The following is a 55890-nucleotide window of genomic DNA, read 5'->3' on the forward strand; positions in this document are numbered from 1 at the left end:
TCGTGGCGGTTGGCTCCCGTGATCGTGACGGCCAGAGGAATGCCGCGTGCATCTACGACGATGTGTCGCTTCGATCCGAGCTTGCCGCGGTCGGTCGGGTTGGGGCCGGTTTCCTGGCCCCCCGGGGGCTGGAGACGCTGGCTCCATCGAGGCTGGCGCGTTCCCAATCGATCTGGTCGTGCTCACGCAGCCGACGCAGCATCGCCAGATGCAGCCGGCGCCATACACCGGCCGCTTGCCAGTCTCGCAGACGTCGCCAACACGTCATGCCACTGCCGAAGCCCAGTTCTTGCGGGAGGTCTTCCCACGGGATACCGGTTTGCAGCACATATAGGATGCCGTTGAGCGCAGCTCGGTCATCGACCGTGCGCCGCCGTCCGCCCTTGGGCGATGGGGTGAATTCCGGAATCAGCGGTTCCAGCTCCACCCACAACTCGTTGCTGATTTTGCGTCTTGCCATATCGCAGACGATACGACTTCTGCTACGTCATGTCTAGGTTATGTTAGCGGCTCTTAATCCATGAAAACACACACCTTATCCCGGTCTGCGTAGCCGGTCAGCAAGGCCCCATGGACGTGCCGGACGAGGCATCTGACAGGATCGGCTGATCCGGAACGCATGTTTTAAAAATCGAAGCTTTTACCTTTTACTAATGAGGTTCCCTCTATGAACCAATCTGCTGGTTCTCGCACCTGCGTGGCGGCAATGTCCGCCGCGCTCGCGCTCGGCCTGGGCGCCTGCGCAACCGAATCCTCGCGCAGCCTGCCGGTGGCGCCGACCCCCAGTGCCCAGGTGCCGTTCGCCGGCAAGCCGGTGACGATCTCGGTCGGCAAGTTCGACAACCGCTCGAGCTACATGCGCGGCATCTTCTCCGACGGCATCGACCGCCTCGGCGGCCAGGCCAAGACGATCCTGATCACGCACCTGCAGCAGAGCCGCCGCTTCAGCGTGCTCGACCGCGACAACCTCGATGAGATCCGCCAGGAATCGGCCTTTCTGAAACAGCAGCAGGCGGTGAAGGGCGCGCGCTACGTGGTGACCGGCGACGTCACCGAGTTCGGCCGCAAGGAGGTCGGCGATCACGAACTGTTCGGCATCCTCGGTAGCAGCAAGCAGCAGGTGGCCTATGCCAAGGTCAACCTCAATATCGTCGATGCCGCCACCTCCGAGGTCGTGCTGTCCAGCCAGGGTGCCGGCGAGTTCAGCCTGTCAAGCCGCCAGGTGATCGGTTTCGGCGGCACCGCCAGCTACGATTCGACGCTCAACGGCAAGGTGCTCGACCTGGCGATCCAGGAGGCCGTCGAGCGCCTCGTCGCGCAGGTCGACGCCGGGGCTCTCGGCGCCGCCAAGTGAGCCGTACATCAATCGTCATCCCTCGTTTCACTCTCGACCACACGACCACGATGAAGACCGCCACGTTCATCCGCGGCGCCGGGCTGTCGCTCGCTGCCGCCAGCGCGCTGCTGACCGGCTGCGCGGCCCCGAGCACCCCGCAGCTCTATCAATGGGACGGCTACCAGCGCAGCGTCTACGACTACTTCACGGCGGAGAAGTCGCCGCAGGAGCAGATCGACGTGCTCGAGAAGGCGCTGCAGAAGATCCGCGCGCAGGGCCATCGGCCGCCGCCGGGTTTCGAGGCGCAACTGGGCATGCTCTATGCCACGGTCGGCAACGACGAGCAGGCGATGCAGGCCTTCCAGGCCGAGAAGGACTCATTCCCGGAATCCGCGCCATACATGGATTTCCTGATGAAGAAGAAGGCCGACGCCAAGGACGCCAAGCCGGGGCTCAAACCGGCCGACCAGCCCGTGACGGCTCCCGCCGCCGCCCAGCCTGCCGCCGCTTCGGCAGCCCGCCCCGACACCACTGCGCCGACCGCGAATCACTGACCGGAGGTCCTCATGTTGCAACGCATTTCGATCAAACTACTGTCGGCCGTCGCGCTGCTTGCCATGCTGGCTGCTTGCGCGGGCCCCGTTCAGCGCCTCGACTACACGGCTTTCAAGCGCAGCCAGCCGAAGTCGATCCTGGTGCTGCCGCCCGTCAACAACACTAATGACGTGAAGGCCAGCTTCGGCGTGCTGTCGCAGGTTACCCAGCCGTTGGCGGAATCGGGCTACTACGTGGTGCCGGTCGGCCCCATGGAGGAGACCTTCAAGTACAACGGCCTGACAAGCCCCAACGACATCGCCGAGGTGTCGCCCGCCAAGCTGCGTGAAATCTTTGGCGCCGACTCGGCGCTCTACATGACAGTCACCCGTTACGGCACGACCTACCAGGTGATCGACAGCGTGACCGCCGTCTCGGTGAGCGCCAAGCTGGTCGACCTGCGTACCGGCGACGTGCTCTGGACCGGTTCGCAGAGCGCCACCGACAAGGAACTAGGCGGCATGCAAGGCGGCGTGCAGGGCGGCGGCATGGTCGGCCTGTTCGTCAACCTGGCCCAGGCGGCCGTCAAGCAGATCGCGAAGACGGTGACCGACGAGAGCGTCGATGTGGCCGGACTGACCAATGCCAAGCTGCTGTCGGCCGGGTCGCCCAACGGCCTGCTGTATGGGCCGCGTTCGCCCAAGTACGGCACCGACTAAGTGAGGTTTGCAAAAAGAGCCCGGCGGCTGTTGGCTGTTTCAGCATCCTGTTAAGCTCGGCCGTCGTGACAGACGGGCCAAGGAGATGGGTAAGCCAATCCTTGATGACCAACGGCGGGCACGGATCGCACCACTGCTACCTCCGCCAAAGCCGCACCGCTTCGGGTATCCCGGCCGCAAGCCAGTAGCGGACCGTGCGGCTTTGGCAGGCATCCTATGGGCCTTGATGACGGGCATTCGCTGGCGCGACTTACCGTCCGCAATGGGATGCGACTCGGGCCTGAGTGGTTGGCGCCGGCGGCGCGATTGGCAGCAAGCCGGCGTGCGGGATCGACTGCATGCAGTGCTGCCGGCGAAGCTGCGAGCCGCCGAGAAGCTCGACTTCTCCCGCGCGGTCGTCGACGCATCGTCGATTCGTGCGGTTGGGGCGGTTGGGGCGGGCGAAAAACCGGCCCGCACCCTACCGATCGAGCGCGACCCGGTTCGAAGCGCCACATCGCCACCGTCTCCAACCGAATGCCGATCGCGGTAATCCTGAGCGGCGCCAATCGTAACGACGTCACCCAACTGGTTGCGCTGATCGAGGCGGTCGGCCTCTGAGCCATCCAGGCCAGAGAGCGACCGGCGGGCGGCAGTCGCTGACGTTGACGATCTCGACCATGTCGTAAATGGGCTCGCGCCGACCAGCGGCAACGGCACTAGGCCGAGCCCGAAGCCGTCCCGCCACGCCTTGCAACCGCACGTCGTGACCATAGGCGTCGAGCGCGCGCTTCAGGCTCGCGCGAAAGCCTCAGCCGTTCGGATTCGGGATCCGGCCGCGCATCTGCAGATCGGCGAGTCGGTAGGCGCGCCGCGGGCAACTGCCGCGCGCGGCCACCACCACGAGCCGCTCGCCCGTCACGCGCGGCGAACACCAGCACCGCGTCGAGTTTCGTCGCGCGCGAGCCGGTCGAGCAGCGTGCCGGCCCGGCCGGTCTCGATGCCGGGCGCGAGCGCCGGCCAGCGCGCGCAGCATCGCCACCAGTCCCGGCAGCGTCCGTTCCCCGATGCCATGTGTGATGCCGAGCCGGAACGCCCCGGCGGGCGGCAGCGTCGCGCATGCCCCCCCCGGGCGGCTTCCTCCAGGTGCTACGCGCGGCGCGCGATGGCCGGCTGCGTGACGCCGAGTTCGTGCGCGGCCTGGCTCAGCGGCTGGCAGCGAATCATCACCGCGAAGGCATCGATATCAGCGATTTTCATGCTAGTTTTGCAGCTAACAGATTTGATGTTACGAACCTGCATCGTATTCGAAGGGGCTCCCGATGAATTCGCATGGCTTGCACCAGACGCACCAGACGCGCGCGGCCGAGGCGCAGCGCGCCGCGCCGCCGCTGGCCGGGTTCGTTGCCGCGTTTTCGCGTCTGATCGACACGCAGCCCGACGAGGCACGCGTGCTGCGCGACGGCGGCGCGCTGCTGGCCGATCTGGTCGCGCGTGACGACTGGCTGCCCGAATCGTTCGCACGGCCCGATCCCGAGCGCTACCAGCAGTTCCTGCTGCATCGCGATCCCGACGCGCGATTCTCGATCGTCAGCTTCGTCTGGGGGCCGGGGCAGGTCACGCCGATCCACGATCACACCGTCTGGGGGCTGATCGGCATGCTGCGCGGCGCCGAATATTCGCAGCCCTACGCGTTCGACGGCGCCGGCTTGCCGGTGCCGGCCGGCGCGCCGCTGCGGCTTGCTCCGGGCCAGGTCGAGGCGGTGTCGCCGACGCTCGGCGACGTTCACCGCGTCGGCAACGTCTACCACGACCGCGTGTCGATCAGCATCCACGTCTATGGCGCCGACATCGGCGCGATCGAGCGCTCGGTCTATCGCGAGGACGGCACGCGCAAGCCGTTCGTCTCCGGCTATACGCTGCCGGCCGGCGTCGCGTGAGCGCGCTGCCGGTCGCGCCCGGCGGCCCGCCCGGGCCGTCCGCCGCATGTTCAGCACGGGTGCCGCGCTGCCTGAAGCGCGCGATCGTAGGGCTTGCCGCGGCACGCCGCCCGGCCTGGCCTTCCCTTTTCTTTCCCTGCCGATGAACGCCGTGTCCGATTCCGCCACCTTCTCCGCTCGTTCCGCCGCCGCCGTGTCCGATGCGGCGTTTCCCCGCCTGTCCGTCGCCGAGGTGCGCGCGGCGCTGCTCGCGCGCGAGGAGATCGCGCTCGTCGACGTGCGCGAGGAGGCGCCCTATGCGGCCGGCCATCCGCTGTGGGCCGCGAACCTGCCGCTGTCGACGCTCGAGCTGGAGGCCTGGACGCGCATCCCGCGCCGCGATACCGCGATCGCGCTGTACGGCGAATACGGCGACGAGGATCTCGCGCCGCGCGCGGCGTCCGTGCTCGCCGGTCTCGGCTACACGCGCGTGCACCTGCTCGACGGCGGTCTCGCGGCATGGAGCCGCGCGGGCGGCGAGCTGTTCATCGACGTCAACGTGCCGAGCAAGGCGTTCGGCGAATACGTGGAAGCGAAGCGCCACACGCCGTCGCTGTCGGCGCAGGAGGTGCAGGCGCTGATCGAATCGAGGGCCGACGTGGTGATCGTCGATGCGCGCCGCTTCGATGAATACCAGACCATGAGCATTCCAACCGCGACCAGCGTGCCCGGCGCCGAACTCGTGCTGCGCGTGCGCGAGCTCGCGCCCGATCCGGCCACGCGCGTGATCGTCAACTGCGCGGGGCGCACGCGCAGCATCATCGGCACGCAGTCGCTCGTGAACGCGGGGCTGCCGAATCCGGTGGCCGCGCTGCGCAACGGCACGATCGGCTGGACGCTGGCCGGGCAGGCGCTCGAGCATGGCGCCACGCGGCGCTTTCCCGAGGCGGTGGCCGATGCGCATCGCGCCGCCGCGCGAGACGGCGCGCGCGCGGTGGCCGCCAGGGCGGGCGTCAAGCGCGTTGCGCCGGCCGAGGTGGACGCGCTCGGCGAGGGCGGGCGCCGCACCGTCTACCGGTTCGACGTGCGCACGCCCGGCGAATATGCGGCCGGCCATCTGCCCGGCTTCACCAGCGCGCCGGGTGGCCAGCTCGTGCAGGAAACCGATCATCACGCGCCGGTGCGCGGCGCGCGCATCGTATTGGCCGACGACGACGGCGTGCGTGCCGACATGAGCGCCTCGTGGCTCGCCCAGATGGGCTGGGACGTCTACGTAGTCGAGCCGGCGCAGGCCGCCTCGGGCGGCGAGGCCGGCATGCCGCCGGCGCGCGCGCCCGAGGCGGCACCGGTGGCGCGCGTCACGCCGGCCACGCTCGCGGCGTGGCTCGATGCCGCGGACGGCGACGTGCCGGCCGTGATCGACGTGAGCGCTGGCGCGAACTACGTGAAGCGGCACATACCCGGTGCGTGGTATGTGATCCGCGCGCGGCTGCGCGAGGCGCTGGCCGCGATTCCGGCCGCGCGGCGCTACGTGCTGACCTGCGGCACCTCGCAGCTGGCCGCGTTCGCGGCGGCCGACCTGCGCGCGCTGCTGCCGGCCGAGGTGGGCGTATTCGTGCTGGACGGCGGCACGCAGGCCTGGATCGACGCGGGCCTGCCGCTCGAGCAGGGCGAGACGCGCCTCGCTTCGCAACGTGACGACCGCTACCGGCGTCCCTACGAAGGCACGCAGAACGCGGCGGCGGCGATGCAGGCGTATCTCGATTGGGAGTTCGGCCTGGTCGCGCAACTCGGCCGCGACGGCACGCATCATTTTCACGTGATCTGAGCGAGTTCGGCGGGCCGGCGCGAACGGCGCGCAGCTCGCCGCCTGCGTTTGCTCACGATAACTGCCCGCTCGCCAAGCAGTCCGAACCATGCACCGAGCCGATGTGCGTGCCTGCGGCCGTCGTTCGCTCGCCGATATTGCGATGCTCGAATACAACAAGGAAGCCGCAGGTTTTTGACGCGAGACATCGGGACGCATTTCACCGGAATCCGCCCGTCGACCTGTCTGGCGCGTTGCAGCAATTTCGGCCTCAACACGCCTGCTGCGGGGTGGGGGAAGTGAAGCGACGCACCGCAAACACGCGCTTGCAGCTCGGCCTTGCCACCGGCGAAAGTGCGTTGTGCGGCGCACCGCCGACGCTCGCCGTCCGATGCGCGGCCGCGCTGGGCTGCGCCGCATCACGCGTTACGCGTCGATAGGTAAACGTCAGGCGATCGTCCAGAATGGCGCCGGCATGGAACTCGTCCATGCCGCAAGCCAGAGACCAAGCAATCTTAGGACGGGGAAACAATGAAGACATACGTGGCGGTTGTCGTGACGGCAGCCGGACTGGTGGCGGCCACGGCCGCGCAGGCGCAGAGCAGCGTCACGCTGTACGGCATCATCGACACGGGGCTCGCCTATCAGAACAGCAGCGGCACGCTTGGCCAGACCTCGGGGGGCCACGCGTCGCTGAAGATGTCGACGGGCGTCACGGAGGGCAGCCGCGTCGGCCTGCGCGGCGTGGAGGACCTGGGCGGTGGCACCAAGGCCGTGTTCACGCTCGAGGCCGGCATCAATACCGCGAACGGCAGTCCGCAGTTCCCGGGCGGCATCTTCACGCGGCAGGCCTTCGTCGGGCTGTCCGACGCGAAGTACGGCACGCTGACGGCAGGCCGCCAGTACACCGCTTACTACACGCTGCTCGCGCCGTGGAGTCCGACCACCTGGCTGACCGGCTATTTCGGCGCGCATCCTGGCGACATCGATGCGCTCGACACCAGCTATCGCGCCAACAACTCGATCGTCTACCTCTCGCCCCGATACCACGGGTTCACGGTCGGCGGCTCGTACTCGTTCGGCGGGGTGCCGGGCAGCGTGAACGCCGGCGCCACCTGGAGCGCTGGGCTGCAGTACATGAACGGCCCGCTCGGCATCGCCGCCGGCTTTCTGCGCATCAACAATTCGACGCCGGGCGGAGGCGAGTGGGGGGCGGCATCGACGACCGCCAACGGCGGCGCGCAGACATCGGTGTCGGCGATCAACAACGGCTACGCGTCGGCCCAGGCGCAGCAGCGCGTGGCGGTGACGGCCGGCTATCGGCTCACCTCGCGCTGGGACGTGACGGCGTCGTACTCGAACGTCCAGTACATCCCTGGCTCCGGCTCGGCGTTTCGCGACACGGCGATCTTCAACACGGCCGGCGCGGTGCTGCACTTCAGGCCGGTGGCCGCGTGGGATCTTGCGATGGGCTACAGCTACACGCGCGCGGCGCTCGCCAACGCCGTCGGCAAGGCGGCGCGCTACCATCAGTTCACGCTGGCGCAGGTCTATAGCCTATCGAAGCGCACCGGCCTCTACGCGATCGAGGCCTACCAGCACGCGGGCGGCGAGACCTTGCTGAACGGCAAGGTGATCGCGGCCACGGCGTCGATCGGCGACGGCTTCAATCTCACGCCCTCCACCACCAGCAGTCAGCTCGCGATCGGCGTCGGCATGGTGCATCGCTTCTGAGCGAGCCGTTTCGCGCGGTAGCGCGGCCGCCCGTGTTGCGCCGGAGTGCGCATGCCTAGCGGGCGGCGTCTGCACGATCGCAGGGCGGCCGGGAACGATGGCAAGCGGGGATCGCAGGGGAAGGCGGGCGGGCGATGGAAGGCGGGGCGCCTGACGGCGCGCAGGCGCGGCGCGGGCGGCCGCGTGGCCCAGCCGCGTGAAGCCGGCGGCGAGGCGGGGTGGTTCGTGAGGGGCAGGGGCACCCTCGGCATCGCGAATGGCGGCTGCGTAGCGGCAGCGCGGCAAGCGCAAGCAACAGGCAGCCGGCGCGCTCAGCCGTGGCTGTCGACCCAGGCGCGCGCCCATTCGAGCCCTGCCAGGCGCGCTTCCTCATCGGTGTCGAACACGCCGAGCACGCTCGATGCCTCGACGAGCCGATTGTTGCGCGTGATCGTTCCGCTCGCCGCATAACGATCGGGCCGCATGATCTCGTCTTGCTGCAGGATCGCATGCCCCCAGATTTGATAGCCCTTGTAGCTTTCGGCTTCCATCAGCGCACCACCTCGACGCCGTGCGCGCCGTGCGTGCCGACGCGCAGCACGTTGCCGTCGGGCGTAAACAAGCGCGGGATCTCCGGCGTGCCCGGTGCCGCGCGGTGCAGGTCGCGGTCGAGCGCGTGCGGCCTGCTCTGGCCGGCCTTCGGCGCGGCCTCGAGGGCGGGCGGGCGCACCCCTGCGTCAACGAGGCGGGGGGCCACGTGCTTGTGCTTCGCGGCCTTCGCCGCTGCCGGATCATGATGCACGCCGCCGCGCGCTTCGGGCGGATTCCAGATCTCGACGTAATGGTCGCCCGCGAATGCCGGCGACGTACACGCCAGCAGCAGCAACCCGCATCCAACCAGTTTCACTATGTATTCTCCGTATCGCGCCGGAACGGGGCGCGACTGCCGCGCCGTCCGGTCCCTCGTCGGCCGATGTCGCGCATTTTTCCGCCGCGCCTGATGATCGGGCCAACACGTGATTGTCGCATGGACCACCTGCCCGACAGCGATTTTCATCGGCCGGGATAGGTATGAGTGCTGTACGAATATACAGTATTTTCGGCCCGGCAGGAAGGCGTAGGCACCGGGCGGCGCCAGGCGCGGCGCGGGTTCAGCCGGCCCGGCTGCGCGCCGGCGCGTGCGGCATGCGTGTTGCGGCGCGAGGTGGGGCGCGGCGGCAAGCCCGCGAATGGAGGGCGCGTGTCGGCCGGCAGCGGGCCGGCGCAGGCCGTGCCGCGGCGGCTGGCCGGAGCGGCCGCCGCCTGCGCCGTTCAGCGCCCGTAGCTGCCGGTGCGCAATACCGGCATGTCGAGCGCAGGCGCGTCCACCAGCGGCTCGACCACCACCGGCACGCGCCGCGCGATCGCGCACATCAGCTCGTAACCGATCGTACCGGAGGCCTCGGCCACGTCGTCCACGCGCACCTGTTCGCCCCACAGCTCGACCGACGAGCCCACCCGCGCGTTCGGGCATGGCGTCAGGTCCACCGTCAGCATGTCCATCGACACGCGGCCGACCACGCGCGTCACGATACCGTCCACGGCGATTGGCGTGCCGGTCTGCGCGTGGCGCGGGTAGCCGTCGGCGTAGCCGCACGCCACCACGCCGATGCGCATCGTGCGCTTGGCGGCGAAGCGCCGGCCATAACCCACCGTCTCGTTCTCCTCGATCGTCTGCACGCCGATCAGCCGGCTCGTCAGCGTCATGGCCGGCACCAGGCCGGTGTCGGCGATATGTCGCGTGGCACCGGTGGGCGAGGCACCGTACAGGATCGTGCCGGGGCGCACCCAGTCGCGGTGCGCGTCCGGATGCCAGAGCACCGCGGCCGAGTTCGACAGCGAGCGCTCGCCGGGCAGGCCCTCGGTGGCGGCGTCGAACTGCTGGGTCTGCCATGCCACCTCGCCTTCGTCGGCGTTGGCGAAATGCGTCATCAGCGCAATCCGGCCCACTGCCGGCGTGGCCGAGGCGCGCTCCCAGGCGGCGCGAAACGCGCTCGGCCGGAAGCCGAGGCGGTTCATCCCGGAATTCATCTTGAGCTGGATGTCGATCGGCCGGCTGGGGCGCGCGCTCGCGAGCATGTCGAGCTGCTCCTCGCCGTGGACCGCCACGGTGAGCCGGTAGCGGTCCGCGACCGCGACGTCGGACGCGTCGAACAGCCCCTCGAGCAGCAGCACCGGCCGGGTCCAGCCGAGCTCACGCACCCGCACGGCTTCGTCGAGGTCGAGCAGCGCGATGCCGTCCGCGTCGGCGAGCGCCGGATAGATCCGCTCGATGCCGTGGCCGTAGGCGTTGGCCTTCACGACGGCCCAGATGCGCGTGCCGGCGGCCTTGCGCCGGATGATGGCGAGATTGTGGCGAACGGCGGCGGGGCGGATCTGGGCGACGATGGGACGGGGCATGGCTGTCTCGGACGATGTCGTGGGCGGCACAGGCCGGGCGGCCTCGCGGCCGGCCGGCTGTCGATCGCGTATTATTGAGAAAAGTTGGGTTCGGCGGCCATCATATTGGCTTTAAAGCAGTTTTATTTAATGTATTTGTCCATTTTTTGGTAAGAATCGCCTGTTTGTTTCGGCCCGACACGTCTTGCGAAGCGCGCCCAACGCCGCCGAACCGGCATCGAATACCGGCCTAGCGGCAGCATTCGCCGCGCGCTCCGGGCATGGAAACTGCGGATTGGCACGGGATGGGCGCGGGGCGCGCCTGGCGCACGCGGCGGGTCGTGCCGAAGGTGTCGGAGGCCGGCCGGGCAGCGGGCGGCGGCGGCATGCGCGGCGCGGGTGACCGGCGCCGGCCGGGCCACGGCGCGCGGCATGGCAGCCGCGGGAAGGACGGAGGGCCGCCACGGTGCTGGCCGCCGTGAGGCCGTGCCGGTGCCGCACGCCATTCACGAATTCAACGTAGGATGCGTGAGTCATGTCAATCGCGATGTCCGCCGAAGGAGCGAGTCCATGTCCTCATCCGATCGCCCCGTCCGGGCTCCCGGCCCGGATCATCCGATTTCGATCGCGCCGACGCTCGCTCAGGTGCGCGTCACGGCCGGCGCCGCGCCGCTCGCCGACACGCATCGCGCGCTGACACTGCGCGAGGCCAGTTACGGGCCGGTCCAGTACGTGCCGCGCGCCGACGTCGACCTCACGCGCGTCGAGCGCAGCGCGCATACCAGCTACTGCCCCTACAAGGGCGAGGCTGTCTACTACTCGATTCCCGAACTGGGCAAACGCGGCGAGAATGCGATCTGGTCGTATGAGACGCCCTACGACGCGGTGGCGCCGATCGCCGGCCATTTCGCGTTCTATCCGGATCGGGTCGACGCCATCGAGATTGCACCTTAATTTTCGCCGCCGCCGAGGCACGCCGCTGTCACCGCTGCCGCGCCGCGCGTGGAGCGACTTGCGTGCCCGGCGCCGCGGGCCGCGCCGGCCCCGCCGTCCGCGCGCCGGCCGCGTGCAACGCGGGACGCCTCGTGATTCAAGGCCGGCCCGCCGCCGCAGGCGGCCATCACCCCCGAGACCTCACAAGATGACCAAGAACGAACTCTCGGCGCGCACCCTCGCGTCAACCCTGGAACGGGAGATCGCCGACGTTCGGGCTCACAGCCTCGAACTGGCGAGCCCGCTCAGCGCCGAGGATCAGGCGCTACAGTCGATGCCGGACGCGAGTCCGACCAAATGGCACCTCGGCCACACCACCTGGTTCTTCGAGACGGTGATCCTCGCGCGCCATGTGCCCGGCTACGTGCCGTTCGACGAACGCTTCGCCTACCTGTTCAATTCGTACTACGAGGCGCTCGGCCCGCGCCACGCGCGGCCGCAGCGCGGGATGCTGTCGCGGCCGTCGCTCGACGAGGTCCATGCCTACCGGCGCCACGTCGACGCGCGGCTGCTGGAACTGGTGGCGGGCGCCGACCTGCCGCTGCTCGTCGAGATCGCGCCCGAGATCACGCTCGGCCTGAACCATGAGCAGCAGCATCAGGAACTGCTGCTGACCGACATCCTGCACGCGTTCTCGCTCAATCCGCTGCTGCCTGCCTACCGCGCCGACGGCGCCGCGCCGAGCCTGCCCGCCGGCCCGCCGGCGGGCGCACCGCGCTGGCTCGCGCATGCGGGCGGCATCGTCGAGATCGGCCACGACGGCAACGGTTTCGCGTTCGACAACGAAGGCCCGCGCCACCAGGCGCTGGTGCGGCCGTTCGAGATCGCGGACCGGCTGGTGAGCAACCGCGACTACGCGGCCTTCATCGCCGACGGCGGCTACAAGAGCGCGGCGCTGTGGCTGTCCGACGGCTGGGCGGCGGTACAGCGCGAAGGCTGGCGTGCGCCGGCCTACTGGCATGCGCGCGAGGCCGGCGCCGAGCCGCCGGACGCGGCCGGCTGGCAGGCGTTCGGCCTAGGCGGCCTGCAGGCGCTCGATCCCGACGCGCCGGTGCAGCATCTGAGTTTCTTCGAGGCCGCGGCCTATGCGGAATGGGCCGGCGCGCGGCTGCCGACCGAGTTCGAATGGGAGGCGGCCTGCGCGCTGCCCGGCATCGCGCAGATGCTCGGCCACGTCTGGCAATGGACGCGTTCGTCCTACGATCCGTATCCGGGCTTCCGGCCGCTGCCCGGCATTGCCTCGGAATACAACGGCAAGTTCATGGTGGGACAGCAGGTGTTGCGCGGCAGCAGCCTCGCCACGCCGCGCGGCCACGCGCGGCCGACCTACCGCAACTTCTTCCCGCCGGCCGCGCGCTGGCAATTCACAGGAGTGCGCCTTGTACGAGACCTCTGACCTGTTCCGACCCGACGCGGGCACCGCTGCCCGTGCCCGCAAGCCGAGCCCGTTCGGCCGCGACCTGATCGAAGGGCTGAGCACGACGCCTCGCAGCATTTCGCCGAAGTATTTCTACGACGCGGCCGGCTCGGCGCTGTTCGACCGGATCTGCGAACTGCCCGAGTACTATCCGACCCGCACCGAGCACGCGATTCTCGAACGCCACGCGGCCGACATCGCCGCCGCGTTCGGCGCCGGCGCGAACCTGATCGAGTTCGGCGCCGGTTCGCTGTCGAAGATCCGTTTCGTGCTCGATGCCTGCATCGCGAGCGTGCCGCCCGCGAGCTACGTGCCGGTGGACATCTCGGCCGCCCATCTGCGCCAGTCGGCCGAGACGCTGCGCCGGCAGTACCCGGGCCTCGACGTGCAGCCGGTGGCGGCCGACTACCTGCAGGCCGAATCGATGCGCGAACTCGCGCGCGTGCCGGCGCGGCGCGTCGGCATCTTCTTCGGCTCGACGATCGGCAATTTCTCGAACGAGGAGGCCGAGACGTTCCTGAGCCGTTCGGCCGCGCTGCTGGCGGGCGGCGGGATGCTGATCGGCGTCGATCTGGTGAAGGACGAGGCGATCCTCAACGCGGCCTACAACGATTCGGCCGGCGTCACGGCCGCGTTCAACCTGAACCTGCTCGCGCGCGCCAACGCCGAACTCGGCGCCGATTTCGAACTCGAGCACTGGGCGCACCGTGCGTTCTACGACAGCCGCCTGCAGCGCATCGAGATGCATCTGGTGAGCCGCCGCGAGCAGACCGTCCACGTGGGTGGCCGCGGGTTCCGGTTCGCCGAGGGCGAGACGCTCCATACCGAGAACTCGCGCAAGTTCACCATCGACGGATTCCGCGAGCTCGCCACCCGCGCCGGCTTCGTGCCGGCGGCGGTATGGACCGACGAGGCGCGGCTGTTCAGCCTGCACTGGCTGGCGAGCCCCGCGCGTTGAGCGTGCCGCTGGCGTGGCGATGGCGCCCGTGACCGGCAGCTGAGAGGCGCGCGGGCCGGCTCGCGAGCACGCTGCGCGAGGTGCCGCCGGCTTCGAGCGGCGGCGTGGCGGCGCGGCGTGCCCGACCTGCCGTGCCGCCGGCTGTCGCCATCAGGGCCGAGGGGGCGGCGCGAGCCGCCGCGCCACGCGGCGCAGCAGGTCGTGCAGCACGGTGCCGCTGCGGGTGGCGCTGAAATCGATCGCGTCGATCGCGTTGCGCACGATCAGCGCGAGCTCCGTTTCTCCCTGGATGACCAGGCGCCGGTTGAAGAACAGCGTATCGGCGTCGACCTCGCGCGCGGCGAGCCGGATGAAGTCGCCGCTGCCGGCGGCGATGCGGATCGCGGGCGCCGTGCCGGCAGCCGGGTTGGCGGCCCGACCGGTGGCCGAAGCCGTCCCCGGAATGTCCGACGCGACCCGAAAGCCGTCGTCGCCGAGCGTGAGGCCGATCGCGATGCCGAGATCGGTCACCTCGATCACGTAGCGGCGGCCCGCGATGCGCGTGCGCGCCTCGTCGTCGAGTTGCGGCAGCAGGTGCCGGTCGAGCAGCAGGCACAGCACCGTGGCGGGCGGCCTGACGGGCAGCAGGGCCAGGCCGCGGCGCAGCGGCGGCAGCAGGAAGGCTCCGGCGAACCGCGTCATCGTGCCTCCACGCCGGCGGTGGCCGCCACGCCCGGCTGGCCGAACCAGAAGCCGTCGCAGGGCGCGGCGTCCTGCCAGCCGCACAGCGCGCGATAGGCGTCGTCGGGCCCGATCGCGCCGTGCAGCCGATCGGCGAAGGTCTCGATGATCGCGGCCGTGTGCTCGGCCTGCGGGCTGATGCGCAGGATCGACACGCCGGCCTCGGCCATGCTCTCGATCGCGCGCGCGAGGTTGACCACCTGCGAGGTCTGGGTCTGCACGCCGTTCAGGCGGATGAACGGCTGCCCGTCGAGCGTCGCCGCTTCGAGGCCGCTCGCGTAGTCCGCGCAGCGGTGCCCGCATTGATCCTTCTGCAACTGATGGTGCCGCGCCGTGAAGCAGCGCGCCGAGAACGACAGCGGGGCATGGCCGAACGCGAGGCATTCGATCTCGCTCGCCGAGCGGCGCTGGCGGCGGATCGCGTCGAGCGTGTCGCGCGTGCATTCGATCGGCGCGACCCAGCGGCATGTGCCGAGCCCGGCCAGCCAGTCGAGCGTCGGTGCGCTGTAGCAGTTCACGTGCGGTCCGGCCACGAACGGCTTGCGGCGCGCCAGCAGCCCGATTGCCGACAGGTCGTTGGCCTCGATCGGGAACGCGTCCGCTTCCACCAGCGTGCGCAGGCGGCGCAGGTCGGCTTCGGTCTCGGGCATGGCCAGCGTGGAGAGCACGGCCTCCTTGCCGTGCGCGCGCAGCATGCGTGCCACCTCGAGCCAGTCGGCCGTGCGCATCCGGTGCCGCTTCGAGCAGACCACTTCACCGAGATAGACGATGTCGACGCGCGTGCGCGCCACCTCGTCGTAGAACTTCATGATGTCGTCGCGGCTCCAGTAGTACTGGATCGGACCAAGGGAGAGTTTCATCGCGGGGATCATTTCCATGGGCGCGAATAGGCGCCGAGCGTGTCGGCCTGCCCTTCGGACAGCGCGCCGAGCGAGCAGGACCAGGCGGGATCGAAGCTCATCGCGTCGCCCTCCTGCGCGAGCCGGTCGAGCGCCGCGCGCCAGACGCGCGTGACGGCGGCGGTGTAGGCCGGGCCGCGCTGCCGGCCCTCGATCTTGACGGCGCGCACGCCGATGCGCGCGAGTTCGGGCAGCAGCGACAGCGCGTTCAGGCTGGTGGGCGCCTCGAGCGCGTGATAGCGCTGGCCGCCGACCTCGAAGCGCCCCTTGCAAATGGTGGGATAGCTCGACGGCTCGCCCGCGCGATAGCTGTCGACGAGCACCGAGGCGAGGCGCGCGTCGAGCCAGGTCTGGCCCGCTTCCTCGCGCTCGATCCAATGGACGTGGCGGGCCGGCGAGCAGACGCCGTCGAGGTTCGGCGCGGCGCCGCTCGCATGGGCCGACAGCGCGCAGCGGCCCTCGACCATCACGCACAGGCTGCCGAAGCCGAATACCTCGATTTCCACCGAGGTGTTGGCCACGGTGTTGGCGATTTGTTCGAGCGAGAGCACGCGCGGCAGCACGGCGCGCTGGATGCCGAATTCGTCGCGCAGGAAATTGATGCCGGCATGGCTCGTGACGGAGCCCTGCACCGACAGATGCAGCCGCAACGACGGATGGACGCGCGCCGCGTAGGCCATCAGCGCGGGGTCGGCGACGATGATCGCGTCGATGCCGATGCCGGCTGCCAGATCGATCGCGCGGGTCCAGGGCGAGAGGTCGGCGCCGCTCGCGTAGGTGTTGATCGCGAGCAGCACCCGGCTGCCGGCCGCATGGGCATGCCGCACGCCGTCGGCCAGCGTGTTGCGGTCGAAGTTCAGCCCCGGGAACGCGCGCGCGTTGGTGTCGCCCTTCAGCCCGACATAGACGCAATCGGCGCCGCCGTCCACTGCCGCGCGCAGCGCGGGCAGATTGCCGGCGGGGCAGACGAGTTCGGGGATCTTCAGTTCGGGCATGGCATTCCTGGTCGATCGTGACGGTGGCCGGCGCGCCCGAGGCTGCCGGATCGGTGCTGCGCCGGGCACGCGAAGGCGCGCCCGGCTTCATTGGCGGCGCCTTGGCTTCGTCGGCGCCGTGCCGGGGGACTCGTGCAGGGCGGTGAACCTCGCCGGCGGGCCGCGAACGCGGCCCTGAAGTCGAAGCCCATCCATGACGCGTTTGCGGATGCGGGTTGGACGGTCATGGCAGCGCCACGGGCAGCCCGAGACGAACCACGCAGTCGAGCCGATCCGGGCAGTCGCACGTCGAGAACGGTACGACGCCGCCGAGCTTCGGAGCATGCGCCAGCTCAATGACTATCGTCAGCGCGGCTGGACGAGGAACAAGCGTTCGGCGAATTCCCCTGCATGCCGATGTTGAACGCGGAAACGGGGCGGTGATGGCCCATCACGCGTGCCCCGATCTCGCGGCGGGTGCGCTCGCGATGGTCCGGCTCGGCGCCGGACGGACTTGCCGGACACACATGGCGAAGCGGCTGGGAGACGCTCCGCGCGCCGACGGGCAGGCGTCGGCGATTCGGCGATTTCGGCACCGGCCCTCGCGCGTGAAGCGGTAGGCGGCGCCCGCGGCCGGCGTCGTCTCGAGCTTGTCGAGGTGGCTCGTCCGCGTGCGGAAGCCGGCGGTGCGGCCGCCGATATGGGCGATCAGCCGCAGGGCGAGCCGATGGCCGGCCGCCGTGCCGATCGCGTCGGTGTTACTGCGGCTCGTCTCGTTCACGTCGAGCGCGCCGACGTGGCGGCGCAGCGTGTCCGGATCGCGACCGCCGCCGATCGGCTGCTGCGGCCGTCCTCACCGGCGCAACGGCCAGGTGGCGGACTGGTTCCGCGCCGTGCCCGATATCGGCGCGTGGCCCCATGCAGCGCTGCGCCGCCGGTGGCGCCAATCGATGTCGTCGACTGCATGAAGTTGGTTGCGTATGCAACGGTAAGAGGTCGATCGGCCGGCGAACCGGGACGGCTAAGGGGGGCCGCCGAGCGCGGCCCTCAGCAGGTCCGCCGAGGTCGGCGGCGCGCTGCCGACCGTGTACCCCGGGCCGCCGCGGCCAGCCGCCGGAGCCGGAGGGGGGGGGCGTCCGGCCCAGCTCGCGCGCCGGCCTCGCCAGGCGCGCGTCCGCCTTCGGCCGCGGGTTGAATGCCCGGCAGCCTGCCGATACCATTCGGTGTCCGACAATCGAACCACCTGTCTCATGTACCAGAAAGGAACCGCGCTCGAACTGCAGTTTGCCCCGCGCCGGCTCGTGAACGATGGCGCAGAAGCCTGGCGCATCGAACTGACGGCCGACGACGTCGAGCGCCTCTATCGTGGGCTCGATGCCTGTCTGGCCGCCGGCCGCACACCGGGCGCCGGCCCGTTGGTGGTGAGCCTCGACGCGGCGCCGTCAGCAGACGGCGCCGCCGCGCCCGCCATCGCGCCGCAGGCGCCAGACGTGCCGCCGCCCGGCGAATTCCGGCAGTTCGTCTGCCTGATCTGCGGCTGGATCTACGACGAGGCAAGCGGCGACGTCGAGCACGGCGTCGCGCCCGGCACGCGCTGGGAGCAGGTGCCCGACGACTGGCGCTGCCCGCTCTGCGATGTCGGCAAGGCGGACTTCGTGCTGGCGGAGTTCTGAAGCGGCACGTCGCGGTGGCAGGCCGCCGCCCGGTCGCCTTTTTGCCGTCTTCGACGGCGCGCTGCGGTATCGCATGGGTTCGCACCGGTATCGCCCCGCTGCGGCGCCGTCGATACCGTTCGGGCGGCCCGCCGGCCGCTGGCGCCGCGCCTTTATTTGGCGTCATCGCTCAAGCCGCCTTCAAGCCGATCGGGAACGTCCTTTAAGATGGCGGCAGCGGCAGCCCCGTTCCTTACGTCCTGACGAGAGTGTTCCGATGATCCAGTCTTCCCGTTCCATGCCGGACTCCGGCCGCCCGAAAGCGCAGGCGATCGCGCTCGGCGTGCTCTACACGGTACTCGTCGCGCTCGCGCTGTGGATCATTCGCGCGTTCCTGCCGGCCATCGCCTGGGCCGGCGTGATCGCGATCGCGCTATGGCCCGCGCTGCGCCGGATCGACGCGATTCGCTGGCTGAGCGGGCGCCGCACCTTGGTTGCGATCCTGCTGACCTCGGCGGTCGGCCTGCTGCTGGTGGCGCCGGTGGCGATCGCGGTGGCGCAGGCCGCCGGGCAGATCCACGACGTGTTCGCCTGGGTTCACGACGCGCGGGCCAACGGCATTCCGCTGCCCGATGCGGTTTATCACCTGCCGTTCGGTTCGAGGCAGGTGGCCGCCTGGTGGCAGGCCAATCTGGCTCAGCCGCTGCATGCGCCGGCCGGCGTCAAGGGCATGAACGGCGAGGCGTTCGTCTCGTACGGCAAGGCGTTCGGCTCGCACGTGTTGCATGCGGCCGTGTTGTTCGGCTTCATGCTGGTCACGCTGTTCGTGATCTTCCGGGCCGGCCCGCGCATGTCCGAGTCGCTGATGCGCGGCGTGCAGCGCGCGTTCGGCGCGAACGGCGCGTCGCTGACGCAGCGCATGGTGTCGGCAGTCTACGGCACCGTGACGGGCCTGGTGGTGGTCGGGCTCGGCGAGGGCGCGCTGCTCGGCGTCGCCTACGCGGTGGCGGGCGTGTCGCATGCGGCGCTGCTCGGGCTCGTGACCGCGGTGGCGGCGATGCTGCCGTTCTGCGCGCCGGTGGTGTTCTGCGGTGCCGCGCTGTGGCTGTTCCTCGTCAAGGGAGCCGCGGCCTGGGCGATCGGCCTGGCCGTGTTCGGCGCGGTGGTGGTGTTCGTGGCCGAGCATTTCGTGCGGCCGGTGCTGATTGGCGGCTCCGCGCGGCTGCCGTTCCTGCTGGTGCTGTTCGGCATCCTCGGCGGCGCCGAGACGTTCGGCCTGCTCGGCCTCTTCATCGGGCCGGCGCTGATGACGGTGCTCACCGTGCTGTGGAGCGAGTGGGTCGAATAGGCGGCGCGCCGATGGTTGCGCGCGCATGCGTCGTACCGCGCCGACCGGTGCGGGCGCAGATAACTTTACAGAATTCCACATGGATCGGGGCGAGGTGGATTAGGATGCGCAAATGACGACCGATCGTGTTGCACGGAGACTGACCGGCATGTTTGCCTCGCCCCAGCGTTCTTCCATCGCCGCGCTGCCCTTCGCCGCGAGCCTGCTGCTGTCGGGCTGCTCGTGGTTCGGCTGGGCGCATCAGCCGTCGTTCTCGTATGCGCGGCTGCCGGTGCCGAGGGCGGCCTCCCAGCCGGGCGCCACGCAGCAGAAGGTGGTGCGTGCCGGCGGCAACCCGTCCAGTGTCTGGATGGTGCGCAACGGGAGCGGCGTTTGCTACAACTACCTGCTCACGCACGGCAGCGAGCATCGTCTCTACTACGTCGTGTTCGATGCCCACGGCGTGGTCACGCATCACGGCTTCTCGTCCTGCATGGAAGCCGATCGCCACGGCGATCTGCGCTGACGCGGCTGGCGGCGCGCTGCCAGCCGCGGCGCTTTCCTTTCGAACACCTTGCCAGCACGCCGGTTGCGGCGAACTCGCGGCCGCGCATTCATGACCGCGCGGCTCGCGCCGCATGCGCGAACCACCGGCGCGGCGGCCCGCACTAGGCCAGCGTGTCGACCACCCCGCCGTCCACGCGCAGCGCGGCGCCGGTGGTTGCCGAGGCCTGCGCCGAGCACACGTACACCACCAGATTCGCCACTTCCTCGGTGGTCGCCGGACGCTGCAGGATCGAGCTGGGGCGCTGGGTGCGCACGAATTCCACCGCCACCTCGTCCACCGTCTTGCCCTGCCGGTCGGCGCTGTCCTTCAGCATCGCCTTCACGCCGTCCGACATGGTCGGCCCCGGCAGCACCGAGTTGACCGTCACGCCGGTGCCGGCCGCGAGTTTCGCGAGGCCGCGTGCGATCGACAGCTGGGCCGTCTTCGAGAAGCCGTACTGGATCATGTCGGCCGGGATGTTCAGCGCCGATTCCGACGAGATGAATACCACCCGGCCCCAGTCGCGCTCCATCATTCGCGGCAGGTAGTGGCGCGAGAGCCGCACGCCCGACATCACGTTGGTCTGGAAGTAACGCTCCCATTCCTCGTCGTCGATGTCGAAGAACGGCTTCGGTCCGTAGATGCCGGCGTTGTTGACGAGGATGTCCACGGTCGGTGCCGCCTCGGTCAGCTCCCCGACGCCGGCTGCGCCGGACAGGTCGGCCGCGATGCCGGAGGCGTTCACGCCAGGTACCGACGAGCGCAGCGTGGCCAGCGCCGCGTTGACCGAGGTGTCGCTACGGCCGTTGAGGATCAGCGTCGCGCCCGCGCGCGCTAGGCCCGCCGCGATGGCATAGCCGATGCCGCCGGTGGATGCGGTCACGAGGGCGATCCTGCCAGTGAGGTTGATCTGCATGAGTGTCGGGTTCCGGAAAGGGAGCGAGAACACGAGACGTGACGCGACCGGCGCGGCACGCTCGACAATGGGACGGATCAGCTTAGACGAATCACCGGACCAGCACCGCGTGGCGCGAGCGATGGACCGGCGGGGCCGGACGGCGGGCTCCGCCGTCCCGCGCCCGGCGCTTCGCGCGGCACGGCTACCGAGCTTGCGCGCGCGAGCGCGAGACCGGGGGAGGCGATGACAGCTTGCAGCGGCGCCGCCTCGATGGACCTAGCAAAGCCGGTGCCTCCGAATTCGGCCGACGGTGCGGTGGCGGCTTCAGGATGCGCGCCGCGCGCGATGTGCATCCCCGATCGCGCGCTCGAGCCGGATCACGGCATCGTCCATCGACTCGACGGCGACGCTGCCGTAGCCGAGCACGAGGCCGTTGTAGGCCGACGGATCGGTGCCCGGCGCGCAGAACGGCGAGAGCGGCCGGATCACCAGGCCGTGCGCGCGGCCGGCGCGGTAGACATCGAGGTCGGACACGCCGGCGTCGAGCCGTGCCGACAGGTGCATGCCGCCGTCGCCGGCCGACACCGTCAGCATGCCGCCGAGACGCCGCGAAAGCGTGTCGTGCAGCGCGTCGCGGCGCTCCGCGTAGAGCCGGCGCATGCGGCGCAGGTGACGCGTGAACTGGCCGGCCTCGATGAATTCGGCGAGCGCGAGCTGGTCGGCCAGGCGTCCGCGCGGCGCGAGCGCCGCCGAGACGCGTTCGAGCTCGGTTGCGATGGCGGCCGGCACCACCACGAAGCCGATCCGCAGCGCCGGGAACATCACCTTCGAAAACGTGCCGAGATAGATCACCGGCGCATCGCGCACGCTGCTTTGCAGCGCCGCGAGCGGCGTGCCGTGATGGCGGAATTCGCTGTCGTAGTCGTCCTCGACGATCCAGGCGCCGGCGTCGCGCGCGGCCCGCACCAGCGCGACGCGCCGCTCGGGCGACATCACGGCGCCGAGCGGATATTGGTGCGAGGGCGTGACGTAGACGAGCCGCGGCGGCGCGCTGCGCCAGAGGTCGGGTGCCGGTGCGAGGCCGTGCGCGTCCACCGGCACCGGGACGAGGCGCAAGCCGGCCGCGCGTAGCGCGACGCGTGCGCCGCCGTAGCCGGGATTCTCGATCCAGGCGACGTCGCCGGCGTCGGCAAGCGCGCGGGCGCAGAGATCGAGGCCATGCTGCGTGCCGTCGGTGATCAGCACCTGATCCGCGTCGCAGGCCACGCCGCGCGAAACGCGCAGGTAGTCGACGATCGCATGGCGCAGCGGCAGGTTGCCGGCCGACGGCTGATAGTCGAGCTGCGCCGGGCCGACGCGGCGCCATGCGCGTTCGACCGCGCGCCGCCACGCCGCGAGCGGGAACGCATCGAGCGCCGGCACGCCGGGCACGAACGCCCCGGTTTCGCCGGCGCGATCCGAGAAGTGGCCGAGGCTGGTGGCGCGCCGTGACAGCGGCGGCGGCGCGAGCGGGGCGTCGGCGTCGGGCTCGGCCGGCAGCACCATACGGGCCACGCGCGTGCCTTGCCGGTCCGCCACCACGAAACCCTCGGCGGCGAGCCGCTCGTAGGCGTAGAGCACCGAATTGCGTGCGATCCGCAGCGTCTCGGCGAGCGCGCGCGACGAGGGCAGCGCCGTGTCCGCGTCGAGCGCGCGCCGCAGGATCGCTTCGCGCAGACTGGCGTACAGGCGGTGCTGCTGGCTGAGCCGGCCCGGGCCGGCACCCTCGCCGCCGGCCTCGCGCGAGAACGCCGCGAGCAGGACACGGTAATCCATCGTGGCTCCAAATCTGATCGAACGGATCAAGCCGTGCATGGTGCCATGGATTTCGCCGGGCTTGTGCGTCCGTCCCCGCGGCCGGGCAGTGGCAACGCGCCCCCGCCGCGCGGCGGACGAGGCCGGCGCGGGCACGGCATGGGAAAGGGCCGTGGGCAAGGGCGCCCACGCGATGGAAGGGGGCGCGGCGCGGTCACGCCGGCCGTGAGCCGAAGCGGACGGCGTGCGCAAGTGCGCCGATCCGCCTGCCGCCGGCTGCGCCGTGCTGCCGTTCGCCCTCAATCGGCCGTGTCGCCGCCCTTCGGCACCTTCGACCACGCGGCGTGCCCCGGCAGCGGCGACCACGCCGGGCGCTTCGCCGTTGCCGTGTCGATCACGACGAGGTAGCGTCCCGCATCGGGCGTCGGCTCGCGCGGCGCGTCGCGCAGGATGCGCGGTAGCTCGCCTTGCGCGGCACGTGTCTCGTAGTCGGCATCGAGGATGCCGCGGTGATCGAGGAACGCGTTCAACGAGCCCGGGATCCGCACGCAGCCCTTCGAGTGGCGGATGCCGAGCAGCGGCTCGAGCTTGTCGGGGTCGGTCGAGTGCATCTGGAACCGCATCGGCGACGTGCCGCCCTTGCCCCAGCCGCGCTGACCGTCCACCCAGCCGAAGTCGAAGATGCGCCGGCCGCGCGCGCCGTAGCCGCGAATCCGGTTGTCGTTCTCGGTGCCCTCGGCGCGGAAATCCATGTTGACGGGCGAATGCTCGAACACGCCGGTCGGCGTGAGGAAGTGATCGTACCGGCCGGGCCAGCCGGTACTCACCGGTGAGGCCCCGATCCACTGCCAGGCGTTGTGCGCGGTGGTGCGGAAATAGACGAACAGCGCCTGCACGTTGGGCGCGCGGTCGACGAGCACGACGTATTCGCCGGCCAGGTCGCCGCGGCCCTTGGCGGCCAGTGCCTGCTGCAGGCGCTCCGCGTATTCGTGCTGCGCGGCCTCGGGCACCGCGAGGCGGCGCGTCACCTCGCGTGCATAGGCGTCGCGCATCGCGAGCGCGCGGCGCGTGATGATGGCGGCCTGGTCGGCATCGGCCGGCGGCGCATGGAACACCGGCGGCGGCAGTTCTGCCGGGACTTCCGGCGCTTCGGCCGAGGACGCGGCCGAGGCGCCCGAGGCGGGCGCGGCTGCCGAAGCAGCGGACGCGGGCGCGGCGGACGCGGTGTGCGTGGCCGCAGCGGAGGCGGCACCGGAGGCGGCGGCCGCCGACGAGGATGCCGCCGCCGAGGACGCCGCCGCCGTGGCGCTGGCCGGTGCCTCGGCGGCGGGCTGTCCGGGCGCCAGCGCCGATGCGCTCGCGCTGGGCATGCCGAACACGACGGCCGCAGCTACGGCGAGCGCGCCGATGGGCCGCCGCAAGGAGGGAACGACGAAGTCTCGCATCGAGTGGCCTCGTGATAAACGTCGATTTCCATGAGGCAAGGCTGGCCCGATTTCGTTCGCCGCCAGCGCTGGCGCGGTTGTGACGACTTGTAAGCGGGGTCGGAGCCAGTTGAACCGGCAGCGCCGGCATCTCGGCCGGTTGCCGGTGGTGCCAGGGGAGGCCGGTGGCCGCGTGCCGGCGAGTCAGCCGAGATCGGCGTCGTCGATTTCCTTGCGTTCGCGACGTTCCTCGTTGCCGCGCCGGGCGCGCAGTCGCTGGCGCGCGAGCACCGAGATCACTTCTCCGGTGCTCGCGTTGGCGGGGATTTCATTGCGAATGACTTTCGGCACGGCCGGCAGCCCGGCGCGCTGCCGTTTCAGTGCGCGCGCGATCGCACGCCGGCAGGCCGGGCCGTGGCATTCCCATTCGTCGCGCAGGCGTTCGCAGTAGCGGCATGGTTCCATTCCCAAAGTCTACCCGGAATCGGTTTTCGCTTCGTATCGCGATAGGCGCGCGCGAGCCGGCCGTTGGCGATCCGAAACATCGCGGCGAGCTGAGCGGCGTGCCGTAAACGCGCGATGCGGCGCAGACGGGATGGATTGGGGCCAGGTTTCGCGGCGCGCATTTGCAACGCAGCAAATGATTGCAACAATTTCGATAATTGTGCCGATCTCTGTTGGTAACGCACCGTATTGCGACGCGCAAACCCCGACTGCCGACGGCGTGCCCCCGCGTTTTGGAGCATGTCTTCTTGAAAAAAATAATCGGCGACATCAGGGAGAACACCTACAATTGCCAACATTGACGGTATAGTAGCGCGCTTGCCGGCGCCAGTCCCCACGCCGGCGAAACCGTCGGTGTATTGGACCGACCTCCGCGATTTCACCCCGGACGATGCAAGACATTCTGTTGCTCATCGCCGCGTCGATCGGCTTTGCGATCGCCGCGCTCACCGCCGGCCTCTGGTTTGCCGGCCGGCAGGCTCGACGCAATCCCTACTCGCGCCACGCGCTCGTGCGCCAGACGGTGCCGCTCGACGGCCGCGATTCGCGCGGCGACGCCGCCTCTGACGCGCTGCGTGCCGCGCACTCCGGCGCAGCGGTATCGGCCGCCGCCGCCGAGGGCGCCGTTTCGCACGCGGCCGGGGCGAACGACGAGCTCGCCGCGCCGGCGATGCGCGTGGTCGTCGCCGGTGCGGCCAGCGCCGCCTTGCGCGACGCACAGGCGGCCGCCCGCGCCGCGATCCGTGACGCACGCGACGCCGATGCCGACGCGGTCGACCTCGAACAGCGCGCCGCGCAGGCGGTGCGCAATGCGCAGCCGAACGTGCCGGGCTCCGAGGCGCTTGCGCTGCGCCTGCAGGATCGCGCGCGGCGCGCGCGCCGCTACGCGACGCTGGCCTCGCAGTGGGCCGCCGATGCGCGCAATTATGCTGAGCTGGCGGCCGGCGAGGCGGCCGGCTCCCATGCCGCGCTCGCGATCGAGCGCGCGGTGCAGGCGGCCGGCGCGCGCCGCGAGGCGCAGCGGCTCGCCGCGCAGCGTCTGGGCCGGATACGCGGCCTGCAGACGGCCGAGCGCTGAGCCGCGGCGGTGCCGCGCTGCGCGGCGCTCAGTGTCCGCCGCCCGTCGCGCGCTTCGCCTTCGCGCGCCGCGACAGCATGTTCATCCCCTCCACGAACGCCGAGAACGCCATCGCCGCGTAGATATAGCCCTTCGGCACATGGCTGCCGAAGCCTTCGGCGATCAGCGTCATGCCGATCACCACCAGGAAGCTCAGCGCGAGCATCACGATCGTCGGGTTGCGGTCGATGAAGCGCGACAGCGGGCCGGCCGCGAACATCATCACGGCGACGGCCGCGATTACCGCCACGAACATGATCGCGACGTGCTCGGTCATGCCGATCGCGGTCACGATGCTGTCGACCGAGAACACCAGGTCGAGCACGAGAATCTGCCCGATGGCCGCGAACGGCGTGAGCAGCGCGGTGCCCGCGCCGCTCGAGCCGGGCTCGCCGCCGCTCGGCGAGACGTGGTGGTGGATCTCGCGGGTCGCCTTCCAGACCAGGAACAGGCCGCCCGCGAGCAGGATGATGTCGCGCCACGAGAACGCGTGATCGAACAGCGTGAAGGCCGGCTGCGTCAGGCGCGCGATCCAGGCCACGGTGCCGAGCAGGGCCAGCCGCATCACCAGCGCGAGCCCGATGCCGATGCGCTGGGTGCGCATGCGTTGCGCCTCGGGCAGCTTGTTGCTGAGGATCGAGATGAAGATCAGGTTGTCGATGCCGAGCACGATTTCCATCGTGACCAGCGTGACGAGGGCGGCCCAGACGGCCGGGTCGGCGGCGAGTGTCAGCAGGTGGTCCATGGCGGGCGGGTTCCGGAATCCGGTGGAAGATGATCGGGCTTGTTATGATCGGCGATCTTGGACTTCGGAAAAACCAGTTTCAAGCTGAATGAACAATCGGTTTTTACGAAGTTTTCGTATCGCCTTTGCAGGCCGTCTCGCGTTGATGCCGGGTCCATCATGCTGAATTTCCGCCATTTGTACTACTACTGGGTCGTCGTGCAGGAGGGCGGCTTCGCGCGCGCGGCCGGGCGGCTCGGGATGGCCGTGCAGACCATCAGCGCGCAGGTGCGCGAACTCGAGCGCGCGCTCGGCCACGCGCTGCTGAAGCCGGCCGGGCGCGGCGTGACGATGACCGAAGCGGGACAGGCCGCGTTCGCGCGCGCCGACGAGATGTTCCGGATCGGCGCGCGGATCGCCGACGACGTGCGCGCGGCGGCCGGCGGCGAGCTGGCCCGCTTCGCGATCGGCCTGACCGACGGCGTGTCGAAACTGGCCGCGCACGCGGTGCTCGCGCCGGCGCTCGACACGCCGTCGCTGCGGCTGCTCTGCCACGAGGGCGAACTCGAGGCGCTGCTCGCGGAACTGGCGCTGCACCGGCTCGACCTCGTGCTGGCCAGCCAGCCGGCGCCGCCGCATCCGACGCTGCGGCTCACGAGCGAGCGGCTCGCGGCCTCGGCGGTGGACTGGTACGGGCCGGCCGCGATCGTCACCGCGGCGGCGCGCGAGCGCTTTCCCGGCAACCTCGCGACGCTGCCGGTGCTGCTGCCCACCGCGCAGTCGCCGCTGCGCGCGCAGCTCGAGCGCAGCTTCGAGGCGCTCGGCGTGCGGCCGAGGATCGTCGGCGAATTCGAGGACAGTGCGCTGATGGCCGTGTTCGGGGCGCGCGGGCTCGGCGTGTTTCCGCTGGCCGAGGCCGGGGCCGGCGACGCGGCGCTGCTGCGCGGCCTGCGCCGGCTCGGGCGGGCGCAGGGCGTGGTCGACGAGATCTACGCGATCCGCTCGCGGCGCGGCGAGCATCATCCGCTTGCCGGCAAGCTGCGCCGCCCGCCGGCCTGAACGCCTGCCCGCCCGTCCTGCCGCACGACCCGCAGCCTGGCGGTCCGCCAGCCCGCGGCGCCGGCTCCCGGCGCGGGGCGAGCCTCCGATCACGACCGTTCGAACCGGCGCGTTCCTGCTTGCCCGCCTGCGGGATGGTCCCCATAATGGAGCGGCCATCAGGGGGAGCCGGCGTGCCGGCTGAGAGGTTCCGCTCACGGAACGACCCCGGAACCTGATCCGGATCATGCCGGCGTAGGAATGAGGTCATCCACGTGTCGATTGCCGTTATCACGGCCGCGCCCGCGCCGGCCGCCTCATCGCTCCCGCCGCGTTCGCGCGTTCGCAGCCGGTGCCGATGACGCCGCCCGTCATTGCCCTGGTGCTGTTCGCCGCGGTCCTGCACGCGACCTGGAACGCCGTGCTGCGCAGCGGCGCCGATCGCCTCTGGACCATCACCGTCATGAGCTTCGCGACCACCGCGGCGGCGCTCGCCTGTGCGCCGTGGCTGCCCTTGCCGGCGCGCGCGAGCTGGCCCTGCCTCGCGCTCTCGGCGCTGCTGCAGGTGGGTTACAGCGTGTTTCTGGCCCACGCGTACAAGGGCGCGGAACTCGGCCAGGTGTATCCGATGGTGCGGGGCGCGATACCGGTGCTGGTGGCGCTCGGCGGCTATCTGTGGGCCGGCCAGCGCCTCGACGCGGGGGCGCTGGCCGGCGTGCTGCTGATCTCCGGCGGCATCGCGAGCCTGGTGCTGGGGCGCCGCCGGATTGCGCGGCGGCCGCTGGTGGCCGCGCTCGCCACCAGCCTGTTCGTTGCCGGCTACGTCACCACCGACGGCGTGGGAGCGAGGCTGGCCGGCGACTCGCGCGCCTACGCGGTCTGGATCTTCGTGGTCTACGGCGTGCTGATGCCGGCCGCCTTCGTGCTGCACGGGCGCCGGCTCGGCAGCGGCCATGCGTGGCGCGAGACCGCCAAGGCGGCGGCGGGCGGCGTGATCTCGATGATCGGCTACACGGCCACGGTCGCGGCGCTCTCGCTCGGGCCGATCGGGCCGGTCTCGGCGCTGCGCGAGACCAGCATCGTGTTTTCGCTGATCCTCGGCTGGGCCTGCCTGGGCGAGCGCCCGACCGGGCAGCGGATCGCGGCTGCCGCGGCGGTCGTGGCCGGTGCCGCGTGCCTCGCGTATCGCGCCTGAGGCAGGCCGGGCGCGGCGCTCACGAAGCGACCGCAGCGCGCCGGTCGGCCGCGCGCGACGCCAGGAAGCGTGCGCGCGCCAGCAGTTCGCCTTCGCGGAAATACCCGCCGCGCAGCGTGCGCGTGAAGCCGGACCCACCGAAGTCGCCGCGGCCATGGAAGATCCGGCGATTGTCCCAGACCACCATGTCGCCCTGCGACCACGCATGCAGGTACGACCGTTCGGTCGCCGCCAGCCGCGACTTGAGCGACTGGTAGGCACGGAAGAGGGGCAGCATCTCGTCGAAGCCGATGCCGTCGAAGAACATCTTCGTCGGATTGTTGATCAGGCGTTCGATCGAGCCGTCCGGCGCGAGCCGCACGATCGGCGTGCGATGCTCGTAGCGCTTGCGTGCCTGTGGATAGTCGGCGCGATAGAGCACCGGCGTGCGGGCGAGCAGCGCGAACGCATCGGGCTGGGCCTCGCGCAGCTCGCAGGCGATCGTGAAGCCGTCCACGAAACGCGTGCTGCCGATGCCGTCTCGCGCGCATTGCGAACTCACGTCGAGGCCATACAGGAACTGGTAGTCGGGCGGCGGCGAGCAGTACGGGATGTCGGTGTGCAGCGGCAGCGCCTTGGTGCTGAACGACACGCTGTCGGTCTCCTCGTCGGCCTTCACTTCCAGATCGAAGAACTCCCCGAAGTAGGAGCGATCGAGAAACCCCGCCAGCTGCCGGCATACCGCCCCGAACTCGACGGTGCGCGTCGGCTCCGCCTTCAGCACCACCAGCCCGTATTCGAACAGATGCTGCAGCGCCCGATGCAGCAGCGCGCCGTCGTCGAGCGCCGCGGCGAGCTCGAAGCGCAGCGCCGGCGGGGCGCCGTCCGGCCAGCGGCGCCAGGCGGGGCGGGCGTCGGCCGGTGCGGCGCGTCGTGGCTGGTCGTAGTCCTCGTCGCGCAGGCGGTCGAAGCCGTAATGGCTCGGATGGCCATCCGGCCAGACGATGCGCAGGCCCGTGGCGTCGGCGCTGAGGGCGGCCGGCCGCAGGTCGGCCGGCACCACGCCCGGATCGAAGTGCCGCTGGCGGCAATGGCGGTTGAAGCAGCTGGCGCATTGGCACGCCTGGCGCAGCCATACCCAGTGGTAGCGGCTCGTGCTGCCGTCGGGCCAGGCGACTTCCAGATGCTCGCGATGCGAGGTCAGCATGTGAGGGATCTCCAGTAGGACTGCCAAGCGAGCGCGCTCATGCCTTGTCCGCCATGAACAGGCCCTGCGTCAGCCAGCCGGCCTTCATGAAGCGGATCTTGCGCTGCCAGCGCTCGACGATGTGCCCGGCGTCGGCTTCGTCGATTGCCGGATCGCCCGAGGCCTGCCGCGCGCGATAGCGGCGCAGGTCGTCCGTGAGCTGCGCTTGCGCGAGCGCGCTCAGGTCGTGCTGCTCGACACGGGCGAAGCCGGCCTCGGCGATGAGGCGCGCGTAGTCGTCGATCGATTTCAGGTCGTAACCCGACACGGCCATGTAGTCGTCGAACTCCGCCGAGCTGCGGTGCCGGCAGAAGTCCGTGACCAACAGCCGGCCGCCCGGCTTGAGCAGCGCATGGCAGCGCGCGAACAGCGCGGGCTTGGCATGCTCGTACATCAGCACGTCGCGCGAGTAGATCAGGTCGAAGCTGCCTGGGTCGAGCTGTGCGTCGTGCACGTCGCCATTGACGAAGCGCACGCGCCGGCGCGGGTCGCGCGTGGTCTGGCGGATCACCGACAGTTCCGTCATGCGTGGCGCGGTGTCGAGGCCGACCACTTCCACGTCGTAGCGATCCGACAGGTAGAACGCCGCGCCGCCGAGTCCCGAGCCGATGTCGAGCAGCCGCATGCCCGGTGCGAGCGCCATGCGGTCCCCCAGCGTGGCCTGGAAGCCGGCCAGGCCGCCGGGACTCTGAAAGCCTTCGCCGTAGATAATTTCGGAACGGAGAATATTGCGAGGCTCCGTATACCGTTGCACCTCGTAGTCTCTGGAAAATCCGGTCGTGGCTGCATGCATTATTCACCTCTCGTATTGGCATACCTCGGTTGCGCGCCAGGAATTCGATGCAGGAATGAATTGATTCATGCCGGGTGCCGTCCGAAAAGCCCCGATCATTTCACCTGGATGTCTCCATCAATTCGTTCAGCGCACCGAAAAATCCTTGCTGGTAAGGTTTTTGGCCGAATCGAGTGGCACTGCAACATTTTCGACAGGCCATTCCGATTAAAAGCTGGAATATTTGTCAGGTAAGTTTCGATTCCGGCTTTTCGCGGGTGACGGATATGGAATCACCAGTGCGATGGCGTGTCAATTGAATGATGCGTGGTGCGATCGGAAATTAATTGGCCGCGAAAACTGATTTAATATCTTTTTGATACGACGCGACTGTAATCGATGTGTTATTTTTGAAAGCCAGTGAATCGGGCGGGCGGTTTTTCGGCGGCGGGCGGTTTTTCGGCGGCGGGCGGCGCGCTCGCCGGGCACCACCGAAGCGCAGCGGACGCCGCCGGCAATCCGAAGGAGAGCGAACCTTGATGGGCGAGCAATCGGGCGATGGCCCGCAGGCAGCGGCCGCCTGGCCGCGTGTCGCGGTGATCGCCGTGGTGTTTCGCGGCGACGAGCTGATTCTCGTGCAGCGCGGGAAGGAGCCGCAGAAGGGCAGCTGGGGCTTTCCCGGCGGCTCGGTCGAGCCGGGGGAGAGCCTGCACGACGCGGCGCGGCGCGAACTGATGGAGGAGACGGGCGTGCAGGCCGAGGTCGGCGAACTGGTCGACGTGGTCGAGGTGCGCGAGTTCGATGCGAGCGGCCGGCATCACCACTACGTGCTGATCGCGTTGCTGTGCCGCCACCTGAGCGGCGAACCACGGCCCGGCGACGACGCGGTCGATTGCCGGTGGGTGCGGATGCCGGACGGCATTCAGGCGTTTCCCGGCGTTCTGGCGGAGCACGTCGGCCGGGTCGGCCTGCGTGCCCACGAGATCAATCATTCCGATCGAGAGAGACGACAGCGATGAAACGAATGTTCCTGGGTGGTCCGTTCAAGTCCCTGGTGGATCCCGCCACCGGCACGATGTCCGCCGAGCACATCAGCCAGTTCGGCCGCGTGATCGAGCATTTCGAGGGGCGCGGCTGGGATGTGCATTGCGCGCATCGGCGCGAGCAATGGGGCCGCGAATTCATGACGCCGGAGCAATGCACGCGCATCGATTACGAGCAGATCAGCCAGTGCGACTACTTCGTGGCGTTTCCCGGCGCGCCGGCCTCGCCGGGCACGCACATCGAGCTGGGCTGGGCCTCGGCGCTCGGCAAGCCGATCGTGCTGCTGCTCGAGGCCGGCCGCGAATACGCCTACCTGGTGCGCGGCCTGCATCAGGTCACGCGCCTCGAGCGCGTGGAGTATCGGGCCGGCGATCTCGATCCGGGCGCGATCGAGGCGGCCATCGCGCGCCTCGAGGGCGGGCGCTGATCATGCGCGCCCGCTTCGCGAATCTCGACGAGCTCTACCTCGCCACGCTGCGCGACGTCTGCACCGCCTACGAATACCGCAACGCGCCGCGCGGGCAGGCCGAGCGCGAAATCATCGGCTACAGCGCGCGGATCGAGGATCCGCGCGCGCGCTTCTGCCGCCATGCCTCGCGCAAGCAGAACGTGGTGTTCAACTATGCCGAGGCGCTCTGGTATCTGTCGGGGCGCAACGACCTCGCGTTCATCGAGTACTACGCGCCGTCGATGGCGCGCTACAGCCCCGATGGCAAGACGCTGCCGGGCACCGGCTACGGCGCGCGGCTGCTGCATTTCGGCGACGACGGCATCGACCAGATCGAACGTGCGATCGACATCCTCAAGCGTGACGATGCCGAGAGCAAACGCGTCGTGCTGCAGATCTTCGACGCTCGCGAGGACCTTTACAAGCGCAACATCGACGTGTCGTGCACGCTCGGCCTGCAACTGCTGCTGCGCGACGGGCGCCTCAACATGGTGGCCTTCATGCGCGCCAACGATGCCTACGTCGGCCTGCTCAACGACGTGTTCTCGTTTACGTTCCTGCAGGAATACCTCGCCTCGGCGATCGGCTGCGAGCTCGGCACCTATACGCACCACGTCGGCTCGGTCCACATCTACGACCAGAATCTGCTGCAGGCCGAGGCGCTGCTCGGGCCGCCCGGCACGGCCGTCACGGCAGTGGCGCCGCCGCGCATGCCCCCCGGCTGCGGGAGCGCCACGATCCGCCGCGTGCTGGAGGAGGAGGCGCGCATCCGCGCGGGGCGGGTCTCGTTCGCGGCGCTGCAGGACATCGACCTCGACCCGTACTGGCGCGACATTCTCGGACTCTTCTGGGTGTACCGGCAGATCCGCTCCGGCGCGCCCGTTCCCGATCGTTCACTGAGCTTCCTCCATCCGTTCCATCGCGACTATCTGGTCAACCGCTGGGGCGAGACGCTGGCATTGCTGCACTGACAGGGCATACACGATGAAAACCGATTGGACCGAGGATCAGGTCTCGCGCCTGTTCGACGCCTACGACGATCGCGTGGAAGCGCACTTCGGCTACCGGCCGCTGATCGCCACGCTCACCGGCATGCAGGGCACCGCGATTCGCGTGCTCGACTACGGTTGCGGCGGCGGCAAGGTTTCGCGCCGGCTCAAGGCCGCGGGCGTGGCGCACGTGACGGGCGTGGACATCGCGCCCACCATGATCGAGAAGGCCCGCGCCGCGGGCGGTGCCGACGGCGACGGGCTCGACTACGCGCTGATCCGCAGCGGCAGCACGCCGTTCCCCGATGCCAGCTTCGACGCGGCGGTGTCCTGCTTCCTGTTCATCAACGTGCCCGAGCGCGAGGAACTGGGGCGCATCGCCGCCGAGGTATTCCGCGTGCTGAAGCCGGGCGGCCGGTTCTACATCCTCGATACGAACCCCCGCACCACCGGCGTCAGCTACCCGACGTTCCGCAACGGCCACCCGGGCGTCGTCTACCACGACGGCGACGAGCGCCCGGTGTTCCTCGACATTCCGGGGCACGGCGTGTTCGAAATCATCGATACCCACTGGGACACCGCCACCTACCGCGAGATGCTGAGCTCGGCGGGCTTCGCGATCGAATCGGTGAAGGCGCTCGGCGTGGCGGACACGGTGCCGGCGCTCGACGGTGAGCCGGCCGTGGACGACCTGGGCGGCTATGCGCCGTTCGTGTTGTTCCAGGCCACCAAGCCGCATGGCTGAGGCGCGGATGCGAATCCTGGACCGGCTGCCGCAGCGCGCCGGCCGGCCGCGCGGGCGGCACGCCGCCGGCGCGGCCGCTTCGGCCCGCCTGGTTGCGCGCGCAACCGGAACGCGGCGCGCGCGGCCGCACCGGGGGCGGGCCCCATGATCGCCAACGTGCTCAGCATCGCCGGCACCGATCCGACCGGCGGCGCCGGCATCCAGGCCGACCTGAAGACGTTCTCGGCGCTCGGCGCCTACGGCATGTCGGCCATCACGGCGGTGGTCGCGCAGAACACGCGCGGCGTGCGCGGCTTTCATACGCTCGAGCCGGCCTTCATCGTCGAGCAGATCGACGCCGTGTTCGACGACGTGACCGTGCATGCCGTGAAGCTCGGCATGCTCGCCACCGCCGCGATTGCGGAGGCGGTGGCCGAGGCGCTGGTGCGCCATCGGGCAACGACCGTGGTACTCGATCCCGTGATGGTGGCCAAGAGCGGCGACCGGCTGCTCGCGCCCGACGCGGTGGCGGCGATCCGCGAGCGGCTGGTGCCGCTCGCCACGCTGATCACGCCGAACCTGCCCGAGGCGGGCGTCCTGCTCGACCGGCCGGCGCCTGCCTCGCTGGCGGAAATGCACGATGCCCTGCAGGCGCTGCATGGGCTCGGCCCGCGCTGGGTGCTACTCAAGGGCGGCCATCTGCGGGGCGCGGACAGCACCGACCTGCTGTTCGGCGCGAGCGGCACCACCGAGCTGGCCGCGCCGCGCATCGCGACGCGCAACGATCACGGCACCGGCTGCACGCTGTCGGCGGCGGTGGCCGCGCTGCTGCCGCATCACCCGATGGAGGAGAGCGTGCGGCGCGCGAAGGCCTATCTGAATCGCGCGCTCGCCGAGTCGTGGCGGCTCGAAGTCGGCCACGGCCGCGGGCCGACCCACCATTTTCACGCGCTCTGGCGCTAGCGCGCCGGACGACCCCGCCGGGGGGACCGGCGCATCAAAGTCCAAGGAAAAAACATGCGTCGAATGGTTTGCCGCCTCATGCTGGCCCTCGGGTGCTGGCTCGCGATCCTGCCTTACGCCTTCGCCGGCGCGCCCCAGCAACTGACGGTCGCGCTCTATCCCTGGGTGCCCCGCGTCGGGCAGTTCCGGCAGGCGATCGAAACGGAATGGAAGAAGGTGCACCCCGAGGTCGCGCTGCAGTTCGTGGCCGACAGCGAATGGGACGGCGGCTACTCGGGCGATCCGCCCGCGCGCGCGGATGTCTACATCTACGACGCGATCTTCTTCGACTACTTTCGCGGCAGGAACTGGCTCGAACCGCTTGCGGCCAGCGAGGTGCAGAACATCGGCGACTACCTGCCCTACGCGATCGACGGCCTGAGGGTGGGGGACCGCTACTACAGCCTGCCGCAGCTGGGCTGCGCGAACCTGCTGTTCTATCACAAGGACGATGCGGCACTGGCGGCCGCCACCACGCTCACGCAGGTCCACGCGGCGCTGCAGCAATGCACCTACACGAGCGAGATACCGCCGGACCGGCGCGGCCTGATGCTCGACATGTCGGGCGGCACCACCAGCAGCGCGCTCTACCTCGACGCGGCCCACAGCCAGAACGGCGCGTATCCGCTGCCGCTGCCGTGGAGCGCCGCGCAACTCGATCCGCACGCGGTGGCGAGCCTGCGCACGCTGCTGGCGATGGCCAGCTTCCCGAACGCCACGGCGAGCCTGCCGGGCCAGTACGACCGCTCCGTCTGGTTCAGCAACGGCGAGGGGCGCGCGGTGATCGGCTATTCCGAATCGATGTCGGCGATGAGCGAGGCGACGCGCCAGGATATCGCCTTCAAGATCATGCCGCTGTCCGACCATGCCGAGCAGCCGCTCTTCTATGCCGACGTGATCGGCGTGAACACCACCACCCAGCTGCGCGGCACGCGCGCGCTGGCGGTGCAACTCGCCAACCTGATCGCCGCCTCGGCGACCATGCTCGAGAGCATCGGCCCCGATGCGAGCGGGGTGCCGCAATACCTGTTCGCCACGCGGCGCAGCGTGCTCGACACGCTGGCGGCCCGCTATCCGCTGTACGCGAAGATGAACGCGTTGCTCGACGCCGGCCAGCCGGCCATGTTCAAGCTCGACGCGCAGGCCCGCGACTGGCTCGCGACCATGAGCCCGCCGATCCAGCAAAGCGCACAGGCCAATTACGCATGCGGCTGCGATGTCGACACCACCCGGCCGATCGCCGACTACCGCGCCGCGCAGGCGGCCTGCCCGGCCGTGTGCGCGGCCCAGGGCGGCTGGAACGGGCAGTGGACCAATCGTGCGCCGGCCGCGCCCGCCGGCACGTCGGCGTGCGGCTGCAATCGCTGCCCGAGCGCGGCGCCCACGGCCTCGATGGTGCCGGCCGCGCGGGCGCCGAGGTTCGGGAAGTTCGCGCCCTGACGGCACGGCTGGGCGAGACCCGGATCGAAACGCAGCGGGCCATGCCCCTGGGTTCAGTCCTGCCTGGCCACGGCCCTGCCGACGCGATGGAACGCGCGCCCGAAGTAGATCAGCGCGTCGCCTTCGCCGCGCACGCGGATGGCCGTCGCCTCGACGAACAGCACCGTGTGCGAGCCCACCTCCTTCATCTCGACGATGGTGCCCTGCACGCTCGCCAGCGCGTCGCGCAGCACCGGCAGGCCGCCGGGGCCCTCGTCCCAGCCGGTCTGGCCGAAGCGCGCGTCCATCGGCAGGTTGGTCAGGCCCGCGAAGTGGCGCGCGAGCGGCTCGTGCTCGGCCGGCAGCACGTTCACGCAGAGCGAGCGGTGGGCCGTGAACGCCGCGTGCGTGCTGCTGCTGCGGTTCAGGCAGACGAGCAGCGTCGGCGGCGAGTCGGTGACCGAGCAGACGGCGCTCGCGGTCACGCCGCAGCGGCCGCGCGGGCCGGCCGTCGTGATCACGTTGACGGCGGCGCCCAGATGCGCCATCGCGTGGCGGAACAGCGTGCGGGCATCGTCGGCGTCACTCGCGCGCGAAGGGTCGGTCATGAGAACTCCTGAAACGGAAAGCAGAACGAAACGACGGATGGCCTGGAATACCGCGCCGCGGAATTCGCCGGCCGGACCGGCAGTGTCGCGCGTCGGCTCGGAAAAATCGCGGAAACCCCCTTGCTTGCCGGGGTTTTGATCGACGCTGCAGCGGCGCTGCTGCCCTGCCGCGCGCCGTCTACCTTTCCGCTTCGAGCGAGCGCATGGTGCGCAGCGCCGGAAACAGGCGCATCCACAGCAGCGCGATCGCGATCGTGCAGGCGCCGCCGATCAGCACGGCCGGCCGTGCGCCCCACCAGCCCGCGGTGATGCCCGATTCGAATTCGCCGAGCTGGTTCGAGGTGCCGATGAACAGCGCGTTGACCGCGCTGACGCGGCCGAGCATCTCGTCGGGCGTGCGCAACTGCACGAGCGAGGAGCGCACCACCACGCTGATCACGTCGGCCGCGCCGAGCGCGGCGAGCGAGACGATCGACAGCGGCAGCCAGGTCGACAGGCCGAACACCAGCGTGGCGAGGCCGAACACCAGCACGCCGCCGAACATCGCGAGCCCCGGGCGCTTGCGCATCGGGTGCCGCGCGAACCAGAGCGTGCCGGCCAGCGCGCCGATGGCGGGTGCCGAGCGCAGCAGCCCGAGCCCCCACGGGCCGGCATGCAGGATGTCGCGCGCGTAGATCGGCATCAGCGATACGGCGCCGCCGAACAGCACGGCGAACAGGTCGAGCGACAGCGCGCCGAGGATCGCCGGCTCGCGGCGGATGAAGGCGATGCCCGAGAACACCGATTCGAGCGTGACGGGCGCACGCGGCACCGGCTTGCTGGTCAGCTTCAGCGAGCCCATCAGGTACGCGGCGCAGCCGAAGCAGAGGATGCCGAGCAGATAGACCAGGTTCGGCCCGACGCCATACAGCAGGCCGCCGGCGGCCGGACCGATGATCAGCGCGGTCTGCGTGGCGGAAGTGGACAGCGCGGTGGCGCGCGGCAGCTGCGCGCGCGGCACGACGGCCGGCAGCAGCGAGGCGACGGTCGGGTTCTCGAACGCGCGCGCCGCGCCGAGGCAGGCGGCGAGCGCATAGATCAGCGGCGCGTTGAGCCAGCCGCCGAGCGTGCCGGCGAGGAACACCGCCGAGGCGAGCGCGAGCAGCGTCTGGCAGGTGGCGACGATGCGGCGCCGGTCGTAGCGGTCGGCGACGTGGCCGACCACCAGCGTCAGCACGAACATCGGCAGGAACTGCGCGAGCCCGACCAGGCCGAGCGCGTAGGCGCTTTCCGTCAGTGCATAGATATGCCAGCCGATCGCGACCGACAGCATCTGAAACGAGATCGAGGACAGCACGCGCGCGCTCCAGAAGCGCTGGAACGTGGCTTGCCGAAGCGCGTGGGCGGCGGGGCCGGGCAGGTCGGTGGATTCGGGCATGGACGAAGGCGAGTGACGCGAAACCGGACGTGGAACGAACTGCGGCGGCACGCCGCAGTTTGCAAGACGGCAAGTGTAGATGAGTTCGCGCGCGCTTGCGGAATGGGGAGGGAGATGCCGATTCGTCGCGTTCGGGCACGCGGCGCGGCGCCGGCGCGGCCGCGAAAGCGGCGCATGAACCAGGGGGGCGAGGACAGAGGCGAACGGCACGGGTCGGCCGGCGCCGCGCGTTTCGTGGCGCGCGGCGCCGGCCGGTCCTGCCTGATGCGTTGGTAGGCTCGATTGGATTCGAACCAACGACCCCCACCATGTCAAGGTGGTGCTCTAACCAACTGAGCTACGAGCCTGGAGTGCCGCGCGCGGGGCGCGGCGGTGCTGCCTGAAAAGACAATGGACGGACAGCGGATCGCGCGCTTTGGGTGGCGCGCGGCGCCTGCCGTCCATGTCCGGATGCGTTGGTAGGCTCGATTGGATTCGAACCAACGACCCCCACCATGTCAAGGTGGTGCTCTAACCAACTGAGCTACGAGCCTGCGTGAGGCGCGAATTATAGAGAGGCTCATGCGATGTTGCAAGCGCGCGATGGCGATTTCGCGCGCGGCATACGCCGCCGGTTGGGTGGGCGCCGCTCAATGCTGCGCATCGGGCCGTGCGCCGAGCGCGTCGGCCAGGCGCGTCTCGAGGAACGCGAGCAGCGTGCGGATCGCGGTCGAGCCCTGCCGGTGCTGCGGGTAGACGGCGCTGAGCCGTAGCGGCGGGCTTGCATGCGCGCCGAGGATCGCCACCAGCTCGCCGCGCGCGAGCGCCGGGCCGACGATGAACTGCGGCAGCAGCGCGATGCCGAGCCCGGCGATCGCCGCGTCGCGCACCACGTCGCCGTTGTTGGCCAGGAGCGGCCCCTGCACGTCATAGGCGCGCCGCCCGTCGGCGGTGTCGAACTCCCAGCCGTCGCGCAGCTCCTGTCCGTACAGCAGGCATGCGTGGCCGTGCAGGTCGGCCGGGGTGGCCGGCTCGCCGTGCAGGCGGCGGTAGGCGGGGCTGCAGCAGGCGATCATGCGCAGCGTGCCGAGCGTGCGCGCCACCAGCGTGGAATCGGCCAGCGCGCCGATTCGCAGCGCGAGATCGAAGCCCTCGCCAATCAAATCCACGCGCCGGTCGCTCAGCTCGACGTCGAGCCGCACGGCCGGATGCGCGGCCAGGAATTCGGCGATCAGCGGCGAGAGGTGACTGATGCCGAACGACATCGGCGCGCTGATCTTCAGCGAGCCGTGCAACTCGGTATGGCGCGCCGACATCGCCTCCTCGGCCTGCGCGACCTCGGCGAGGATCCGCTGCGCGTGCGTGTAGAACGTCTGCCCCGATTCGGTCACGGCCAGCTTGCGCGTGTTGCGGTTGAGCAGGCGTACGCGCAGCGCCGCCTCGAGCGCGGCCATGCGCCGGCTGACGAACTGCTTGGACAGCAGCAGCTTGTCGGCCGCGCCGGTGAAGCTGCCGGCTTCCACCGTCGCGATGAAGATGCGGAGATCGTCGAGTTGCATGATTGTCCACCAAAATAGGACAATGATTATCTCATGCGCGATTTATTCATCAAGTTGGTTGACTTAAGATGCATCCCATCGAGCAACGCCCTGTCATCGTGATGCGGCGGGCTCAACCGGAGATTCGTCATGATCGAAGTCAGAAACGCCAGCGATCGCGGCCGCGCCGAGCACGGCTGGCTCAGCTCCCGCCACACCTTCTCGTTCGCCAACTACTACGACCCGCAGCAGGTCGGCTTCTCGGACCTGCTGGTGATCAACGACGATCGCGTCGCGCCGGGCCGCGGCTTCGGCACCCATCCGCACCGCGACATGGAAATCCTCTCCTACGTGCTGGAAGGCGCGCTCGAACACAAGGATTCGATGGGTACCGGCTCGGTGATCGTGCCGGGCGACGTGCAACTGATGAGCGCCGGCACGGGCGTCGCGCACAGCGAGTTCAACCACTCGCGCGATGCCGACGTCCACTTCCTGCAGATCTGGATCGGACCGGCGCAGAAGGGCGCGCAGCCGCGCTATCAGCAGGCCAGCGTCGACGCGGCGCGCAAGCGCGGCCGGCTGCAACTGGTGGTGTCGCCCGATGCCGCCGACGGTTCGCTCGCGATCCGCCAGGACACGCGGATCTATGCCGGGCTGTTCGACGGCGCCGAAACGGCCAGCCTCGCGCTGCCGGACGGCCGCTTCGGCTACGTTCACGTGGCCCGCGGCAGCGTGTCGGTGAACGGCGTCGCGCTCGCTGAGGGCGACGGCGCGCGGATTCGCGGCGAGCGGGAGCTGACGTTCTCGGCCGGTCGCGATGCCGAGGTGCTGGTGTTCGACCTGCGCCCGCTCGAGGTGACGGCCGACTGGGCCTGAGGCCCGGCCCGAGCCGGCTACGCCAGCGCCACGGCAGGAGGGGGCGGCGCGGCCGGCTCGCGGCGGCGGCCGTCTTGCTGCGTGATCGATGGGCTGCGTCGAGCGGCTGATGAGGGCGTGACGCGTGGCCCGCCTCGCGTTCCTCGTCTCGAAACAGGCGCCCTCATCGACGCGATGCGTGATGCGCGATCGTCGTAGGCAGGGTCGAGATCCGGAGGATCGGGGCCCTGCGTTGCCGCCGGACGATCGCCGGTGCGCTCGCGTGCCCGCTCAACCGCCCTTGCCCGCGGGCTGCACCGCGCCGGTCAGCGGCGTGCGCCGCACGCCGGACACGTAGAGCAGGATCAGCGACACCCATACGATGCCGTAGAGCAGCATGAAGCAGGTGGTGCGCACGGGGATGAATTCGAGCAGCGCGCCCCACATCACCGGCAGCAGGAAGCCGCCGAGGCCGCCCGCCAGCCCGACGATGCCGGTCACCACGCCCATGTGGTCGGGGAAATCGTCGGCGACGTACTTGAAGGTGGAGGCCATGCCGAACGCGAACACCACGCCGAGCACGAAGGTCAGCACGAGGAAGCCGGCGAGCGGCATGGCGATGTGCAGCCGCGCCGTGCCGTCGATGGTGCGGATCACGAACTCGGTGGTCGGATACGACAGCAGGAACAGGCAGATCCAGGCGACCCACAGGCCGTGCCAGGTCACCGCGTGGGCGCCGAAGCGGTCCGACAGCGCGCCGCCGAGCGCGCGCAGCACCGAGCCCGGCAGCGAGAAGCCGGCGGCGAAGGCCGAGGCGGCCACCAGCGAGACGCTGTATTCGCGCGTGACGTACTGCGGGATCCAGAGCGAGAGCGCCGTGAAGCCGCCGAACGTGACCGAGTAATACTGGCAAAGCCGCCAGACGCGCGGGTCGCGCAGCGTGCGGAACGAGGCGAGTATCGAGCCGCGCCTGGCGCCCGCGCCGGGGTCGCGCGCCGAGGCGAACCAGAAGATCGCCGCCGTGACGAGCAGCACCACCGCATACGCGCGCGGCACGAAGCGCCAGCCGTAGGCCACTTCGAGCGACGGCGTGACGAACAGGTTGACGGCCGCCCCCACCGTGCCCGCGCCGAAGAAGCCCATCGCGAAGCCGCGCCGCTTGGGCGGGAAGAAGCGCGCCACGTAGGGCGTGCCGACCGCGAACGAGGCGCCCACGCAGCCGAGGAACAGGCCGATCACGAGGAACTGCCAGAACTGCGTCGCATAGCTGATGCCGTACACCGGCACCGCGCAGCCGACCAGCAGCGTGGTCATCACCACGCGCCCGCCGAAGCGGTCGGTCCAGATGCCGAGCGGCAGGCGCATCACGGCGCCCGTCAGCACCGGCGTGGCGGTCAGCAGGCCGAATTCGAAGCTGTTGAGCGCGAGATCGGTGCGCAGTTGCACCCCCAGCACGCCGAACATCATCCAGACGACGAAACAGACCATGAATGCGAACGTGCTCGCGAAGAGCACCGACCATGCGCGCAGTGGGATCTTCTGCGCATCCGGCGACGAGCCGGGGTTGAGTTGACGAGTCATACACGACACTCCGTGTGATTGAGGCGAGAGTCGCCGGGGCAGCACCGCGTCCGCGGCGCGGCGGCCGGCTCGATTTCGGGCAGGGCAGAGTCGGGCGGGGCGGCGGGCACGCCCGGGCCGCGAGACCAGGTGCGGTGGTATGCCCCGCGCACCGCACGCGCACCGGCCGCTAACGGGGCCGGGCGCGCAGGCGCGTGTTCAGCGCTTGCGCACCAGCTGATACGGACGCAGCAGGTAGCCGAGCGAGGCGATGCCGCTCCAGATGTGGACCATCCGCGTGAACGGCGAGACCAGGAAGATCGTGAAGCCGAGCAGGATGTGGAGCCGGTAGGTGAGCGGCACGCCCGCGAGCAGGCTCGCGGCGTCGGGGCGGAAGGTGACGATGCCCTTCACGTAGTCGGTCAGCTGGATGAACATCGCGCCGTCCAGGTGGCGCGTCGAGAGCACGACCGTGCCGAGCCCGAGCGCAAGCTGCACCCACAGCATCAGCACGATCAGGATGTCGCGATGGCGGCTGTGGCGGCGCAGCCGCGCGTCGCCGAGCCGGCGCGCGATCAGGATCGTGATGCCGATGAACGCGGCGAGGCCGGCCGCGCCGCCGCCCACCATCGCGATCAACTGGTGCTGCGAGGCCGACAGGAACGGCGAGACGAGCCAGTGCGGCATCAGGAAGCCGGCGAAGTGCCCGACCACCACCACCAGCACGCCCCAGTGGAACAGGTTGCTGCCCAGGCGCAGCGCGCCGCGCCGCAGCAGTTGCGACGAGTCGCTCTTCCACGTGTACTGGTCGCGATCGAAGCGGATCAGGCTGCCGACGAGCAGCACCGCGAGGCAGAGATACGGATAGATGCCGAACAGGAAGTAGGTCGAATAGGCGCTCATGATTGTCCCCTCGCGGAGGATCGGATCGGGTCGTGGCCGGCGGTCGGGCGCCGGGCGTGGAAGTGGATCGGCTGCGCGTCGGGTGCGGCGGCACCCGGCTCGCGGGCGGTTGCGCGGTCGGGCGCCGGCTCGCACGCCGCGGCCCCCGCGCCGCCGAAGCGCACCGGCGCATCGGCGTGGGACGCATCGAGTTCGCGCAGGTCGGCCGGCGTCGGCACCGCTGCCGCGTCGTCCACGGGCATGGCGGGCGCGGGCGGGATCTGCCCGGCGGCGACGCCGGCCAGCGGCAGCAGCGCGCCGAGCACGAAGCCGTAATGGCTGCCGCGCCGCGTCAGCTGTTGCGCGAGCGCCAGCAGGATCGCCGCGGTCTCGGCGAGCAGCGCGGCCGCTTCCGGCGCCGGCCGCCGCGACAGGTATTCGAGGAACACCGGCAGGTAGTCGGGCAGCTCGCCGGGGTTCAGCGACAGCCCATGATGCTCGTAGGTCTGCAGCAGGTCCACCATCGCCTGACCGCGGTCGCGCGATTCGCCATGGACGTGCTCGAACAGATGCAGCGAGGTCGCGCGGCCGTGATCGAACAGGCCGACATGATTCTCCTGCAGCGTCAGCAAATCGTGGCCGCGCAGATAGGCGTAAAAGCGTGCGAGGCCGGCGAGGCTCGCGGCGCTGGCCGGCAGCGCGCCCAACTGCTCGCGCAGGCAGGCGTCGATCGAATCGAGCGCGTCGAGCAGCGTCGCGTCGGGGTAGTCGAGCAGCATCGACAGCGCCGCGTAGGCGACCGGCTGCACCGTGTCGGACGGCGTCGGGCTCATGGCGTCACCTCGCGGATCGGGATGGTCTTGCGCGGCCGCGCCGAGCCGAACAGGCCGGTGTCGGAGCGCCCGTCCGAGCAGCCGTTGCCGAACGAGAAGCCGCAGGCGGCGCGCAGGTCGAAGGTGTCCTCCGCGTATTCGCGGTGGCTGCTCGGGATCACGAAGCGGTCCTCGTGGTTGGCGATCGCGAGGTAGCGGTACATCTCCTCGACCTGCGCGACCGTCAGGCCGGCCTGGTCGAGCACGGCGCGCGCCTCGGCGTCGCTGGCGCCGTCCACGTGGCGCGAGCGCATGAAGCCGCGCATCGCCAGCAGCCGTTCGAGCGCGAGCTTCACCGGCGCCTCGTCGCCTGCCGTCAGCAGGTTCGCGAGGTAGCGCAGCGGGATGCGCAGCGCGCCCACGTCGGGCAGCAGGCCGTGCATGCCGAGCGCGCCGGCGTTGGCCGCCGCGTTGATCGGCGAGAGCGGCGGCACGTACCAGACCATCGGCAGCGTGCGGTATTCCGGGTGCAGCGGAAACGCGATCTTCCAGTCGATCGCCATCTTGTAGACGGGCGAGCGGCGCGCCGCCTCGAGCCAGGCGGCCGGCACGCCGTCGCGCTCGGCCTGCGCGATCACGAGCGGATCGTGCGGATCGAGGAACATCGAGCACTGCGCCTCGTAGAGATCGGTCTCGCGCTCGACGGCGGCGGCCTCGCCGATCCGGTCGGCGTCGTAGAGCAGCACGCCGAGATAGCGGATGCGGCCCACGCAGGTTTCCGAGCAGACGGTCGGCTCGCCGGCCTCGATGCGCGGATAGCAGAAGATGCACTTCTCGGCCTTGCCGCTCTTCCAGTTGTAGTAGATCTTCTTGTACGGGCAGCCCGACACGCACATGCGCCAGCCGCGGCACTTGTCCTGGTCGATCAGCACCACGCCGTCCTCCTCGCGCTTGTAGATCGAGCCCGACGGGCACGACGCGACGCAGGCCGGGTTCAGGCAGTGCTCGCAGAGCCGCGGCAGGTACATCATGAAGGTGTTTTCGAACTGGCCGTAGATCTCCTTCTGCACGGCCTCGAAGTTCGCATCGCGGGCGCGCTTGTCGAACTCGCCGCCGAGGATCTCCTCCCAGTTCGGCCCGCCCACGATCTTGTCGAGCCGCCGGCCGCTGACCAGCGAGCGCGGCCTTGCCACCGGCGGCGCGCCGGTGGGGCCGGCGTCGTGCAGATGCGCGTAGTCGAAGGTGAACGGCTCGTAGTAGTCGTCGATCTGGGGCAGGTCGGGGTTCGCGAAGAGTTTCGCGAGCACGCGCAGCCGGTTGCCGCCGCGCGGCGTGAGGCGGCCGTCGGCGTGGCGTTGCCAGCCGCCGTGCCAGCGCCGCTGGTTTTCCCATTCGTTCGGATAGCCGACGCCGGGCTTGGACTCGACGTTGTTGAACCAGGCGTATTCCACGCCTTCGCGGCTCGTCCAGACGTTCTTGCAGGTGACCGAGCAGGTGTGGCAGCCGATGCATTTGTCGAGGTTCAGCACCATCGCGATCTGGGCACGGATTTTCATCGTGTTTCTCCGGCAGGCTGGCTGGCCGTGGCGGTCTCGCCATCGAGCCAGTCGATACGGTTCATCTTGCGCACGATCAGGAACTCGTCGCGGTTCGAGCCGACTGTCCCGTAGTAGTTGAAGCCATACGAGAGCTGGGCGTAGCCGCCGATCATGTGGGTCGGCTTCAGCGCGACGCGCGTGACCGAGTTGTGGATGCCGCCGCGCGTGCCGGTGATCTCCGAGCCCGGCACGTTCACGATCTTCTCCTGCGCGTGGTACATCATCGCCATGCCGGCCGGCACGCGCTGGCTCACCACGGCCCGCGCGCACAGCGCGCCGTTGGTGTTGAAGCATTCGATCCAGTCGTTGTCGGCCACGCCGAGCGCGCGCGCGTCGTCTTCCGAGATCCAGACGATCGGGCCGCCGCGCGAGAGCGTCAGCATCAGCAGGTTGTCGGTATAGGTGCTGTGGATGCCCCATTTCTGGTGCGGGGTGAGGAAGTTCAGCGCGCGCTCGGGCTGGCCGTTCGGGCGCGTGCCGAGCAGGCTCTGGTAGCTGCGCGTATCGATGGGCGGCTTGTAGACGCAGAGCGATTCACCGAACGCGCGCATCCATGCGTGGTCCTGGTAGAGCTGCTGGCGGCCCGACAGCGTGCGCCACGGAATCAGCTCGTGGACGTTGGTGTAGCCGGCGTTGTACGAGACGTGTTCCGATTCGATGCCGCTCCAGGTCGGCGACGAGATGATCTTGCGCGGCTGCGCCTGGATATCGCGGAAGCGGATCTTCTCGTCGGCGCGCGCGGCGGCCAGGTGCGTGTGGTCGATGCCGGTGACGGCCGACAGCGCGCGCCACGCCTTCATCGCGACCTCGCCGTTGGTTTCCGGCGCGAGCGAGAGGATCACCTCGGCCGCATCAATCGCGCTGTCGATGCGCGGGCGGCCGCGCGTGGCGTCGGCCGGCGCGCCGGCGGTGCCGGCAGGCGCCGGCTCGGCCTGCGCGGTGCGCCGGTTCAGTTCGCCGAGCAGCGCGATCTCGTCGCGCGTGTCCCAGCCGATGCCCTTGCCGCCGTTGCCGAGCCGCTCCAGCAGCGGGCCGAGCGAGGTGAAGCGCCGGAACGTGGCCGGGTAGTCGCGCTCGACCACCGTCACCGCAGGCATCGTGCGGCCCGGCACCGGCTCGCACTCGCCGCGCTTCCAGTCGCGCACCTCGAGCGCTTGCGCGAGCTCGCCCGGCGAATCGTGCGCGATCGGCGCGAGCACCACGTCGCGCTCCACGCCCAGATGGCCCTCGCAGAGTTCGGAGAAGCGCCGCGCGATGCCCTTGAAGATCTCCCAGTCGCTTCTCGCCTGCCAGGCCGGATCGACGGCCGCCGACAGCGGATGGATGAACGGGTGCATGTCGGACGTGTTCATGTCGTCCTTCTCGTACCAGGTCGCGGTGGGCAGCACGACGTCCGAGTAGAGGCAGGTGGTGGACATCCGGAAGTCGAGCGTGACGAGCAGGTCGAGCTTGCCGCGCGGCGCCTCGTCGTGCCACGTCACCTCGCGCGGGCGCGTGCCGTTCGTCGCGCCGAGGTCCTCGCCCTGCACGCCGTGCGTGGTGCCGAGCAGGTGCTTGAGGAAATACTCGTGCCCCTTGCCGGACGAGCCGAGCAGGTTCGAGCGCCAGACGAACAGATTGCGCGGGAAGCTGGCGGGCGCGTCGGGGTCCTCGCAGGCGAGGCGCTGGGTGCCCGCTGCGAGCTGGCGCGCGAGTTCGGCGCCGGCCTGGGGGGTATCGCCGAGCGTGGCGCCCACGCGCAGCGGATTGGCCGCGAGCTGGGGCGCCGACGGCAGCCAGCCCATTCGCTCGGCCCGCACGTTGTAGTCGATCGACGTGGCGTCGAAGCCGTCGCGCTCGGCCAGCGGCGAGAGCAGCGCGCGCGGATCCATGGTGTCGTAGCGCCATTGATCGGTGTGCGCGTAGAAGAACGAGGTGGCGTTCATCTGGCGCGGCGGGCGCGACCAGTCCAGCGCGAACGCGAGCGCGGTCCAGCCGGTCTGCGGGCGCAGCTTTTCCTGGCCGACGTAGTGCGACCAGCCCCCGCCCGACTTGCCGATGCAGCCGCACATCACCAGCATGTTGATGATCGCGCGGTACGACATGTCCATGTGGAACCAGTGGTTGAGGCCCGCGCCGACGATCACCATCGACTTGCCCTCGGTCTGGTGCGCGTTCTCGGCGAACTGCCGCGCCACCGCGATCGCATCCTCGCGCCGCACGCCCGTGATCGCCTCCTGCCAGGCCGGCGTATAGGGCAGGTCGTCGTCGTAGCTGGTTGCCACGTCACGCCCGCCGAGGCCCTGGTCGAGCCCGTAGTTGGCGACGAACAGGTCGTAGACGGTGGTCACGAGCATCTCGCCGTCGGGCGTCGCCACGCGCCGCGCGCCGATTCGGCGCGACAGCGTGGCGCCGTGCGAGGTGGGCGCGAAATGCGCATGCGGCTGGTTCGCGAAGTAGGGGAACAGCACGTCCACCACCTCGTCATGGTCGAGCGTGCAGGACAGCCGCGGCGCGAGCGCGCCGCCGCCGGCGATTTCTTCGCGCAGGTTCCACCTGCCGCGGTCGGCCTCGCCGTCCCTGGCCCAGCGAAAGCCGATCGAGCCGTTCGGCACGACGAAATCGCCGCTCGCCTCGTCGATCATCACGCACTTCCATTCGGCGCGCGCGGCCTCGCCCAGCGCGCCGTCGAAGTCGCTCGCGCGCACCAGCCGCTGCGGCACGTAGCCGCCGTCGCGATGCGGCACGAGCCGCACCAGGCACGGCATGTCGGTGAAGCGCCGGCAGTAGTCGAGGAAATATGCGCTGCGGCCGGCGAGGTGGAATTCCTTGAGGATCACGTGGCCCATCGCGAGCGCGAGCGCCGCATCGGTGCCCTGCTTCGGATGCAGCCAGAGATCGCCGAATTTCGCGCCTTCCGCGTAGTCGGGGAAGATCGACACGACCTGGGTGCCGCGATAGCGCGCCTCGACGAGGAAGTGCGCGTCGGGCGTGCGCGTTTGCGGGACGTTGGAGCCCCACATGATGATGAACGTCGAGTTGTACCAGTCGGCCGATTCGGGCACGTCGGTCTGCTCGCCCCAGGTCTGCGGCGAGGCGGGCGGCAGGTCGCAATACCAGTCGTAGAAGCTCAGGCACACGCCGCCCAGCAGCGACAGGTAGCGCGAGCCGGCCGCGTAGGAGACCATCGACATCGCCGGGATCGGCGAGAAGCCGGCGATGCGGTCGGGACCGTGGCGGCTCACCGTGTCGACGTTGGCGGCCGCCACCAGTTCCTCCACCTCGCTCCAGCTCGCGCGCACGAAGCCGCCGAGCCCGCGGCGGGCCTGGTAGGTGCGGCGCGCCTGCGGATCCTCGACGATCGCGCGCCAGGCCTCGACGGGCGCGAGCGTCGCGCGCTTCTCGCGCCACAGCTTCATGAGCGCGCCGCGCACCAGCGGGTACTTGAGGCGGTTCGCGCTGTAGAGGTACCACGAGTAGGAGGCGCCGCGCGCGCAGCCGCGCGGCTCGTGGTTCGGCATGTCGGGACGCGTGCGCGGATAGTCGGTCTGCTGGGTTTCCCAGGTCACGATGCCGCCCTTCACATAGACCTTCCACGAGCAGGAGCCCGTGCAGTTCACGCCGTGCGTCGAGCGGACGATCCGGTCGTGCTGCCAGCGCTTGCGGTATCCGTCCTCCCATTTCCGGTCCTCGTCGGTCGAGATGCCGTGGCCTTGGGAGAACGCTTGTCGAGTCGCGGTGAAATACCGCAACCGATCGACGAAATGACTCATGAAAACCTCGTATGCGGGTACGTTTGCAGACTTCGCTTATTGGTCTTGGTGGACGCGAATTCAAAGATATAACGCGCACCGGCAGCATGGCGTCGTGCCCCGCAACGGGCTCCGAGATATATCAAAGTTTGATCAATTCATCGAATTGTGACGGAATATGAACGAATTCATGAAATCGGCGTAACACGAAGAGCGGAGCCGATAGGTATTTTTTTATATGGAGACATATCGAACCGGCGGCGCGCGCGAGAGTTTTTTTATTCGATGTGCGAAGGCGTGACGCCGTGATGGAAATGCTTCGCGACGCGAGGCGCGTTGAGAGATTGGGCTGCGGTAAAATTGATGTACATCAATACATGACGAGGGCGAGTGGGGTAAATGCGGCCACGCGAAGCAAGCGCGTGATGCGTCGGCGGGCCGCGGCTGGGCGGCCGCTCAGCCGCCCAGCTGCCGCAGACGCGCGAACAGCCCGTGCTGCGCGATCCAGGCGGCGTAGGCACGGTATTCGGGGTCGCGCATCAGGTGGCGTTCCTCGGTTTTCGCGCGCAGCAGGTAGATGCCGTTCACGGCCAGCAGCGCTGCGCAGTGCGCCACCGCCACCTGCCAGCCGAGTGCAGCGACGAACGGCACCGAGATCATCCAGTACGAGAGGTTCTTGGTCAGGTAGGCCGGGTGCTTCGTGAAGCGGTACGGGCCGGACGTGATGATGCCGCGGTTCGTCAGGTTCGAGAAGCGCAGCCCGAACGCGATCGTCGACATCGCGTAGCAGAGCACCAGCGCGAGGATCACCGCTCCCCAGGCGAACTGGATCGCCGGCAGCTGCGCGAGCCAGTTGTCCCAGAACAGCGCGTCCTCGTAGCGAATGTAGCGGTCGGATACCAGCGACCAGAACGGCTGGTAGCAGAGCAGCGCGGCGAGCCAGCCCAGCGTGGTCGGCTCGACCGTGCGCACGTGGCTGTCGAGTATCCGGAACGTGCAGAGATAGCCCACCGAGCCGAACAGCAGGTCCATCGTGAACGCCAGTTCGTAGAGGAAGCGGAACGTGGCGAGCGAGTGCGGCGCGGCCTGCATCGCCGCGAGCGAGGCGCTCAGGTGATCGGCATTGGTCGAGACGTAGACGAACATCAGCGGCAGGAAGAAGGCCTTGACGGCCCAGCCCGCCAGCAGCTCGCGCACGGGTGCCCAGCTGTCGGGCCGCTGCTGACGAAACAGGCAGCGCGCCCACGCCAGGTAGGCGTCGTCGATCTCGCGCTGGCGCGTGTCCAGCCAGGCGAAATAAAGCGGCGTGGCCACCGCGAAATACGGCGCGAGCATCGCGCAGAGCTGCCAGAACGGCCGGTAGAAATCGCCGTGATACTCGGGCAGCAGCCAGTAGATGAACGCGATGCCCGCATAGATCGAGCCGAGTGCCGCCAGCCGCAGCGCGACGCGCGCGACGCTGAGCGGGCGCAGGGCGCCGCCGGCGATGCCGGCGCTCGGGCGCAGGTACGCGCGCGCGACGAACAGCTCGTAGGCGGCGATCACCGCGATGATCGCGAAGCAGGCGGCGAAGCCGCGGCCGGCGCCGCTCAGCAGCGTGCCGTCGCGCGAGAGCCAGAGCGTGGCCAGCGCGGCGGCGATGCCGGCCAGGCCGACGCTGAACGGGGTGGCGGAACGGGGCGGCCGGGCCCGGGCGTCGGCGACGCCGTCGGTGATGGAGTTCATGTCATGCCTCGTGATATGACATCTTGCGATGCGGCGGCCGGGCTAGGGTTTGGGATCTCCGGCCGCCGCGCGCCGCGCGGCGTTCGCGCGACTGGCGCTCCCGCTATTTCCTGCCGCCGAGTCCGCCGAGCAGGCCGCCCACCAGGTTCGTCACCGGCGAGAGCAGGCCAGTGGACGTGCTGCCCGAGGCCGTGGCGGTGCCGGCCAGCTTGCCGGTGGCGCCGGCGGCCGTGCCCGTCACCGAGCCGGCGGCCGTGGTGGCGGCCGAACCGGTTGCACCCGCAACGATGCCGGCCGCGCCGGTGACGGCGCCTGTCAGCGTGCCGCCCGCGCCGGCCGTCGCGCCGCTGGTGCCGCCCAGCGAACCCTGCACGCCGCCCGTGAGCGAGCCAGCCAGATTCGTGACCGGCGAGAGCAGGCCGCCGAGGCCCGTCGAGGCGGTGCCGCCGGCCGAGCCGCCGGCGCTGCCCGACAGGCCGCCGAGCAGGTTTGTGACCGGCGTGAGCAGCGTGCCGAGGCCGGCCACCGTGCCCGAGCCCGAGCCGGGCGAGCTGCCGCCGCTGGTGCCGCCGAGCGTGGCGCCGAGGCCGAGGTTCAGGCCGAGCGAGCCGGTCGGGTTCAGCAACGGCGAGAGCGGGTTGGTGGCCGAGCCCGTCAGCAGGCCGCCCGTGCTCGTGACGGTGTTGCCGAGCTGCGTGACCACCTTGCCGAGATCCTGGCCGAGCGGGTTGCCGCTGGCGTTGGCCAGCGCCGCGCCGGCGCTGCCGAGGCCCGCGCCGAGGGTGCCGAGCAGGCTGTTGACGGGGGCGCCGAGGCCGGTGGCCGTGCCCACCGTCTGGGTCACGCCGGACACGGCGTTGGTGATCGGGTTGATCAGCGAGCCGGCCTGCGTCTCGATCTGCTGCACCGGTGTGCTCGATAGCGTGGTGCCGAGGCCCGTGCCGGCGCTGCCGACCACCCCGCCCACCGTGCCCACGAGCGAGCCGAGCGCCTGCGTGACCGGGGCGAGCGGCGCGAGCGGGCCGCCGCCGAGCGCGGCCACCCCGTTGCCGAGCGATTGGACCGCGGTGGCCGCATCCGATACGAGGTTGGCGCTCGAGCCCAGCGTCGGGCCGAGCGGGTTCGACGCCGTGCCGACTTGGCCGAGGCCGGCCGCGAGCCCGTTGCCGAGCGAGACCACGCCGCTGCCGAGGCTCGACACCGCGCTGCCGACATTGGCCGTGGTGCCGGCCGCGACCGGCAGCGAGCTGGCCTCCACGGCCTGGCCCCCGTCGACGACGGTCTGGCCGGTCGCGGTGACGACGTTGCCGAGCTGGGTGAAAACCGTGCCGAGTGGAGTGCTGGCGGTGCCGGAAGTGCCCGAGGTGCCCGAGGTGCCGGAAGTGCCGGAAGTGCCGGAAGTGCCGGAAGTGCCCGAGGTGCCCGAGGTGCCCGAGGTGCCCGAGGTGCCCGAAGTACCCGAAGTACCCGAAGTACCCGAAGTACCCGAAGTACCCGAAGTACCCGAAGTACCCGAAGTACCCGAAGTACCCGAAGACCCGCCCGAAGTTCCACCCGAAGTTCCACCCGAAGTTCCACCCGAAGTTCCACCCGAAGTTCCACCCGACGTCGTGCCGGAGATCAGGCCCGAGGTGCCGCCCGACGTCGATTGCACGCCGAGCTGGCCGCCGCTAGGCGTCGTCAGCGCGTCGCTGCCGCCGCAGCCTTGCAGGGCGAGCATCGACGATATGCCGACTGCGATCGCGGTTTTGTTGAGTAGCGTATACATGGCGTCCTCACACGGAAATGATGTTCCCGAGCGAGCAGCTGCAAAAGTCGAGCCATGTCGTCTATCAGCCAAGGATGGCGCGATACGCCGAATTTTCTGCTTTCCAACCCGTAATGTGCGGTGATAGATGCGTCTTGGATGCCGGATCGCCAACGGCAGCGCCCGGATGTTCCCGGCCCGTGCTACGTAACACGCGCGACGGCGCCGTAACGGTCCGAGGTGCCGAGGAGGCGATCATATGGCCGGCGCGCCACCGCGATCCGGACGGCGTGGTGCACCCGCGAGGCGCGGACCGGGAACCCGCGTGGCAGGCGCAACCAGGGCGGGACCAAGAGACTCGGTGCGCGCGCAGGATCGGGCAAGCGCATGCCGCGCGCGGCATGCGATGCGAAGCGCGGGACGGCGATAGGGCCAGGAGCGGCGGGCCGGCGGCGCGGCCGCGCCGGTCGCACGGCGGCCCGCCGCCGCGCATGATCGCGGCGTTACGCCTTCAAACCAGCCCGGCGGGCCGTCGCGTCGGCGGGATCGGCGCGTCGTCGAGCGCATCGAGGAAGCCGTTGCTCCACCAATGCACGTCGTACTTGCGGATCTCTTCGAGCAGCGCCGCATGGCGCCGCACGCGTTCCTCCAGCGGCATCGTCAGCGCGGCGTGGATCGCGCGCGCGGTGCCCTGGATGTCGTAGGGATTCACGAGCAGCGCGTCGGTCAGCTGCTCGGCGGCGCCGGCGAAGCGCGAGAGCACCAGCACGCCCGGGTCCTTCGCGTCCTGCGCGGCGATGAATTCCTTGGCCACCAGGTTCATGCCGTCGCGCAGCGGCGTGACGAGCGCCACGCGGCTCGCGCGATAGAGGCCCGGCAGCGAGGTGCGGTCCAGGCTGCGGTGGATGTAGCGTACCGGCATCCAGTCGAGTTCGCCGTAGTCGCCATTCACGGAGCCGCACAGCGAATCCATTTCCTGGCGCAACTGGTCATAGGCGTCCACGTCCTCGCGGCTGGGCGCGGCGATCTGGATCAGCGTGGCGCTCTGGCGCATTTCCGGGTAGCGGTCGAGCATTTCGCGGAACGCCTGCACGCGCTGCGGCAGCCCTTTCGAGTAATCGAGCCGGTCCACGCCGAGCAGCAGCTTGCGGCGCGAGTATTCGTCGCGCATCTGTTCGTAGACGTTGAGGCCGTCGTCGTCGGTGGCCATCTGCGAGAAGCCGTCGACGTCGATGCCGATCGGGAACGCGCCGACGCGGATGGTGCGGCCGAAGGCGCGCAGCCGCTCGCCGTCGATCAGTTGCGCCTCGGCCTCGGCCTCGGCGTAGCGCACGAAGTGGGTGACGTCGGTATGCGCCTGGAAGCCGACCAGGTCGTAGGCGAACAGCGAGCGCATCAGCCATTCGTGTTCGGGGATGGCGGCCATGATCTGCGGCGGCGGCACGGGGATGTGCAGGAAGAAGCCGATGCGGTTGCGGCAGCCCTGGGCGCGCAGTTCGGTGGCGAGCGGGATCAGGTGATAGTCGTGGACCCAGAGCACGTCGTCGGGCTCGAGCAGGGGCAGCAGCTTCTGGGCGAACAGCCGGTTCACGCGGCGATAGCCGTCGCTGAACTGCACGTCGAAGTTGGCGAGGTCGAGCCGGTAATGGAACACCGGCCAGAGCACGTTGTTGGAGTAGCCGAGATAGAACGCGTCGTAGTCGCGCTGCGACATGTCGATGGTGGCGAGCCGCATGTTGCCCACTTCGCGCGTCTGCACTGGCTGGGTAGCCGGGTCGGCTTCGGTGAGCTTGCCGCTCCAGCCGAACCAGATGCCGCCGCGCTGCTGCAGACTCTCGTTCAGCGCGACGGCCAGGCCGCCCGGCGCTTCATTGTCCGGGTCGGCGGTACGGTTCGATACGACGATGAGACGGCCCACAGAGATACCTCCTGATAGCGATGGCGAATGATGGCGCGACCGGCCCGCGGAACACGTCGCGCGGGCGGGCCGGATGAGGCGGGTCGGACGGGGCGGGCCGGCGGCGCGGGGCCGGCACGCGGAGACGGCCGCAGGGTGTGCCGTCGGGCGGGCACGGCGTGATGCTAGGCGCGCCGCGCCGCGAGCGGACGACGGATAGGCTCAGCGTACACCATCAATAAGACGCGCGTTTGCGCAAGCAACCGAGCGTCGCATCGGGCAGCGTGGTCAGCAGCGTGTGGATCGCGAAATTCAGGTCTGCCCGGGCGAGGTCGAACCAGACGGCCATCCGGTCGCGGTGCGCGTCGATGTGCGAGACGTAGACGCCGATCGGCGAGCGCAGCAGCGCGCGCCGCTGCGAGCCCAGGTAGTCGGCGGTGCCTTCGAGCGTGACGGGCAGCAGCACGCGGGCTGCGCCGTCGCGGGCGGCGGCCGCGGCCGGCGGCGAGGCGGGCCGGACGGCGCGCGTCGGGCCGACGCCGGCGACCGGGCGGCGCGCGCGCAGCGCCGGCGCGGCGGAGGAGGACGGGGCGGACGGACTGGCGGTGCGATGGACGGGCATGACAGGAGCGGCGAGCCGCGGTTACGAACACGCCACCACGTTACGCGCGTGCGCGTAAACGGCTTGCAAAAAAACGGCCGGGCTCGGCAAAGATGCGATTACACGGGCGCGGCGGCGGCTGGCGCAGCGGCGACGGGCGAACGACGGCAGGGCGCGCGCCTGGGAAACGGTGCGGGGCGAACGGTACGAACACGCAGCGTAGCAAACCGCGTGCCTGAAAGATGGAGCGATGGGCAGCCTTTTGCCGGCCCGGACGCCGGCACCTCAGCCTGCCGGACCGGGCCCCTCGCCGCGCTGCCGGCTTGCGAGGAATTCCATGACCAGCGCGATCGCCGCGCGGCAGGATTCGGCGTCGAAGCTATGGATCGAGCTGGCCGGATCGAGGCCGAGCCGGGTGGCGAGCCAGCGGATGCCGCGCGCGCGGGCCTCGAACGCATTGCAGCCGTCGCGGCGCATCTTGGCGGCGACGAGCGGCTCGAGCGCCGCGTGCAGGTCCGACTTCGCCTGCCGCAATTCGGCGTTCGCCAGGCGGCCGAGCGGCACGTGGCGGCGGCTGCGCGGGAATACGCCGATCCAGGCGTCGCACGGCGGGCAGATCCACAGCTCGCCGTGTTCGTCGCGATACGGATAGGCGGCATCGCCGAAGCGCGCGAGTTGCGCCTTCGCGCCGCAATAGTTGCAGACGGGTTG

General features: G+C 70.0%; 52 protein-coding genes, 2 tRNA genes, 2 pseudogenes and 1 riboswitch (2 of these 57 running past the window's edge). Of the genes and pseudogenes, 24 read left to right on the plus strand and 32 right to left on the minus strand.

Annotated features, from left to right (window positions below; translation table 11 throughout):
• A pseudogene (locus KS03_RS29590) lies at window positions 1–460 on the minus strand (IS5 family transposase); it reaches 346 nt to the left of the window's first position.
• 246 nt (window positions 461–706) lie between these two features.
• Here KS03_RS29590 and KS03_RS05415 point away from each other — a divergent pair.
• The 4 genes and pseudogenes from KS03_RS05415 to KS03_RS29595 form a co-directional block, all read left to right on the plus strand.
• Entirely contained in the window at window positions 707–1354 is a 648-nt protein-coding gene (locus tag KS03_RS05415; RefSeq protein ID WP_373419924.1) for a CsgG/HfaB family protein, read from the plus strand.
• 50 nt (window positions 1355–1404) lie between these two features.
• Window positions 1405–1890 carry a DUF4810 domain-containing protein gene (locus tag KS03_RS05420; protein WP_015877804.1) on the plus strand — a complete coding sequence of 162 codons (486 nt, stop codon included), beginning with the start codon at window positions 1405–1407 and terminating at the stop codon, window positions 1888–1890.
• Between the two features lie 12 nt (window positions 1891–1902).
• Window positions 1903–2589: a DUF799 domain-containing protein gene (locus KS03_RS05425; RefSeq protein WP_015877803.1), complete on the plus strand. Its 687-nt coding sequence runs from the start codon at window positions 1903–1905 to the stop codon at window positions 2587–2589.
• Window positions 2590–2674: 85 nt separating this feature from the next.
• Window positions 2675–3180, plus strand: a pseudogene (locus tag KS03_RS29595) (IS5 family transposase); the annotation flags it as partial.
• A 537-nt stretch (window positions 3181–3717) separates the two neighbouring features.
• On the opposite strand, the gene KS03_RS32650 reads toward KS03_RS29595, so the two are convergent.
• The gene (locus KS03_RS32650) at window positions 3718–3828 is read right to left on the minus strand and encodes a helix-turn-helix domain-containing protein (RefSeq protein WP_017433237.1); all 111 of its coding nucleotides are present in this window, start codon (window positions 3826–3828) and stop codon (window positions 3718–3720) included.
• 62 nt (window positions 3829–3890) lie between these two features.
• Here KS03_RS32650 and KS03_RS05440 point away from each other — a divergent pair, with 62 nt between their 5' ends.
• Window positions 3891–4508, plus strand: coding sequence for a cysteine dioxygenase family protein (locus KS03_RS05440; protein WP_015877801.1), 618 nt, complete (start codon window positions 3891–3893; stop codon window positions 4506–4508).
• 46 nt (window positions 4509–4554) lie between these two features.
• Window positions 4555–6315 (plus strand): rhodanese-related sulfurtransferase, encoded by a 1761-nt coding sequence (locus KS03_RS05445; RefSeq protein ID WP_015877800.1) that lies wholly within the window; start codon window positions 4555–4557, stop codon window positions 6313–6315.
• A gap of 250 nt (window positions 6316–6565) precedes the next feature.
• Here the strand turns inward: KS03_RS05445 and KS03_RS31020 are convergent, their stop codons facing one another.
• Window positions 6566–6784, minus strand: coding sequence for a hypothetical protein (locus KS03_RS31020; RefSeq protein WP_017433370.1), 219 nt, complete (start codon window positions 6782–6784; stop codon window positions 6566–6568).
• 41 nt (window positions 6785–6825) lie between these two features.
• Between KS03_RS31020 and KS03_RS05450 the strand changes: the two genes are divergently transcribed.
• Window positions 6826–8028 (plus strand): porin, encoded by a 1203-nt coding sequence (locus KS03_RS05450; RefSeq protein ID WP_015877799.1) that lies wholly within the window; start codon window positions 6826–6828, stop codon window positions 8026–8028.
• A gap of 311 nt (window positions 8029–8339) precedes the next feature.
• Here the strand turns inward: KS03_RS05450 and KS03_RS05455 are convergent, their stop codons facing one another.
• The 3 genes from KS03_RS05455 to alr all read right to left on the minus strand — a co-directional run bounded on the left by KS03_RS05455 (window position 8340) and on the right by alr (window position 10446).
• Entirely contained in the window at window positions 8340–8558 is a 219-nt protein-coding gene (locus KS03_RS05455; RefSeq protein WP_015877798.1) for a hypothetical protein, read from the minus strand.
• The gene (locus KS03_RS05460) at window positions 8558–8893 is read right to left on the minus strand and encodes a hypothetical protein (RefSeq protein ID WP_015877797.1); all 336 of its coding nucleotides are present in this window, start codon (window positions 8891–8893) and stop codon (window positions 8558–8560) included. The genes KS03_RS05455 and KS03_RS05460 overlap by 1 nt, the downstream gene beginning before the upstream one ends.
• Before the next feature lie 425 nt (window positions 8894–9318).
• Window positions 9319–10446 carry an alanine racemase gene (gene alr, locus KS03_RS05470; RefSeq protein WP_015877796.1) on the minus strand — a complete coding sequence of 376 codons (1128 nt, stop codon included), beginning with the start codon at window positions 10444–10446 and terminating at the stop codon, window positions 9319–9321.
• 549 nt (window positions 10447–10995) lie between these two features.
• On the opposite strand from alr, the gene KS03_RS05475 reads away from it, so the two are divergent.
• The 3 genes from KS03_RS05475 (at window position 10996) to egtD (ending at window position 13793) form a co-directional block, all read left to right on the plus strand.
• Entirely contained in the window at window positions 10996–11379 is a 384-nt protein-coding gene (locus KS03_RS05475; protein WP_015877795.1) for a DUF427 domain-containing protein, read from the plus strand.
• 187 nt (window positions 11380–11566) lie between these two features.
• On the plus strand, window positions 11567–12814 hold the full coding sequence (gene egtB / locus KS03_RS05480) for an ergothioneine biosynthesis protein EgtB (RefSeq protein ID WP_015877794.1): 1248 nt from the start codon (window positions 11567–11569) through the stop codon (window positions 12812–12814).
• A complete protein-coding gene (gene egtD, locus KS03_RS05485; RefSeq protein WP_015877793.1) occupies window positions 12798–13793 on the plus strand; it encodes an L-histidine N(alpha)-methyltransferase in 996 nt (331 codons plus the stop codon). Before egtB ends, egtD begins: the two co-directional genes overlap by 17 nt.
• 150 nt (window positions 13794–13943) lie before the next feature.
• On the opposite strand, the gene ubiT is transcribed toward egtD, so the two are convergent.
• The 4 genes from ubiT to KS03_RS31985 all read right to left on the minus strand — a co-directional run bounded on the left by ubiT (window position 13944) and on the right by KS03_RS31985 (window position 17167).
• On the minus strand, window positions 13944–14474 hold the full coding sequence (gene ubiT / locus KS03_RS05490) for a ubiquinone anaerobic biosynthesis accessory factor UbiT (RefSeq protein ID WP_015877792.1): 531 nt from the start codon (window positions 14472–14474) through the stop codon (window positions 13944–13946).
• Window positions 14471–15373 carry a U32 family peptidase gene (locus KS03_RS05495; RefSeq protein WP_015877791.1) on the minus strand — a complete coding sequence of 301 codons (903 nt, stop codon included), beginning with the start codon at window positions 15371–15373 and terminating at the stop codon, window positions 14471–14473. Before KS03_RS05495 ends, ubiT begins: the two co-directional genes overlap by 4 nt.
• Before the next feature lie 8 nt (window positions 15374–15381).
• Window positions 15382–16407, minus strand: coding sequence for a ubiquinone anaerobic biosynthesis protein UbiU (gene ubiU, locus KS03_RS05500; protein WP_015877790.1), 1026 nt, complete (start codon window positions 16405–16407; stop codon window positions 15382–15384).
• 430 nt (window positions 16408–16837) lie between these two features.
• Window positions 16838–17167, minus strand: coding sequence for a hypothetical protein (locus KS03_RS31985; RefSeq protein ID WP_017432967.1), 330 nt, complete (start codon window positions 17165–17167; stop codon window positions 16838–16840).
• Between the two features lie 469 nt (window positions 17168–17636).
• Between KS03_RS31985 and KS03_RS33155 the strand changes: the two genes are divergently transcribed.
• The 3 genes from KS03_RS33155 to KS03_RS05520 all read left to right on the plus strand — a co-directional run bounded on the left by KS03_RS33155 (window position 17637) and on the right by KS03_RS05520 (window position 19891).
• Entirely contained in the window at window positions 17637–18059 is a 423-nt protein-coding gene (locus tag KS03_RS33155) for a rubredoxin (protein WP_015877789.1), read from the plus strand.
• 256 nt (window positions 18060–18315) lie between these two features.
• Window positions 18316–19386 (plus strand): AI-2E family transporter, encoded by a 1071-nt coding sequence (locus KS03_RS05515; protein ID WP_015877788.1) that lies wholly within the window; start codon window positions 18316–18318, stop codon window positions 19384–19386.
• 148 nt (window positions 19387–19534) lie between these two features.
• Window positions 19535–19891, plus strand: coding sequence for an outer membrane protein assembly factor BamE (locus KS03_RS05520; protein ID WP_015877787.1), 357 nt, complete (start codon window positions 19535–19537; stop codon window positions 19889–19891).
• Between the two features lie 142 nt (window positions 19892–20033).
• On the opposite strand, the gene KS03_RS05525 is transcribed toward KS03_RS05520, so the two are convergent.
• From KS03_RS05525 to KS03_RS05540, 4 genes are all read right to left on the minus strand, one after another.
• Window positions 20034–20828 carry an SDR family NAD(P)-dependent oxidoreductase gene (locus tag KS03_RS05525; protein WP_015877786.1) on the minus strand — a complete coding sequence of 265 codons (795 nt, stop codon included), beginning with the start codon at window positions 20826–20828 and terminating at the stop codon, window positions 20034–20036.
• A 306-nt stretch (window positions 20829–21134) separates the two neighbouring features.
• Window positions 21135–22625, minus strand: a complete 1491-nt coding sequence (pdxR, locus tag KS03_RS05530) for a MocR-like pyridoxine biosynthesis transcription factor PdxR (RefSeq protein WP_015877785.1) — start codon at window positions 22623–22625, stop codon at window positions 21135–21137.
• A 278-nt stretch (window positions 22626–22903) separates the two neighbouring features.
• Window positions 22904–24049: a hypothetical protein gene (locus tag KS03_RS05535; protein ID WP_015877784.1), complete on the minus strand. Its 1146-nt coding sequence runs from the start codon at window positions 24047–24049 to the stop codon at window positions 22904–22906.
• A 183-nt stretch (window positions 24050–24232) separates the two neighbouring features.
• Window positions 24233–24493, minus strand: a complete 261-nt coding sequence (locus KS03_RS05540; protein WP_015877783.1) for a hypothetical protein — start codon at window positions 24491–24493, stop codon at window positions 24233–24235.
• A gap of 430 nt (window positions 24494–24923) precedes the next feature.
• Here KS03_RS05540 and KS03_RS05545 point away from each other — a divergent pair, with 430 nt between their 5' ends.
• Window positions 24924–25610, plus strand: a complete 687-nt coding sequence (locus KS03_RS05545) for a hypothetical protein (protein WP_039203459.1) — start codon at window positions 24924–24926, stop codon at window positions 25608–25610.
• Window positions 25611–25638: 28 nt separating this feature from the next.
• On the opposite strand, the gene KS03_RS05550 is transcribed toward KS03_RS05545, so the two are convergent.
• Entirely contained in the window at window positions 25639–26394 is a 756-nt protein-coding gene (locus tag KS03_RS05550) for a TerC family protein (protein WP_015877782.1), read from the minus strand.
• Between the two features lie 159 nt (window positions 26395–26553).
• Between KS03_RS05550 and KS03_RS05555 the strand changes: the two genes are divergently transcribed.
• Window positions 26554–27432: a LysR family transcriptional regulator gene (locus KS03_RS05555; RefSeq protein WP_015877781.1), complete on the plus strand. Its 879-nt coding sequence runs from the start codon at window positions 26554–26556 to the stop codon at window positions 27430–27432.
• A 151-nt stretch (window positions 27433–27583) separates the two neighbouring features.
• Window positions 27584–27690, plus strand: a riboswitch (TPP riboswitch).
• 79 nt (window positions 27691–27769) lie between these two features.
• A complete protein-coding gene (locus KS03_RS05560) occupies window positions 27770–28606 on the plus strand; it encodes a DMT family transporter (protein WP_015877780.1) in 837 nt (278 codons plus the stop codon).
• A 19-nt stretch (window positions 28607–28625) separates the two neighbouring features.
• On the opposite strand, the gene KS03_RS05565 is transcribed toward KS03_RS05560, so the two are convergent.
• On the minus strand, window positions 28626–29792 hold the full coding sequence (locus KS03_RS05565; protein ID WP_015877779.1) for a TauD/TfdA family dioxygenase: 1167 nt from the start codon (window positions 29790–29792) through the stop codon (window positions 28626–28628).
• A gap of 37 nt (window positions 29793–29829) precedes the next feature.
• Complete coding sequence (locus KS03_RS05570) at window positions 29830–30624, minus strand: methyltransferase domain-containing protein (RefSeq protein ID WP_015877778.1); 795 nt, start codon at window positions 30622–30624, stop codon at window positions 29830–29832.
• 518 nt (window positions 30625–31142) lie between these two features.
• Here KS03_RS05570 and KS03_RS05575 point away from each other — a divergent pair.
• The 6 genes from KS03_RS05575 to bcmE all read left to right on the plus strand — a co-directional run bounded on the left by KS03_RS05575 (window position 31143) and on the right by bcmE (window position 36250).
• Window positions 31143–31622, plus strand: a complete 480-nt coding sequence (locus KS03_RS05575; protein ID WP_015877777.1) for an NUDIX hydrolase — start codon at window positions 31143–31145, stop codon at window positions 31620–31622.
• Window positions 31619–32074: a nucleoside 2-deoxyribosyltransferase gene (locus KS03_RS05580; RefSeq protein WP_015877776.1), complete on the plus strand. Its 456-nt coding sequence runs from the start codon at window positions 31619–31621 to the stop codon at window positions 32072–32074. Before KS03_RS05575 ends, KS03_RS05580 begins: the two co-directional genes overlap by 4 nt.
• 2 nt (window positions 32075–32076) lie before the next feature.
• Window positions 32077–33066, plus strand: a complete 990-nt coding sequence (locus KS03_RS05585; protein ID WP_015877775.1) for a thymidylate synthase — start codon at window positions 32077–32079, stop codon at window positions 33064–33066.
• A 13-nt stretch (window positions 33067–33079) separates the two neighbouring features.
• Window positions 33080–33829 (plus strand): class I SAM-dependent methyltransferase, encoded by a 750-nt coding sequence (locus KS03_RS05590; RefSeq protein ID WP_015877774.1) that lies wholly within the window; start codon window positions 33080–33082, stop codon window positions 33827–33829.
• Window positions 33830–33973: 144 nt separating this feature from the next.
• Window positions 33974–34771: a bifunctional hydroxymethylpyrimidine kinase/phosphomethylpyrimidine kinase gene (thiD, locus tag KS03_RS05595; protein WP_015877773.1), complete on the plus strand. Its 798-nt coding sequence runs from the start codon at window positions 33974–33976 to the stop codon at window positions 34769–34771.
• 54 nt (window positions 34772–34825) lie between these two features.
• The gene (gene bcmE / locus KS03_RS05600; protein WP_015877772.1) at window positions 34826–36250 is read left to right on the plus strand and encodes a thiamine pyridinylase; all 1425 of its coding nucleotides are present in this window, start codon (window positions 34826–34828) and stop codon (window positions 36248–36250) included.
• A 53-nt stretch (window positions 36251–36303) separates the two neighbouring features.
• Here bcmE and KS03_RS05605 read toward each other — a convergent pair whose 3' ends face one another.
• The 5 genes from KS03_RS05605 to KS03_RS05625 all read right to left on the minus strand — a co-directional run bounded on the left by KS03_RS05605 (window position 36304) and on the right by KS03_RS05625 (window position 39792).
• Entirely contained in the window at window positions 36304–36837 is a 534-nt protein-coding gene (locus tag KS03_RS05605) for a flavin reductase (RefSeq protein WP_015877771.1), read from the minus strand.
• Window positions 36838–37015: 178 nt separating this feature from the next.
• The gene (locus tag KS03_RS05610; protein ID WP_015877770.1) at window positions 37016–38254 is read right to left on the minus strand and encodes an MFS transporter; all 1239 of its coding nucleotides are present in this window, start codon (window positions 38252–38254) and stop codon (window positions 37016–37018) included.
• 270 nt (window positions 38255–38524) lie between these two features.
• Window positions 38525–38601: transfer RNA gene (locus tag KS03_RS05615), tRNA-Val, on the minus strand.
• A 109-nt stretch (window positions 38602–38710) separates the two neighbouring features.
• A tRNA-Val gene (locus KS03_RS05620) sits at window positions 38711–38787 on the minus strand.
• A gap of 96 nt (window positions 38788–38883) precedes the next feature.
• Complete coding sequence (locus tag KS03_RS05625; RefSeq protein ID WP_015877769.1) at window positions 38884–39792, minus strand: LysR family transcriptional regulator; 909 nt, start codon at window positions 39790–39792, stop codon at window positions 38884–38886.
• A 129-nt stretch (window positions 39793–39921) separates the two neighbouring features.
• Here KS03_RS05625 and KS03_RS05630 point away from each other — a divergent pair, with 129 nt between their 5' ends.
• Window positions 39922–40647 carry a pirin family protein gene (locus KS03_RS05630; RefSeq protein WP_015877768.1) on the plus strand — a complete coding sequence of 242 codons (726 nt, stop codon included), beginning with the start codon at window positions 39922–39924 and terminating at the stop codon, window positions 40645–40647.
• Between the two features lie 270 nt (window positions 40648–40917).
• On the opposite strand, the gene KS03_RS05635 is transcribed toward KS03_RS05630, so the two are convergent.
• The 7 genes from KS03_RS05635 to KS03_RS05665 form a co-directional block, all read right to left on the minus strand.
• The gene (locus KS03_RS05635) at window positions 40918–42207 is read right to left on the minus strand and encodes an MFS transporter (protein ID WP_015877767.1); all 1290 of its coding nucleotides are present in this window, start codon (window positions 42205–42207) and stop codon (window positions 40918–40920) included.
• Window positions 42208–42405: 198 nt separating this feature from the next.
• Complete coding sequence (gene narI / locus KS03_RS05640) at window positions 42406–43089, minus strand: respiratory nitrate reductase subunit gamma (RefSeq protein ID WP_015877766.1); 684 nt, start codon at window positions 43087–43089, stop codon at window positions 42406–42408.
• Window positions 43086–43901 (minus strand): nitrate reductase molybdenum cofactor assembly chaperone, encoded by an 816-nt coding sequence (gene narJ, locus KS03_RS05645; RefSeq protein WP_015877765.1) that lies wholly within the window; start codon window positions 43899–43901, stop codon window positions 43086–43088. The genes narI and narJ overlap by 4 nt, the downstream gene beginning before the upstream one ends.
• Window positions 43898–45436 carry a nitrate reductase subunit beta gene (narH, locus tag KS03_RS05650; RefSeq protein ID WP_015877764.1) on the minus strand — a complete coding sequence of 513 codons (1539 nt, stop codon included), beginning with the start codon at window positions 45434–45436 and terminating at the stop codon, window positions 43898–43900. The genes narJ and narH overlap by 4 nt, the downstream gene beginning before the upstream one ends.
• The gene (locus KS03_RS05655; RefSeq protein ID WP_015877763.1) at window positions 45433–49230 is read right to left on the minus strand and encodes a nitrate reductase subunit alpha; all 3798 of its coding nucleotides are present in this window, start codon (window positions 49228–49230) and stop codon (window positions 45433–45435) included. The genes narH and KS03_RS05655 overlap by 4 nt, the downstream gene beginning before the upstream one ends.
• 435 nt (window positions 49231–49665) lie before the next feature.
• On the minus strand, window positions 49666–50934 hold the full coding sequence (locus KS03_RS05660; RefSeq protein ID WP_017432589.1) for a methyltransferase family protein: 1269 nt from the start codon (window positions 50932–50934) through the stop codon (window positions 49666–49668).
• A gap of 103 nt (window positions 50935–51037) precedes the next feature.
• Entirely contained in the window at window positions 51038–52192 is a 1155-nt protein-coding gene (locus KS03_RS05665) for a collagen-like triple helix repeat-containing protein (protein WP_230674432.1), read from the minus strand.
• A 37-nt stretch (window positions 52193–52229) separates the two neighbouring features.
• Here KS03_RS05665 and KS03_RS33490 point away from each other — a divergent pair, with 37 nt between their 5' ends.
• Entirely contained in the window at window positions 52230–52826 is a 597-nt protein-coding gene (locus KS03_RS33490; RefSeq protein ID WP_313899403.1) for a hypothetical protein, read from the plus strand.
• A gap of 366 nt (window positions 52827–53192) precedes the next feature.
• On the opposite strand, the gene otsA is transcribed toward KS03_RS33490, so the two are convergent.
• The 3 genes from otsA to KS03_RS05680 all read right to left on the minus strand — a co-directional run.
• Window positions 53193–54599 (minus strand): alpha,alpha-trehalose-phosphate synthase (UDP-forming), encoded by a 1407-nt coding sequence (gene otsA / locus KS03_RS05670; RefSeq protein WP_015877760.1) that lies wholly within the window; start codon window positions 54597–54599, stop codon window positions 53193–53195.
• Between the two features lie 214 nt (window positions 54600–54813).
• The gene (locus KS03_RS05675; RefSeq protein WP_015877759.1) at window positions 54814–55200 is read right to left on the minus strand and encodes a hypothetical protein; all 387 of its coding nucleotides are present in this window, start codon (window positions 55198–55200) and stop codon (window positions 54814–54816) included.
• A gap of 264 nt (window positions 55201–55464) precedes the next feature.
• Window positions 55465–55890: the 3' portion of a zinc-finger-containing protein gene (locus tag KS03_RS05680; protein WP_015877758.1), read on the minus strand. It continues 33 nt past the right edge of the window; the window shows 426 of its 459 coding nt (coding positions 34–459); its start codon lies off the right edge, out of view; its stop codon occupies window positions 55465–55467.

The organism is Burkholderia glumae LMG 2196 = ATCC 33617, assembly GCF_000960995.1.
Classification (GTDB): Bacteria; Pseudomonadota; Gammaproteobacteria; order Burkholderiales; family Burkholderiaceae; genus Burkholderia; species Burkholderia glumae.

Bases quoted from the DNA above. Each gene is read 5' to 3' on its own strand.
- ubiU (WP_015877790.1), bottom strand. From the start codon at position 16,407: ATGCCCGAACTGAAGATCCCCGAACTCGTCTGCCCCGCCGGCAATCTG.
- KS03_RS05415 (WP_373419924.1), top strand. From the start codon at position 707: ATGTCCGCCGCGCTCGCGCTCGGCCTGGGCGCCTGCGCAACCGAATCC.
- KS03_RS05605 (WP_015877771.1), bottom strand. From the start codon at position 36,837: ATGACCGACCCTTCGCGCGCGAGTGACGCCGACGATGCCCGCACGCTG.
- KS03_RS05525 (WP_015877786.1), bottom strand. From the start codon at position 20,828: ATGCAGATCAACCTCACTGGCAGGATCGCCCTCGTGACCGCATCCACC.
- KS03_RS05445 (WP_015877800.1), top strand. From the start codon at position 4,555: ATGTTCAGCACGGGTGCCGCGCTGCCTGAAGCGCGCGATCGTAGGGCT.
- KS03_RS05570 (WP_015877778.1), bottom strand. From the start codon at position 30,624: ATGCATGCAGCCACGACCGGATTTTCCAGAGACTACGAGGTGCAACGG.
- KS03_RS33155 (WP_015877789.1), top strand. From the start codon at position 17,637: ATGTACCAGAAAGGAACCGCGCTCGAACTGCAGTTTGCCCCGCGCCGG.
- KS03_RS05660 (WP_017432589.1), bottom strand. From the start codon at position 50,934: ATGAACTCCATCACCGACGGCGTCGCCGACGCCCGGGCCCGGCCGCCC.
- KS03_RS05655 (WP_015877763.1), bottom strand. From the start codon at position 49,230: ATGAGTCATTTCGTCGATCGGTTGCGGTATTTCACCGCGACTCGACAA.
- KS03_RS05610 (WP_015877770.1), bottom strand. From the start codon at position 38,254: ATGCCCGAATCCACCGACCTGCCCGGCCCCGCCGCCCACGCGCTTCGG.
- bcmE (WP_015877772.1), top strand. From the start codon at position 34,826: ATGCGTCGAATGGTTTGCCGCCTCATGCTGGCCCTCGGGTGCTGGCTC.
- KS03_RS05550 (WP_015877782.1), bottom strand. From the start codon at position 26,394: ATGGACCACCTGCTGACACTCGCCGCCGACCCGGCCGTCTGGGCCGCC.
- KS03_RS05560 (WP_015877780.1), top strand. From the start codon at position 27,770: ATGACGCCGCCCGTCATTGCCCTGGTGCTGTTCGCCGCGGTCCTGCAC.
- KS03_RS05520 (WP_015877787.1), top strand. From the start codon at position 19,535: ATGTTTGCCTCGCCCCAGCGTTCTTCCATCGCCGCGCTGCCCTTCGCC.
- KS03_RS05625 (WP_015877769.1), bottom strand. From the start codon at position 39,792: ATGCAACTCGACGATCTCCGCATCTTCATCGCGACGGTGGAAGCCGGC.
- KS03_RS05630 (WP_015877768.1), top strand. From the start codon at position 39,922: ATGATCGAAGTCAGAAACGCCAGCGATCGCGGCCGCGCCGAGCACGGC.
- KS03_RS05425 (WP_015877803.1), top strand. From the start codon at position 1,903: ATGTTGCAACGCATTTCGATCAAACTACTGTCGGCCGTCGCGCTGCTT.
- KS03_RS05565 (WP_015877779.1), bottom strand. From the start codon at position 29,792: ATGCTGACCTCGCATCGCGAGCATCTGGAAGTCGCCTGGCCCGACGGC.
- KS03_RS05675 (WP_015877759.1), bottom strand. From the start codon at position 55,200: ATGCCCGTCCATCGCACCGCCAGTCCGTCCGCCCCGTCCTCCTCCGCC.
- KS03_RS05495 (WP_015877791.1), bottom strand. From the start codon at position 15,373: ATGAAACTCTCCCTTGGTCCGATCCAGTACTACTGGAGCCGCGACGAC.
- KS03_RS05450 (WP_015877799.1), top strand. From the start codon at position 6,826: ATGAAGACATACGTGGCGGTTGTCGTGACGGCAGCCGGACTGGTGGCG.
- KS03_RS05515 (WP_015877788.1), top strand. From the start codon at position 18,316: ATGATCCAGTCTTCCCGTTCCATGCCGGACTCCGGCCGCCCGAAAGCG.
- KS03_RS05575 (WP_015877777.1), top strand. From the start codon at position 31,143: ATGGGCGAGCAATCGGGCGATGGCCCGCAGGCAGCGGCCGCCTGGCCG.
- KS03_RS05455 (WP_015877798.1), bottom strand. From the start codon at position 8,558: ATGGAAGCCGAAAGCTACAAGGGCTATCAAATCTGGGGGCATGCGATC.
- KS03_RS05420 (WP_015877804.1), top strand. From the start codon at position 1,405: ATGAAGACCGCCACGTTCATCCGCGGCGCCGGGCTGTCGCTCGCTGCC.
- KS03_RS05580 (WP_015877776.1), top strand. From the start codon at position 31,619: ATGAAACGAATGTTCCTGGGTGGTCCGTTCAAGTCCCTGGTGGATCCC.
- narJ (WP_015877765.1), bottom strand. From the start codon at position 43,901: ATGAGCCCGACGCCGTCCGACACGGTGCAGCCGGTCGCCTACGCGGCG.
- narI (WP_015877766.1), bottom strand. From the start codon at position 43,089: ATGAGCGCCTATTCGACCTACTTCCTGTTCGGCATCTATCCGTATCTC.
- KS03_RS05585 (WP_015877775.1), top strand. From the start codon at position 32,077: ATGCGCGCCCGCTTCGCGAATCTCGACGAGCTCTACCTCGCCACGCTG.
- KS03_RS05540 (WP_015877783.1), bottom strand. From the start codon at position 24,493: ATGGAACCATGCCGCTACTGCGAACGCCTGCGCGACGAATGGGAATGC.
- egtB (WP_015877794.1), top strand. From the start codon at position 11,567: ATGACCAAGAACGAACTCTCGGCGCGCACCCTCGCGTCAACCCTGGAA.
- KS03_RS32650 (WP_017433237.1), bottom strand. From the start codon at position 3,828: ATGAAAATCGCTGATATCGATGCCTTCGCGGTGATGATTCGCTGCCAG.
- KS03_RS05555 (WP_015877781.1), top strand. From the start codon at position 26,554: ATGCTGAATTTCCGCCATTTGTACTACTACTGGGTCGTCGTGCAGGAG.
- KS03_RS05590 (WP_015877774.1), top strand. From the start codon at position 33,080: ATGAAAACCGATTGGACCGAGGATCAGGTCTCGCGCCTGTTCGACGCC.
- KS03_RS05545 (WP_039203459.1), top strand. From the start codon at position 24,924: ATGCAAGACATTCTGTTGCTCATCGCCGCGTCGATCGGCTTTGCGATC.
- KS03_RS31020 (WP_017433370.1), bottom strand. From the start codon at position 6,784: ATGGACGAGTTCCATGCCGGCGCCATTCTGGACGATCGCCTGACGTTT.
- alr (WP_015877796.1), bottom strand. From the start codon at position 10,446: ATGCCCCGTCCCATCGTCGCCCAGATCCGCCCCGCCGCCGTTCGCCAC.
- KS03_RS05635 (WP_015877767.1), bottom strand. From the start codon at position 42,207: ATGACTCGTCAACTCAACCCCGGCTCGTCGCCGGATGCGCAGAAGATC.
- pdxR (WP_015877785.1), bottom strand. From the start codon at position 22,625: ATGGATTACCGTGTCCTGCTCGCGGCGTTCTCGCGCGAGGCCGGCGGC.
- ubiT (WP_015877792.1), bottom strand. From the start codon at position 14,474: ATGACGCGGTTCGCCGGAGCCTTCCTGCTGCCGCCGCTGCGCCGCGGC.
- KS03_RS05535 (WP_015877784.1), bottom strand. From the start codon at position 24,049: ATGCGAGACTTCGTCGTTCCCTCCTTGCGGCGGCCCATCGGCGCGCTC.
- narH (WP_015877764.1), bottom strand. From the start codon at position 45,436: ATGAAAATCCGTGCCCAGATCGCGATGGTGCTGAACCTCGACAAATGC.
- thiD (WP_015877773.1), top strand. From the start codon at position 33,974: ATGATCGCCAACGTGCTCAGCATCGCCGGCACCGATCCGACCGGCGGC.
- KS03_RS05440 (WP_015877801.1), top strand. From the start codon at position 3,891: ATGAATTCGCATGGCTTGCACCAGACGCACCAGACGCGCGCGGCCGAG.
- KS03_RS05475 (WP_015877795.1), top strand. From the start codon at position 10,996: ATGTCCTCATCCGATCGCCCCGTCCGGGCTCCCGGCCCGGATCATCCG.